Genomic DNA, 57,671 nt, shown 5'->3' with positions numbered 1-57,671 from the left:
TATCAAGTAGGTATCCCTATTTTACTAAACTAATGCGCTATATAGTGCATTATGTATTTTAATATTCTAAATTTTTTATTAATTTAAGGAGTGATAAAAATGGCTAACATAGTAGTATCAGGCGAACAGTTGCAAGAAGCCTTTCGTGAAGTTGCAGCAATGGTTGACTCAACGGTGGGAGCAACTGCAGGGCCTAGGGGAAATACAATAGGAATTAGCAAGCCATATGGTGGACCAGAGGTCACAAAGGATGGCTATAAGGTAATGAAAGGTATAAAGCCTGAAAAACCATTACACTCTGCGATAGTAAGCACCATTGCTCAAAGTGCTTCTCAGTGTAATGACAAAGTTGGTGATGGTACCACAACATGCTCAATACTGACTAGCAATATGATAATGGAAGCTTCAAAGTCAATTGCAGCTGGAAATGATCGTATTTGTATCAAAAATGGAATACAGAAGGCAAAAGATGTGATATTAAAGGAAATTACATCAATGTCTCGCACAATTTCTTTAGAGAAAATGGATGAAGTTGCACAAGTTGCAATAATTTCTGCAAATGGTGATAAAGATATTGGTAATAGCATTGCTGATGCTGTTAAAAAGGTTGGAAAAGAAGGCGTCATCACTGTTGAAGAGAGTAAGGGTTCAAAAGAATTAGAAGTTGAACTTACAACTGGTATGCAGTTTGACCGTGGTTATCTCTCTCCATACTTTGTTACAAATAATGAAAAGATGAGCGTGGAGCTTGATGATCCATATTTGCTGATTACAGAAAAAAAACTTAATATTATTCAACCTTTACTTCCTATTCTTGAGGCTATTTTTAAGTCTGGTAAACCTTTGTTTATCATTGCAGAAGATGTTGAAGGTGAAGCATTAAGCACTTTAGTGATCAACAAATTACGTGGTCTAAAAGTTGCTGCAGTAAAAGCTCCAGGTTTTGGTGATAGGAGAAAGGAGATGCTCGAAGATATAGCAGCTTTAACAGGTGCTAAGTATGTCATAAAAGATGAGCTTGGAATCAAGATGGAAGATTTGACTCTTGAAGATCTTGGTACTGCTAAAAATGTTAAAATCACTAAAGACAATACCACAATTGTTAGTGAAGACAGCGACTGTGACAAACAAAACAGAGTAAATGCTAGAATTAACCAGATTAAATCTCAGATTGAAACTTCAACCTCTGATTATGACAAAGAAAAGCTAAGAGAGCGTTTAGCAAAACTATCAGGCGGCGTTGCTGTACTCAAAGTTGGTGGAGCAACTGAAGTAGAGGTAAAAGAACGTAGAGATAGAGTAGAAGATGCACTTCATGCAACAAGAGCTGCAATTGAAGAAGGGATAGTTCCAGGTGGAGGAGTTGCACTTCTTTACGCTGCATCTGCTCTTGATAAGCTAAAAGCTTCAAGCGATGAAGAGCAAATAGGTATCAACATTGTCAAAAAAGTTCTCAGTGCTCCAATCAAAAGATTGGTTAAAAATGCTGGTCTTGAATCTGCTGTTATAATTGACTATTTGATTAAGCAGAATGATAAAGAGCTTATATACAACGTTGAGGCTATGAACTACGCTAATGCATCAACAGCTGGTGTAATTGATCCGGCAAAAGTAGTTCGTATTGCTTTTGAAACGGCAGTGTCTGTAGCAAGCGCACTTATTACTACTGAATCTATGATAGTTGATCTACCAAACAAAGAAGAAAATGCTTCATCACCTATGGGTGCAGGAGCAATGGGCGGAATGGGTGGATTCTAAGTAAACAAGAGCCTTGGAGCAACTTGCTCCAAGGTATCTTTCTAGTTCTAAAAAGTCTTACATTTATAAAGGAAATAAATTTGTGATTTTCTATGCAAAGCCACTACTATTTATATTTGTTACGTCTCTTTAATATTATAACTGCTTAAAAATAAAAAAATAATATATGAAAGTTATAATTGCTAGTATATTACTATTAGTATAATATTATATTAATAAATGATTTATATAATATTTTTATTATAATAGATAGAACTTAAATTATTTTCTTCATAAATAGAGTATTTATGAAAATACGTATATACTCAATCCTACTTTTACTTTTTTCTTGCACTCAATTGTGCGCTGAAGAAGAAGTTGCAAAATTTGATCTGCTCATTGGTAAGATAAATAAAGCAAACCTTACCATTGAAGGCGCAATAAAGGTTACAATAAAACCAGGTTGGCATATATATTACAAAGACCCTGGAGATTTCGGCCTTCCTACTTCCTTTGACTGTCAGGGTAACATATCAAATATAGATATTCATTGGTCTACTCCCAAGGAACATGAAGATAAAGTTGGGGAAGTTACATTTGTTAGTAACATATATGAAGATATGGTGTTATTTCCCTTTAAAACTAATATCATTCCAAATCAGGAATACGTTGATATTAACTTTCATATAAAGTACGCAATATGTAAAGATAGGTGTATCCCTAAAAATGCCGAGATAAAAACCAGTCAACCACTAAAGGATTTTATAGATTCTGATATCAATAAACTCATAAATGAGTGGTACAAGAAGTAAGGTTAAAAAGCAAGAGCTTAACAACTATAGTTGAGAAAGAGCTTTAAAAGCCTTATGTGCAATTAAAGTCATTAATTATTTACTATATTATGTTAATATAGTAATATTAATTTTTTGATATACAATCATGACTCATCAATGTAAACACATAATAAATGAAACTGCTAATCAAAAAAAAGAAGAAGGAATAGAAGGTGTGATTATTACTACAGCACACGCTTCAGATGATATGCACAACTGCGTAAAACGTGCAAATTATTCTACTCTTACTAAGCACATTTGTCAACCTGGTTGGTTTATAAAGGACCTATTGGAGGAATTTTTTCCTGAATTAATACACAATGAAAACATCATGCATTATACTAACCCAAACCCTGTTAAGGAATACTATGCAGCAAATTTTGCTATAACATTTGAATGTAAGGAAGATGCAAAGTGTGGAAATGCAATAGATTATACAAACTTTTTACCTAGCGGTATATGGTGTAGTGGAAAAGGTAAAACGAATACTAGCGGTAAGGGTTATCCTTACAATGAGCTCTCTGCTGATAATAACAATAAAAGTGCATGTTATCACAGTAAAGATTTTAATAAAAATGCACTTCATAACAAAAATTTCTTCTGGAATACAACGTGTCCTAATCTAGTATTAGATCGTAGCGTAGAAGAGCTAAAAGAATGTGCAGGTAAAACTATAGTTGCAAAATTGGTATCACCTTTAATAATTGTTGATAAGAGTAATATGATAATAGATAAAGATGGCAACAATACTAAAATACCCTATCTTCACTTAGAGCACTTCTTAACTTTTGACGGTAAGCTTAAAGATGATCCTAAAAACAACTGTGCAATTTATAAGAACCTCACTAAGAAACCCACTGAATTAATTGAATTAAAAGATAAAGTTTTATGGACTTCCGACAAAGAAGTAAAGTTGATAATTCCTGACACTGGTAATATGAGATGTTTAGGTTCTCCTAGTAAAAGTGAGAGCGTAATTCAAAAGAGTGATGAGATAACTACTGATAACGAAGAGCTCCCTAGCTATAACTACAGTAGTGATTATGTGCTATAATTTTCTTGAATGTACGCTCAAGAAAAGGTTTATTGCTACAATTTTCATGATACAAAAATAAGCTTAGGTATTTTAACTTTTTTATAAGGTTTGATACCTACTCTCTTTCCTTTCAGCTATAAACATACAATATAGATATTCATTGGTCTACTCCCAAGGAACATGAAGATAAAGTTGGGGAAGTTACATTTGTTAGTAACATATATGAAGATATGGTGTTATTTCCCTTTAAAACTAATATCATTCCAAATCAGGAATACGCTGATATTAACTTTCATATAAAGTACGCAATATGTAAAGATAGGTGTATCCCTAAAAATGCCGAGATAAAAACCAGTCAACCACTAAAGGATTTTATGGATTCCGATATCAATAAACTCATAAATGAGTGGTATGAAAAATAGAGCTCCCAGCGAGCAAGTGATAGTTATACGATAGCTTAAAAATGTTATTCCTGTCCCTGAATTTTCCAATAAAGATCTTTCCAAAAATTTCGATCATGAAGCCTTTTGGTCCCCAAAAGGCTTCATTTCAATCAATAACGAAAATTATAACTTTGAAAGAGCTGCTTGCTTATTAACTCCTGTAGTGATTTGTATGCTTTCCACACTTGTTGAAGGATAAAATCCTTTTATTACTTCAGAGCCTTCTCGCTTTAAATATGACAATGCTTCATATAAAGGCTTCGCTTCATATTGTCTTCCTACTTTTACTTCTTTATTTGCAGCTAATTGCTCCCAAGTGACACCATTGCTTTCAATAAACTCTACAGCACCATTATCACTAATGATAATTTTCATTTCACACTCTTCTCCTTCAGCATACCAATTTAAAGTCATATAATATGAGCCGTTAGCTACTTCATAAATTCTTGTTCCATTCTCATCAACTCTGCAGCGTATTCCCCTTGTTTCACATTTGCTTTTACTAGGCAGCAATAATGTAATTCCATCTACACCATATTTTCTGCATATATCACTATTTAAAACATCAACCACATTTATTGATTTTGTAGGATCGCCAAGCATAATTCTGAGTGCAGGCTTAATCTTACCTTTCTTTCTACTTTCTTTAATTCCTATATATTCTAAAGTATTATCTTTTATACTTTCCTTTACATCTTTTGCAATTTTCTGAGCAATTGCACCTACGACATTTTTGCTATCGTACTTATTGGCATGTTTATATTCATACCTGCCATTAACCTCATATCTATACTTTTCCTGTCCTTCTTCATTGGAAAGTACAGTAGAAAAGTGTTTAAACCACTTTTCATCATCATCAATACTAACTTCTTCGTTCTTATCTTCAGAATCCATAGATACTTTACTATCTGGGCTCAGATTTTTAAAAAAATTATCTTTTAAGCGCAAATAAAAACGATTACTTTTATCAAAATAATCCTGATTATTAACTGCTTTTGGATTATCTACCACCATATTACCTCCACATATTAGCTATATAGAGGTATATATCAGTGTTGACCTTCTAGGTCAACACTAAACAATAACGAAAACTATAGTTGTTTCTTTTCACCTGCTAAAGATTGTGCTTGTGCTTCATCTACACTTGTTGAAGGTTGCTTCTCAATATGTGTGATTTAGATATTCTCGTGCTTCATCACTATATTTAATGCTCTTGTAGCTTAAACTTCTTATCAACACCTTGCCTAAATGAAAATATTCCTATTTCTTGGAAAAATTTGTTATATTTACCTTGGTTACTGACTCTCATTTTTTATGATATATTTATCCTTAAGCGGTTAAATGGCTATTTTATAATGAATTTTGTCAGTAATCGCTAGTTTTTCTCCTGCTATGCAACAAAGCCCTCTGGCATCCAGATTAGACACTAAGTTGATAAGTATAAAAGCAGCTAACCTTATGTAAAAACACAATATTCCAGTGTTAAGCACTGGAATGACATTGTATGAACATTGTACCATATTACAATCAGTTGTGATTGGTATGACAAGATTAAGAGGTGCTAGAATAATGAAACCGAAGTCATACATAGAAAATAGGTTGGGTATTTTCAACTTTTGCTATATACTCAAGTAAAAATCTCTCTTTTACAGATGGATACAGTAAAGTTTGTTTTCTTACTGCCAACAATACTACTCATACTAGTTGCTGGTGTTTACCTATCGGTTAAACTAAAATGGTTACAGGTGTTTAGACTACCGTATGCCGTTTCACTTATTGGAGCTAAAAGAGGAGAAAATAAATTTTCTTCTATAGCCGCCCTGTTTACAATCTTAGGAGGAAATTTAGGAGTAGGAAACGTTTCAGGCACTGCTGTTGCTCTAAAAACCGGAGGACCAGGATCCATTTTATGGATGGCAATAATTATTGTTGTTACTTCTGTGATAAAATATGTTACTTGTTACCTAAGTATAAAAACCAGAAAAGAAAAAAATGGACGGTTTATAGGTGGACCTGTAGCCTACATGACTGATGCATTTAATTCTAGAAAAGCTACAGTTGTGTTTCTAGTTATTATGATGATGGTTTCAATAACAGTTGGTAACCTTGTTCAGGTAAATTCTCTATCAATACCACTCAGCATGGTAGATATACCTGTAGTCATTGGCGGCATTGTAATGGCCATAATATTTTTTGTTGTTGCAGCTCTCAGCTTAAAAAAAATTAAAATTTTTATATCGGCTATGATACCGATAATGACGGTAAGTTACCTCACACTTTGCGGTATCATATTATTTAAGTTTAGTGAAAATATTCTTCCTTCTCTAAAACTAATAACAAGCAATTTTTTTACAACTAGTAGCTTTAACTCTGGCTTATCTTTAGGTTTAATTTTAGAAATGTTGACTATTATTCAAGTAGGAACTCTGCGAGGTATTTTTGCAACAGATATAGGACTTGGCCTCGAAGGAATTGTACACTCCTCGATTACTCCTAAAAAAAATAACAATAAATTTATCATTGAACAGAGTCTAATCACAATAATATCTCCTTTTATAGTTGCACTCATAGTGTTCATTACAGCAATGGTACTGCTTGTCACAGATTCTTGGATTACTGATTTAGAGAGCACTAACATGTGCATTTTTGCTTTTAGAAAAGCTATGAATTGGCCCTATACTGACTATTTAATTATGGCTATAATGTTTTGTTTTGCCTTTACTACTATCTTTACTTGGTTTTTTTGTTCAAAACAAACAATACGCTATGTATCTATGGATAATAAATACACTAAAATCTGGACTGTAGTTTTTACCTTAATCATTCCATTTGGTGCAATCGGTGGAGTTAAGTTACTCTGGGATATCGCTGATATTTCAATTGCTGCTTTGCTACTCATAAACATACTTGCTATACTCAAGCTCACTTCTCAAGATCCAGAAGTATTTACTATGAGTAGCAAATACCTGAAGTTGCAAAAACAGAGCTAAAGCAATATTTTAAGTTGTCATCCCAGTCTGGAATCCAGCCTTTCATGAACTTCATCAAAAATTTTATGTTTTAACATAATACTTTTATGCTCACTAACTGAGTGCGACTGGATCCCAGTGGGCTTTGTTGCACCACTCAAGGAAAGAACAGGCAGTTACTGATGGAATTTGTTATAAAATAGATATTTAGCCGACAAAGGAAAAATATGCCAATAAGAATGAAAGTCAGTAACTGCAATGAATATAACAAATTTCTTCAAGAAAGGGGAAATGTTTTTCATTATATCAACGATGCCATTGAAAATTGGTACGAAAATAGTCCAAAAGTAGCAGGTGGCAACAATGTCTACAGCGACAAAGTAGTGATTCTAATTCACATAATAACCTATCTATTCAGGATTGGTCTTAGGCAAACAGTGGGATTTATAGAGAAATATCTTGAGCAAATAGGGAAAATTTTGCAAATTATCAGCTATTCGCAGGCTTCAAGAAGGTTTAAAAAGCTTAATATCAAAATCAACGACTGCAGAGTTGATAAGAACGATATGGAAGATATTGAAATTGCTATAGATAGTACAGGTATCAGCATCTACAATAATATTCCAGGCCATAGTAAGGCAAATGGTACAGATAGAAAGTATCGCCGCTATGAGCAAACAAGATGTAATGCTAGAGATAGGTAGTAAAAAAGTTATAGCTGCAAAATACAGTAGTGGAGTTTATTCCGACCACTATGGAGCCTGTGATCTTATTGAAAGAGTGGATACCAAGTATAACATAAGCACGATATATGCAGATAGATCGAAAGAAGTTATACAAACTGTGCGATGAGCTTGACATAAAGACAAGGATTCCTCCGCAAAATAATGCAGTAGAGCATCCAAAGTTGGATTATATGAATGAGAGAAATTCTACAATCAAGCTCATAAAGTCATATGATGAAGATGGTATGAAGAGGTGGAAAAAAGAGATAAATTATTGGAAGAGATCTTATATAGAAAGTTTTTTCTCGCGACTGAAGCAAATATTTGGATTTAGTTTTAGGAATAAATCTGAGATTAATCGTGAGAAGGAACTGCTACTCAAGTGTTATTTGCTTAACAAATTTACTGAAATAGGCATGGCTAAGTTTGATATAGCTTCATGAATTTATTATACATTACCCACTATCCGAAGAGCTGTGCAACAAAGCCATTCCAGTGTCAGCTACTCAAATGACATACTTTTTGGTGAAAATTACTCTTATATTACAACGTTTGTAGTTATGAATTTGACTATAGGATCAAGTCTAGAAAAATCTAGATTCCAGACTGGGATGACAACTTAAATTGCTTGATGTGAACATAAAATAGCTCATGTCATCACGTTAGCAATACAACTTCTTTAATAAAAACTAAATCAATTCCCGTAATAATTGTACTAGCTAAGGCTAAAAGGCAGAGGGTTATTAGTGAGGGAAAATATGAATACTCAAAGCACACAACAATATCATGAATTCATTCGAGGATTTTTTACTTTATTCGATGAAATAAAAAAGGAAGACGACCCAATTTATAATTCCAGAGTTGGTTTTAATGCAGTAAAGTTTCTAATAAAGCACCCCATCTGGAATTTGGAGACAGATGAAGACAAAAATAAAGCTTATGAAGTTATTCTTCCAGAGCAGAACAAGATAAAGAAAGCCGAACAAAAGCTTGAAAGTGAAGTTAAAGCAAGGTTAAAAGAGTATGTTGATGATATCGCAGGAGTTTCAATATATGGCGATCACGCAAGTATTACACTGGGAGATGACAAAAAAGAGTTTAAAATCAGCGAGTTTTTAAATAGTGACTTTTGTCAGAAGAAAGGAATTTCGGGATTTTCAACGCTGCATAGTGATGGAAAGAGCGGAATGCACGGTTTTGTTGCCGAAGAAGGAGAGAAAAGAATAAGGCATTATGTTGTAACCGATGGTTCATATGAAATGACTTTGAATTGGCATGACAAAAATGGCAAAAAATGTACTATCAAAATCAAGATTGATAAAGATGGTGTAGATCTCACTGAACGTAATGGTGTTACTGAGGAACAATTAAAAGCAAACACAGATGTAAAAATAGGTGGCTTATTCCTATATCAAATACAATTCAAGGAGAAAGGACAAGAACAAGAGAATCAACAATCATCTGAAACTTTCATAGAAAATGATATTAGTAAAGGTGTTGGCGTTCAAGCTACTCAAGATCAAGAAGTTAAGTTTAAGCATGCAACGACTAGCACTACACATTCTAATAACGCATCTGCTAAAAAGATTCCACCGTCACTGCCAACTAGAACTAGTTCATTACCTAATAATCAGCAAAAAGGTGAGTATCAGCCAATACGGATTAATAGTGGAAATAACTACAATTCTCCATATTCTGATCATTCAAACAGTACTGCTTTCACCAAATCTGTAAGCCAAAATCAAAACGATAGGCAGTCTACATTTACTACGTTTGGATATACTGCATCTGGAAGCCGAAGATCAGATGAAAGTGAGCAAATATCTAATAATCGGCAAAAAGGTGCAATTTTTGATCCTACAACTAATGAAAGCACTGCAGCAGCACAAGACGTTGCATTCAAAAAAGTTAAAGGTGCATTTAAGTATGAAAACGCTAAAGAATCAAGCAATACTGGAAATAAGCAATCACTAAATGATGTAGCTTCGATTCTTGCATGGAAAGCAAAAAATGAGTTATTACGTAGTGAAAGTAAGTATGGTGAAGAATTTTCTGACTTCGAAGATGGTTGGAGCGATAACGAAGATGAGTATATAACGCTTTCAAAACCTCAATCAGATTATAAACAAGAAAAAGATTATCTTAGCACTAAGGAAAACGAAGAAAGAGGAAACGATGAACAAAAAGAAACCGAACAAGAAAATGAATCGCTAGAATACAGCTCAACAGATATAAAAACAAACGATTCGGGCTATTCATCTCCAACTCACTCTAATCATGAACAATCTCGAGTAAATTCTGGACAGTTAAAAGCGAGCCTAATGAATGTTGAACAAAGAGATTATACCCTACTTACGGAATTTACCAGTAGGTTGGATAAAGAAACTCAGAAATTCCCGCTAAAACCAGTAAATCAAAAGAAAATGAGTGAACAAACAAAAGAACATTTATTAGCAGCTGGATTGCTAAAAGACAATGCAGCGGAGGAAGAAATAAACGACTCAGGTTACTCATCTCCAACTTACACTAGCCACGATAATTTTCAGGTAAATCCTGAACAATTAGAGAGGAAATTAGAAACCATTGAACCAAAAGATACATTGGAAAAATTGAATAAAGGATTGAGAGACCAGGCTACTAAAGATTTATTCTCAGAAAGTATGTTGAAAGAAATAAAAGAAGGTAAAAAATATGACCCTGTACGTAAGTTATTAGAAAGAAAAGTGGCAGAACAAGAAAATGATAATACTAATCTGACTATAGACAAAAATAGCGAACTATATAAATTGCTAGAAAAAGATGCAGCACAACTGAAAGCTGGAATAGTAGAAGAGGAAAGAAAAGATACTTTAACAGAACGCAATGATAGTCCTGATCGCAATAGAATTGTATTAGCAAATAGAAATAGAATCTGGGCTAAACTTATTGCTGAAGAAAAACAAAAAAAGGACAGTGGTATTAGTATAGGTTAAAGTAATTACTTAGCAAGCAATGGGTTTCATGTAATGGTAACCCTATTACAGAAGAGTATGAGCCACGTAAAAATAATACAAACATTCCTGCAAGACCTTGTATGTTGCACCCCCCTGCCCTGTTTTTCCACTCTTCTGATGCTAAATAATATTTAATTTCTTGTTCGCTGAGACGCTTAAATTTCACTATTGTAACTACAGTCCTAATATGCTGTTTAGATTGATCAGGAGTTAATAAACACACACTGGTGTATACTCTATGCCTTCTTCCTGATAACAAGCGAACGCATTTTTCTGCTTGCTCAACGTTTTCAGCTTTGAGCAGTATCCTTCTACCACAAGCAACAACTGTATCAACACCAAGCACAAAGTAATCTGGATTTGAACTTTGTGTTTTCTCAGCTTTACTTTTTGCCATACGGATTGAGTAATCTCTTGGAAGTTCCTTTTTTAAAGGAACTTCATCTATGTCTGCTGGCAAAATTAAACCTGGCTCAATATTTATTTGTTTTAGTAAAGCTATACGCCTTTTCGATGATGAAGCAAGAATAAGATTATTTAGAGATCGTTCTGTCACTTGTACCTTTAAGCCTTCTAATTATCCTACCCTTTTTTGCATTCCTATCATAAACACTCATCTCAACCAACACCCTATCGCCTATAATTATGCGTATTTTACTTCTTCTCACTTTCCCTGATACATGACAGATAATCTCATGTTCATTGTCCAGCTTCACTCTAAATTCTGCTGCAGGTAGTAAAGCAGTTACTGCCCCTTCCACTTCAAAAATTGTTTTTGATTTGTCTTCTTTTATCATTGTCGTATTATAATTTAATAATCTTTTTCAGTCTACTATAGATTTTAAATTATTATCAATACAGGAGATTTTTATACTCTACTTGAGTATTGCTCTTGCAACTTAACTCCAATCATCTCCTTAACAATGCAAGAGGAAAGCGAGCTACCTACGCTTCTACTCTCTACTACCTTCTCAATAGAAGTTATGTTAGAAGATAAATCATTATCACAATTTTCCTCATCGCTACCATATCCTCCATCAAAGCTTAAAGATCTGCATAATGTTGTTTTTTCTTTCAGTGGAACATTAGACTCATTATCAGTTTCATTAAAAACTTCTCCCATTAGAGTATAATATTTTTTTATACAACCACTGGGGATTTCATTCATTCTTTGTTTATCAGTAACTTGATCTTGTTGGTCCTCTAAGTATTTCACTTGATGATTTAAGTTTTCTATCTCCTCTTTCATTTCTTTAATTGTTTGAATTTGATCTGCAATTACGTCGATATAGTTCTCTTTCAATTCATCAATATTATCTTCATCTTCAGTGAGTTCAAGTATATCGTCTAGAAATTCCTCGTACTCGTTTTCTGGCTCCTCAATGTCGAACTTTAGTCTCTCTTCTTCAAGTTCATCGTTCAAATTGCTACACTGCCTCTCTAACTTTACAATTGTTTCTGCTTCTATTTCTTGCTTTAATTCAACATTTTCTTTAGGTAGCATTTGATTATCTGGAATCAATTCATCCATTTTTTGTGAGTTAGTTTCCGCTTGAGTTCTGATTTGTTGTGAAGCAATTTCTGGTTGAGTTTCAGTGTGCTGTAAATTGACTTCCAATGCATTGCTATTACTTACTATTACCCACAAATATAAATGGACATAAAAATAAAGTATTACAACATTAAAGTTTGCAAACATTGAGGGTAAAAAATGGCAAACAGGAATAATGAATGGGCTGAAAATGAATTTGGAGATGCTGTACTTGGAGATAAAAGGTTAACTGACCGATTAGTAAATATTGCTGATAGTTTTACAAGTTTACCTGAAAGCTCAATCAATCAGGCGTGTGGAAGTTGGTCAGAAGCAAAAGCAGCATATCGTTTTTTTCAAAATGAGAACGTGAAAGAAGGCGATATTCTAGCTTCACACGTTGCTAAAACAGTTGAAAGAACAAAAGCCCATAAAAAAATTTTTGTGATCCAAGATACAAGTTATATTTCATACACAGACCATGAAAAAACAAGTGGATTGGGAGTTATTACAAGAAAACATAGTCAAGGTATTATAATGCATACAGCTCTAGCTGTTAGTATAGAAGGTTTGGTACTAGGGATACTAGATCAAAAAATTTATTCAAGACCTGAAGAATCTGAAAACATAAAAAAAAAGAACAATGACAGTATCCGCATTGAAGATAAAGAGAGTATAAAATGGTTAGAAACTTTAAGCAACACAAACAACATTATTGATTCAACTCAAACTGAGACTATAACCATATGCGATAGAGAAGCAGATATATATGAGTTTTTTGAGCTTGCATATAATCTTAATTCGGCAGTGTTAGTTAGAGCTTCCAAAGATAGGGCAGTAAATAGAAAATCTCGATATCCTGAAAAAGGTGAGCAGAAGTTATGGGAATTTATTAAATCCTCTCATTGTGCAGGTACGGTAAAAGTTGAAGTTCCTGCAAAAGATAATAAGCCAAAAAGAACAGCACATTTGGAAGTTAGATTCGGAAAGTTTATTATGCATCCATCTAAGAATAGTATTAGGCATAAGACAGAAGAATTACTTAAATTACCACACTATGCAGTTTACGTTGTTGAAAAAGACTTTCCTTCTGAAACAAATCCGCTAGAGTGGATGCTTTTAACAAATCTTCCAGTCAATACCTTTGATGAAGCTGTTGAAAAAGTTAGGTGGTATTGTCTTAGATGGAAAATAGAAATATTACATAAAATTTTAAAATCTGGTCTCAAAGTTGAAGAATGTAGGCTTGGAACAGCAGAAAGGTTGATGCGATATTTAACAGTAATGAGTATTATTGCTTGGAGAATTTTCTTTATTACAACAATTGCAAGAACTGATCCAACATTACCGTGTACTACCTTATTAGCCGAAGAAGAATGGAAAGTTCTATATGTAAAAATACATAGAAAACCATGTTCAAATGCAACTCCTACTATAAAAGAAGCTGTTTCATGGATTGCTCAACTTGGAGGACATTTGGCTAGAAAAAATGATCTAGAACCAGGCCCCATTACTATTTGGAAAGGATGGAGACGTCTCTTTGATCTAGCAGAAGGATGGCGACTTGCTCACGAACTTTATATTTGTGGGTAATAGTAAGTTGCTATTAATAGAAGGAGAAGAAGGAAGGCTATTATCAGCATCAACTTTATGATCTAACTTCCCCTCTGGTTCCTTACCTTGATAAGCCACCATAGATTCATTGTAAAAATTAATAGGAGTAGCCCTATCCTCTTCTAGTGATTCCATTACAGCATCATATAAGGAGAGACCTTGAATATATAATTCATCGTTTTGCTTTATTAATTCTAGAATCTCCTTCGATGACACAAAATCTTCACCATCAAATTTTAGTACTTCAGTTATGCCATCACTACTCACATTCATAATCATGGTACACATTCCTGATCCATCTTTTGCAGCCCAAGTGCTTGTCATTTCATAATATGCACCTTCTTTAAATTCATAATATCTTTTCTTATCTTTTTTACGAGCGTGTATTTCATGTTTTTTATTGCAATAGATATTCAGTTCTTTAATATCTTTCTCTTGCTGTAAAACGTCACTAATCTTTGTTGGCTCACTATTGTCGTAATGAGTAAGGTTAATATTCAAAACTCTATTATTATTGTCAATTTCTTCACAGTAAACTTGAAAGTCCTCTTTCCATTTTCCAAAATACCTACTTGCAACTTCTTTTCCTTCCTTTACTAACTCTATGTATTTACCTATATTTTTCTCAAAGTCCTCATTAACAGGCTTTTCTCTTTCTTTTACTGCTTGATCCACGTACATTCGCTTAAAATCATTATCACCTATTAGATCATTAAAACGCCAATTATCATAAGCTTTTTGTATATCAGCAAAGTCCATCTTTTCTCTCAAAAGCGCTAATAAGCTTATCTTATCTCTCAAATTTTCTAACTCACAATCGAGAAAATCATCGAAACTGCATAACTTTTTATACAGTTCCCTATCTTCTATAATTGAGCGAAGAAATTTCATTATAGTAAGGTTCTTAATGGAAGGCTCATTTTTTTCTGCATCATTAATATAGCTTTTGAGAAATTGAAATATACCAAGCCCATCACTATCTTGGACAAACTTCTCTCTATCATTAACACAATTGTTGCCCTGTGATGAACATAATCTATTATGCAATTTTTGCAAGTCATGTATTGACTTAACTACATATTCTGCAACTGACAATTCTCTCAGCTGATCACTTGTTTTTTCCGCTCTTACTGCTTTGTCTCCCTTAGTCAAACCTGCAATCATAATACGCCTCCTTTAACTATGTTTATATTATAACAATCAACATGTATTTAAGAAAAATCACACTGCTCACTGTACGTTTACGCTGCTACTTTGCATAATAGATTGCTTGAAGTCACACAAGTATCGTTTTTTATTAGATAAAAGTTAACAAGACGTTTTCATAGATTTTTAAGCTTAATAACATCCTCTCTATTGGGACTAGTTGAAATTAGATGAATTGGTACACCTATTAATTCTTCTATTTTTCTCACATATTTCATCAAATTTGCAGGTAATTCCTTAACTGACCTTTTGCCTTGAGTTTTCTCTTTCCAACCAGGAAATTCTTCATATATTGGCTCTAATTCTTTTTGTATTGAATGTGATGCGGGTAAATAATCATACATTTTTCCGCCATACTTATAACCAGTGCCTATTTTAATAGTATCAAAAGAATCAAGAATATCTAATTTGGTTAATACAATGCTTGAAACTCCAGAGAGTTGTACGGCCTGGCGCACTAAAACTGCGTCAAACCATCCGCAGCGCCTTCTTCTATTGCTTACTGTTCCAAGTTCCTTACCTATAGAAAATAAGCTGTCTCCAATCTCGTTATTTTGTTCAGTAGGAAATGGACCATTACCCACTCTTGTTGTATACGCTTTTGCTACACCAATAATTTGAGCATTGTAGGATAATCCTGAGCCTGTTATCGCTTGCGATGCTACGGTATTACTTGAAGTAACAAAAGGGTAAGTTCCGTGGTCGATATCTAAAAATGCGCCTTGAGCGCCTTCAAATATTATTTTCTTACCTTCTTTCATAAAATCATTTAGTATCTTCCACACAGGTTTTTTATATAAAAGAATTTTTTCTGAAATCTCTTGAATTTCCTTTAATATTTCTTCTTTTTTAACTACCTGGTAGTTAAGTCCTTTTCTGATAGCATTATGGTAACTCAGGAGAGCATCCACTCTTTGATTGAGCTCATCTGTGTTTTCTAAGTCACAAAGGCGTATAGCTCTCCTGCCAACTTTATCTTCATAACATGGCCCTATCCCTTTGTTTGTTGTACCAATTTTGTGATTTCCGTTTAAATCTTCAAATAGCTTTTCCTTGTCCTTATGTACGCTAAGTATTAATGGACAGCTCTCGGATACCATCAAGTTGTTATAGTTTACGTCTACTCCTTTAACTTTCAATGACTCTATTTCTGAGACTAGAGCATGTGAATCAAGAGCAACACCGTTTCCTATAATAGATATTTTGTCCGCTCTCAAAACAGCAGAGGGCAGTAAATTTAATTTATAAACCTCATCATCTATTACTATAGTGTGCCCTGCATTATTTCCTCCCTGAAATCTCACAACTACATCTGCATTCTCAGAAAGATAATCTACTATTTTACCCTTGCCTTCGTCACCCCATTGCAGACCAACAATTACAATATTATTCATCACTATTTTCTAGATTAATACGTAAATATTAATGCAGCATGCTACAAATGAAAAGAGAAATCTACGCCTTTCCTATATCCCTAAAATAAAGAAATAGACTATCGACTTTTTTATATATTATAAAATTATTCATCATTATATGGTACAACTTACAGCATATTTATAGTAAGGTGTTAATTATGAAAGAGGCAAAGAAGAGTCCGGTAGTTAGATTAAAGGCCACAGCTAAAGAATTCAATTTTAGTAAATTAAGAGCAGATCAAGATAATAAATTAGCGAATTCCGGTGAAACAATGTTCTTAGATTTTCAAAGAATGAATTTTATTATTAATGAAAAAGAAATAGATAAAAATTTTATTATTGCATTTAAGGAAGGAGCTAAAGATTATAAAAATGAGATTTTTAACCGTGATAATTTTGATAACCTCTCTGAAGAAGGTAAAGCTTTTATGGAACCAGTACTTAAGGAGCTTGATCAAGATAGACTATCTGAAGTTTGGGAAAATCATTGTAATAGCCCTACAGTTGCTGATGAAAAAAAAATTGATGAATATAGAAAGGAATTTGAGAGATTTTATAACGCAGGGAGAAGCTCTTATCATCTATTCTCCAAAAAAGATTACCGTGCATTAGCAAAGGAAATTTTCAAGGAAATGTTCAGGTACGCTGGGGCAGAAGTTCCAAGTAATGCTATTTTAGAAGAGCTAGTCACCAATTGTAATCAAGCAGGGTATGGGGCTGGTATATTTAATGAATCTCATGCCGCACTCAGTAGTTGTAATTTAACTCCACACAGTCCTAAAAAAGTGCTAAACATTTACTGCACTGACCACAACCGCATAAAAGTGACGTCTGATATGGCAATACCTATAACCACGATTGACAATCCGGAAGAGAAAATATGTGACCTATCCAGCTCATTAGAATTTACACTTGAGTCTCAATATGGTGAAGACCTTGTAAAATATGGAGATGGTAAATTATCACTTACTATTCCTGAAGAGTTGAAAAACTATAAAGACAATGGCAAGACCTTGTTTGACACTATTAAAGAATATTTTCAGAAATTCTGTGCAAAATTAGGATTTAAACCTGAGGCAAAAATACAAATAGAGCATAGCTTAGGTACTCAAATCAAAGTAAACAACTATTTAGATGGTACAATATCTACTACAGGATCGGATGCAAATGAAAAATTTACCAATCTTTTAAAGAAAAATCTCAGAGAGAGGTTATTGGGATCAGGAGTTGCTCTAGGAGGTGAAGATGTTGATGATATTATTGAAGTCAGAGTATCTTCAGTTATGGATCTACTGCGTGATTATACTAAATTGGAAGATAATAAAGAAAACAGAGAGTTATTAATAAGTGAAGTAGCAGATAATTTAGGGCTTTCCACTCAAGATAAAACAGCATCAGAAGTATTGATGGAATTAAACTCTTTACCTTCTTCGATAAAAGGTCAGGTTAATCATAATCAAGTGCAGTTTGTTGTAAATATTTTTACCAATTTAATTGTTGAAGGAAAAAGCGAAGTATACAAAGAAAAAAATGCAATTAATGCAATTGATGCAATTCATCAGAAGATAGATAAGGCAATTGTTGAACAAGAAAAAAAAGCAACCAATAAACAAGATATGGAAAATGGTAAATGGACAGATAGAATCAAAAAACAGAAATTATCTGTGGAATCACATGGGCATTTGCATTAAAGATACTGTGTACAGAGGCGTAGTATGCTCAATTTTCGCCTTTCATTTAAAGCACTCAAATTGACCAAACACACTCAATCCAAAGCGTTTGTAGATTCGATATCTTGAGTAACTTGACGCAGAGAGAATTGTATACCTTAGTCAACTTTTCTAGCGGTATCCATAAGGTAAATCATTATTTGAGTGTTACACCCAAGCCCTCTTTATTTTCCTCTGTTATCAAGCTAAAAATACCATTTGGTTTCATTATGTATACGAAACTATTATGCTTGCAAGAAAAAAAAACCCTAAAAAAACTGGAAAAGAGAATAGGAATTTGACATAAGCTATTCCCAAATTTTCAATGTTCATATGGTTATAAGCAGTACAGCTATTAATCATCCATTATTGATATACCTGAATTATTCTCAGTAAATAAATCAAGTATAATGTTAGGTACTCTACTATCAACTATGTGAACAACCCCTGCACATTCTTCTACCATTTTAGTATATGACATAAGCCTTTCAACAAATTTTTCTCCTTTAATTTTTCCACAATCAATCGATTCTTTTAAATTTTTAATCAAGACTCTTCCATTGCCAACTTTGTTTATTTCTTCATCTGTATCACTCAAGATTATCATTTTAGATGCGTAAACTGCAAGTGCAATTGCACTTGCAGTGCTATCAGTATCAATATGATATGTTTCTCCATTTTTTCCATAACCGATAGGTGCAATAACTGGTATAGAATCTGATTCTTCAATAAAGAATAATATATCAGGATTGATTTCAGTTGGTCTACCGATAAATCCCATGTCTAGTATTTTTTCAATATTATTTAATCTATTTTCCCTAAGCGTAGTGCTTATCTTTTCAGCTTTTATGAGGTTGCCATCTTTTCCACATAGTCCAATAGCTGAACCACCAGCAGAATTTATATGCTGAACAATTTTTTTATTAATTGAACCACACAGTGCCATTTCAATGATTTTCATAGTGCTTTTGTCTGTAAGTCTGACACCATTTATAAACTTATCATTCATATCTAGCATTTTTAACACTAAGTTAATTTCATATTCTCCGTCATGAACTACTACCGGATTTATACCAAGCTGTTTCAACAGAACAACATTATGCGCAAAAGCACTAAGCAGCGTTTCATCTGAGATTATTACACTGCTGCATTTGATGATAAAAGTTTCGCCTACAAATTTAGGTATGTTAGACAGAACTTCAAATAATATTTCTGTTTTTTCCTTCAATGGCATCTTACCATTTAAAGATTCATCACTTTTCATTTTTTTATCTTGTAAATTTGAAAAACTCATCTCTTACCTTGGTGATTTTATGCTTAACACGAATGCTTATTTGATGAATTGATACATGTTCATTATTAACCCACTTTTGAGTATTTTCTAGAATAGCATTTAGACTTTCCTGATTCACTTTATCTATTTTTGTTAGCACAATATTAAAGTTAATATTATTACATATTAACCAATAAACAAAGTCTTTGTCTATTTCTTTTAATCCTACCTTGCTATCTATAAGCACAAACACTCTTTTTAGATTTCTCCTGTGAATTAGATAGTACTCAATTAGGTTTAAGTATTGTACTGCTTCTTCCTTGCTTGCACAAGAATAGCCATAACCCGGTAGGTCGACAATCCTAAACTTATCATTGTACATAGAGTAAAAATTTATTTGTCTAGTGCATCCAGGTTTAGAAGAAACTCTTGCAGCTTTTTTGCTGTTTATCAGCAAGTTGATTAAACTTGATTTTCCTACGTTTGATCTACCAGCAAATGCAATCTCTGGAGCCGACTCATCTGGTAATGATTTTTTGTCTGAAGCTCCAAATATGAAGCTGCAGATTGATGTTATCTGTTTTGCCATTATACTTAGGTAGAAATATTCGAGACAATTATAGTGTTATTGCTTGATATAAGAAATTTTTTATTTCAGTATATATTACTTACTTAAACAGCTGAAAACTAGACCTGTACTATATGGATATAGAGAATAATTTACAAGACTTAAAAAAAAAGTTTTCTGATGTAGAGAGAAATCTGGAAAACCCTACCAATTTGAGTCAAAAAGAATTCGTTAGTTTTTCAAAGGAATACTCTGAACTCAGACCAATTATCGAGATAATCGATGAATATAATATATTAAAAGAGGAAATTTCAGATTTAGAAGAAATCATGAAAGATGAGAACAGCGATGGTGATATAAAAGAGTTAGCAAAAGAAGAACTTCTTGAGAAGCAAAAGATAGTATTACCGAAAGTAAAAGCAAAACTAAAGTTGGCATTATTACCCAAAGATGAAGATGACTCAAGAAATGCAATATTAGAAATTAGAGCAGGCACAGGCGGAGAAGAAGCAGCATTATTTGCAGCGATGTTATTTCGTATGTATCAAAAATATGCAGAAAGAAGAAATTGGAAGTTTGAGCCAATAAGTATTTCTAATACAGGTATAGGTGGCTATAAGGAAGCTTCTGCACTCATTAATGGAACAGAAGTTTTTGCAAGACTGAAATTTGAGTCAGGGGTGCACAGAGTACAAAGAGTGCCAGAAACTGAATCCTCAGGAAGATTGCACACTTCCGCAGCTACTGTTGCAATATTACCTGAAGTAGAAGAGGTTGACTTTGAAATAGAAGAAAAAGATTTACGCATAGATGTTTATAGATCCAGTGGTCCTGGAGGGCAATCAGTGAATACAACTGACAGCGCAGTAAGGGTCACCCACTTGCCAACAGGGATAGTTGTAATACAGCAAGATGAAAAATCGCAGCACAAAAATAAGGCTAAAGCGCTCAAAGTGTTGAGAGCAAGGCTATACGAAATTGAAAGACAAAAAAAAGAAATGGAAAGGTCAACAATGAGGAAAAGCCAAATTGGTTCTGGAGATCGCTCTGAACGTATAAGAACTTATAACTTTCCACAATCAAGAATAACAGATCATAGAATTAATCTCACTTCACATCGACTAGAACAGATTATAAAAGAAGGTGAACTAGATGAATTTATTGAGGCATTGATTTCACGAAATGAAGCAGAAAGGTTGACTGGAGGGGGTAATGTTACTTTTTGATGGAAATTTGAAACAAAGCATAGGTATCAGGTTAAAAAGAAGTAAAGTTAGTTGTTCATAAGGTTGACAATTATTTAAATTTATACTATAATTAGCAGCTCTATAACTTACAGAAACCATGGAAGTTGACTTTAATCAATATGTTAATAGTAACACCTTAGAGTTAAATAATCTATATGTATATATGGAAAAGCTAGTAAACTTTTTACAGAAAAAGCAAAATATTACAAGCTTGACTTTATCTAATTGTTATATTGATGCTCAGTGCGGAGAAGTTTTAAATGAAGCATTAGAGAATATTAATCTTCCAAATATTACTGAGTGTAAATTAACTTCTAGCATTATTGGCGCAGAAGGCTCAATAGCAATCACTAAATTGTTAAAGAATGGTAACTTTCCAAATCTTATTAAACTTGATTTAATTTCTAATGATATTGATGTTGAAAGTGGAATAATATTAATGAGTGCGCTAAGGGGTAGTAGTTTTTCAAATATTAAAGAATTTAATTTACTTTATGACAACGTCTGCAACGAAGGCATAGCAGCATTACGTGAATCATAGAACAACAATATGCTTCCAAATCTTATTAAGTTTAGTTTTCCCTTTAGTATTACTAATGATAACAAAGATATGGAAATGTCAAACGAATACCTATTCGGTTAATAGCATCATATAGAAAAAGGCAAGTTACATTTATTTGTTGCTGCTCATAGAACATCCAAATTCAACTATAGACCTGCTAAAAGGTGTAGGAAATCTTACTGCTATTGACATTATTGCGAAAATTCCATCAATTGATAACTTCCTATTCTGTGTAAAAAAATAAGAAAGGAGAGGAAAAAAAGGATTAGTTTCTTTTATGATTATCCAAGAAGTCTAGTCTAAATTCAAGTTTTGTGAATAGGCCTAGCGCTTAAATTTTTGATTAAAAAGGGACAAGTTTAGTAAAAAATAATGATATTATAAGTGGAACATAAAATAGTCCCACTGCAGTACTAATTAGGAGCAATAAAGTAGCTTTATCTGGTTGGTAATTTAAAATATTAGCAAGTATTATACTGGATCCAGAAATTGGAATAATAGCCAGTAACATCAGTGCTTTATAGATGCTTTCATCATATATACCTGTAACATGCTTGTCTAGTAAGACAATTTCCAAAACAAATAACGGCCAGAATATGTACTTTGCTACAATAGTGGTCAAAGCAAGCTTCCAATCTACTTTAAAATTTGTAATTTGTGCAATACTTATTCCAAGCAGCACCATTCCTAATGTGATAAATGTACTTCTGATATTTATCATAACATCCGTCAAAAAAGTGGGTATTTGTATATCATATATACTTAAAAAGAAGCCTAGAATCATCGCATATAATGAAGGAAGTTTGAGTAACTTTAATATGCATTCTTTTGCAGTATAGATACCATTTGCAGCTATATAAAATCCCAAGCTATTTTCAAATAGTGCCATTCCTATGTAACAGACAACATACACAGACACTGAATCTTCATCAAATAAAGCCATGGCAATCGGTAGACCAAAATAACCCATGCTTGTGCTGCCCGAGCTAAACGCTAATATGTTTCTCGTGTTGTCCTTAAATAAAAAAGAAGAAAGATAATACACTGATAAGGACATAGTACTACCTATAAACCATATCAAAATCGGCAGAGAAATTACTTTTAAATTAACTTCTGTATGAGATACTCCGTATAAAATCACTATTGGATTAGCTATATAAAAGAGTATTTGAGATATAGTATTTCTATCAATTTTAAGATATCTTCCTGCTAAGTAACCAATAAGTATTGTAATGTAAATAGGTAATATTTTGAGGAAAAGAGTGAAGAACATACTAGCCTATTGTGATATCTTTGCTGATAAAGTGATATTAGATTTTAAGGTATTGTAAAAGCAAGTAAAATTTATTTTCCAATTAATCAAGTTCATAGTTAGTTAAAAAAGATTCACTGAGTGCCAAAATTTGTTCTTATATAGGACTTAATAATGATATTTTTATGACTAAATTATGTTAAGTTTGTATAAAGCTCCTTGTATATTTTTATAAGCCACTTTTAGTAATTTAGGTAGATTGTTGAAAAAACACTCATCTTGAATGGTTCTCAGGAATTCTTGCCTTAATCATTAAAATCGCACTATTACTTTCCATAATTTTTTTAAAGCCAACTTTTTCGTAAACACGGATTGCACAAACATTTGCTATACCTGGGTCAACAAAGGCATTCTCATAAACTTTAAAGACAAATTTGTTTAAAAATATATTCAAAGCTTGTGAACCAACTCCTTTACCTACATAATTCAGCTCTCCGATATACCAGTCTATAGCAGCACAACTTTCTGGAAGTTCTAAAGTGTTATAGATCTGTTTAGGTGGGAAATCATGTTTGTTGTAATATTGAATATAACCAATATCAACTCCATCACAATTAATAATGAATGCGTGCATTGGTTTTTCAATAATTTGTGTCTTAAATTTCAAACGTTTGAATCCTTTAACGTAGTTGCTATATTTTTTCTCAATTAACTCTGGTGTCCAATTTATATCCGTATCCCACCACTTCTTTATATGGGGCATTTCTACCCATTTTAATAATAGTGAAAAATGTTCTTCTTTCAACGCTTTAAATGTGATATTTTTATTCATTAATTAAAGATTTTAAGTGTTACTACCGTTTTTATTAATTCTATCTCTAATTGCTAAGTTCATTGAAATTGATATTTCTGTACCTAGTTTTCCTGATATAGTACTCTATTTTAACGTACCGGAAGGCACAATTCAATTAACTATTGCTTATAATTTTTTAGGCGTTTGCATAGGAGGGTTATTTTTTGGTCCATTGTCTGAATGCTATGGCAGAAGAAGGATGATGATCATAGGCAACACTTTGCTACTCATCGGTGCTGTTGGCTGTGTTTTTGCGCTGTCAGTTTCTTGGCTTTTAATCTCTCGCTTTATTCAAGGCATTGGTGTTAGCACATCTGTAGTTGTGTTTGCAATTATTGCAGACAGCTATAAAGGCAACGAAGCAGTAAAATTTATTGGAATCATGAATTCTATTATCACAGTTCTCATAGCAATTGCACCAGTATTAGGCAGTTTCATCAACAAAATTGTTGGGTGGCGTGGTAACTATGCAAGTGTTGCAATACTTTGTTTCATCTCTTGGGTTTTGCTGCTTTTTCTGTTACCAGAAACAAAAAAGGACCGTGATATTTTTAGTCTAAAAAAAATGATGAAAGACTATAAAAAATTATTATCAAGTTCAAAATTTATGGTGTTGTCTTTGGCACAGAGCCTTTTTTCTGCGGCTTATATGTCATTCATTACTTGTGGCCCTTTTTTGTATATGGAAACTTTTGGTTTATCCAGCACTATTTATGCGCTACATCAAGGTGCAATGGTTGGGTCTTTCTCACTAATTAGCCTGTTTTCCAGTAAGATCTTAAAGAAACTTGGAGCAATTTGGTGTGTAATTTCCGGTACAGGCGTAATTCTTACTATTACCCACAAATATAAATGGACATAAAAATAAAGTATTACAACATTAAAGTTTGCAAACATTGAGGGTAAAAAATGGCAAACAGGAATAATGAATGGGCTGAAAATGAATTTGGAGATGCTGTACTTGGAGATAAAAGGTTAACTGACCGATTAGTAAATATTGCTGATAGTTTTACAAGTTTACCTGAAAGCTCAATCAATCAGGCGTGTGGAAGTTGGTCAGAAGCAAAAGCAGCATATCGTTTTTTTCAAAATGAGAACGTGAAAGAAGGCGATATTCTAGCTTCACACGTTGCTAAAACAGTTGAAAGAACAAAAGCCCATAAAAAAATTTTTGTGATCCAAGATACAAGTTATATTTCATACACAGACCATGAAAAAACAAGTGGATTGGGAGTTATTACAAGAAAACATAGTCAAGGTATTATAATGCATACAGCTCTAGCTGTTAGTATAGAAGGTTTGGTACTAGGGATACTAGATCAAAAAATTTATTCAAGACCTGAAGAATCTGAAAACATAAAAAAAAAGAACAATGACAGTATCCGCATTGAAGATAAAGAGAGTATAAAATGGTTAGAAACTTTAAGCAACACAAACAACATTATTGATTCAACTCAAACTGAGACTATAACCATATGCGATAGAGAAGCAGATATATATGAGTTTTTTGAGCTTGCATATAATCTTAATTCGGCAGTGTTAGTTAGAGCTTCCAAAGATAGGGCAGTAAATAGAAAATCTCGATATCCTGAAAAAGGTGAGCAGAAGTTATGGGAATTTATTAAATCCTCTCATTGTGCAGGTACGGTAAAAGTTGAAGTTCCTGCAAAAGATAATAAGCCAAAAAGAACAGCACATTTGGAAGTTAGATTCGGAAAGTTTATTATGCATCCATCTAAGAATAGTATTAGGCATAAGACAGAAGAATTACTTAAATTACCACACTATGCAGTTTACGTTGTTGAAAAAGACTTTCCTTCTGAAACAAATCCGCTAGAGTGGATGCTTTTAACAAATCTTCCAGTCAATACCTTTGATGAAGCTGTTGAAAAAGTTAGGTGGTATTGTCTTAGATGGAAAATAGAAATATTACATAAAATTTTAAAATCTGGTCTCAAAGTTGAAGAATGTAGGCTTGGAACAGCAGAAAGGTTGATGCGATATTTAACAGTAATGAGTATTATTGCTTGGAGAATTTTCTTTATTACAACAATTGCAAGAACTGATCCAACATTACCGTGTACTACCTTATTAGCCGAAGAAGAATGGAAAGTTCTATATGTAAAAATACATAGAAAACCATGTTCAAATGCAACTCCTACTATAAAAGAAGCTGTTTCATGGATTGCTCAACTTGGAGGACATTTGGCTAGAAAAAATGATCTAGAACCAGGCCCCATTACTATTTGGAAAGGATGGAGACGTCTCTTTGATCTAGCAGAAGGATGGCGACTTGCTCACGAACTTTATATTTGTGGGTAATAGTAAGGGCGTAATTGCTATTGGATCCCTATCACTTTTAATATTCAGTATAATCATGCCCAGTGCTTACTACTTAGTAACGCTGTCTATGGTTATTTTTTGTATTGGCTGTGGAATTTGTCAAGCAGTCATTTTCAATGCATCATTAAATATTTTCCCTGAAATGAAAGGCACAACTTCTTCTGCAATTTCATTTATTAGAGCTTCTATCATGGCTATTTTTATCGGCTTAACAAGCTACGTTTACGATGGTCAAGCAACCAGTGTAGCTATTCTTGTTTTTTTTGCAGTAGTTCTAATTTACTGTCTATTTATTGTTTTCAAGGTCTGGAAAAATCTATAATCACCATATAGATCCTTCTCATTTCTAGTTATTGCGGTAATATGTATTGTAACTTTGCTGGCTGCTCTAGATGTATCTCTTCCAAATCACCTAATCTATATTAGTTAAAGAGTATTATCTTGCTCATGCGTCTAAAGTTTGAGAGCCAATTTTCAGCAATCCAATCAAATTCCAATTTTTTTCAAACAACTGTTTCTTGCTATTTTTGTACCTTAAAAAATTTAGCTTACTTTTACGCTAGCTTGTTCAAATAGCATTAGTACGATTTACTTTTTTTGAATGTAGAGATTTTCTAGGGATTGTCCTCTTAAATTCTATAGTATCTTGTTTAACATTGAAACGAGAATCCAGTTTCAAGCATTGAAGTGACGAATCAAGAGCTGCTTTTATTCCACCACTCTCAACTACTCGAGTAGTGGACAATGGAATACGATTACTTTCGTTTATACTAATCAGCACGTCAAATTCTATGCTATTATTGTGTTGTTTGATGTTGCTAGCTCTAATTTTACCATTTCCAAACCAAAACTTTATAGAATTACTCGCATCATGATTGATGTCTGCAGAATCAGGCAAAATAGCAAAATTCGCGTTGTTTACAAATCTAGAAAACGCATTTTTGATGTCGTTAAATGTACCGTAATGGTCTATATGGTCGTCATTAATACTTGTTACAACAGCAATATCTGCAGGAATTTTTAACATAGTTCCATCAGACTCATCAGCCTCAATTAAGAAAATGTCACTTTTGCCAAGTTTTGCATTACTCTGATAGGAATTTAATATTCCTCCAACAATTACAGTGGCGTCAGCACCAGAATGATCAAAAATGGAAGCAATCATAGCTGTCGTCGTCGTCTTGCCACTTGAACCTGAAACTGCTATCACATATTTACCTTTCATAATTTTAACCAGCATGTCTGACCTATGCAAAACGGTTTTATTGTTATTTCTTGCTGCAACTAGCTCCACATTATCAGGTTTTATTGCGGAAGAATGTACAACTATTTGAGCTTGTCTAATACTACTTGCATCGTGACCAATATAGACCTCTATACCTAATTTTTGTAACCTATCTATATTGTCGTTTGATCGCGTATCACTGCCTTGAACTTTATAACTGGAATTATGAAGAATTTCAGCAATTGCGCTCATTCCAATTCCACCTATACCGATTATATGTATTACTTCTTTTTTAGTGCTGTGCATATTTGGCAGTAGACGTTTACTTATTACTAAATTTATTATAGTATAATTTAAAATCCTCATGGTATCGAACCATTTCACTAAGTACAATGATAAAAAAACTAGCCTTTCTATGTCTAATATTCGTTTTGATGAGTAGTTGTAGTTTTAGCAATAGGTGTAATCACACCGCAGGTCATTATAAAATTGGCAATAGCTATACAATAAATGGTATCACCTACCACCCAAAATACTGTAGCTGTTATGAGGAAGTAGGAATAGCATCGTGGTATGGAATAGAAGATCATGGCACAATTACAGCTAACGGTGAAGTGTTTAATCGTCACTTGATTTCTGCAGCACATAAGACCTTGCCCCTACCCTGCTTTGTTCGTGTTACTAATTTAGAAAATGGAAGAAAGCTTGTTATAAGAGTTAATGATAGAGGGCCATTTGTTGAAGGTAGAATAATAGACTTGTCAGAAAAAGCAGCACAAGTTTTAGGACTTCATAAGTCTGGGCTTGCGAAGGTAAAAGTCGAGTACTTAAGAAAGAGGTCAGAACAATTGATACAAAATACTCCTCATTACAAAAGGCAATATGAAAAAGAAATGCAGAAACGTCACCCAAAACAAAACAATGCAGAAAGTAAGGGATATGTAGCATTTTTTGTAAACGCTCAGGTAGCTAAATCAGCTGCATCAAAGCTTCGTAATCAAGGAATAGAAAATGTTAGATTGCTTTTCAAGAATGATCAATATTGCGTAAAAGTAAGTTAAAACCTGCATTACAGATTGTGTAGCATGACAGAAACTATTTGACAAATGAGAATGTTCCAAAAGCATGTGCGTTAAATTGAGAAACTATCGTGAAATATAGCAATATTTAAGATTGGTATTTTATTTGTTACATTTCAGGTAGTGACAGCTACCTCAGATGTAGCTGTAAAAAATAATCTACCACTTAAGAAATTTCATTAAAAAAAATAGCATAATCTTATTTCTCTAAAAAATACTATCTTCAACTTGAATATGTTGAAAAATATTTTGCGTATTATCCAAAAAGTCATCCTTTATAGCAGCTAGCTCGGATTGTTTTTGAGATAGATTATCTTCTATTGTTCTATTAAAACAATCAAGATCATTGCACTTTAGTTGAGAGCGCATGTCTCCATTTTCATATAAACCTCGTATAACGTCATAATATGCTCGAGTTTCATCAGTTTCTGGTTGTTGCTTTTCTTTGAGTATTGCCTTTAATTTTGAATCTATGTCTAATTCTCTTTTTATAGCTTCAGTAGAATTTTTATGATATTTTTCATAATCTTCAAAACTTTTTAATATTTTACCTTTGATTTCATTTTGTAACATCTTTAGCAAATCTTTAGCATGAGGTTTTTCAATTTTTTCCTTCCACTCATCATACGTATATTCTTGTCGACTACCATATTTTTTATCTTGACACTCACTTCCTATGTTAAACAGCTCTTTGTTACAGATTTTATCACCCTTATAAAAGTAATCGCTTATATTAATTTTATCGCTAGTTAAAGTTTGTCTAATTGCTGCTTTATTTTCTGCAAGTTCTTCTCTGTACTTGCTAATGCAATTTAGTAATTCTTTTTTGCAATCTGTAGTCATAATCTAGCTCCTTTAATAAAATTAGACCTAATTTAGTGTAAAATAATTAATATTTTATTACTATTTTGGTTATAACTAAGATAGTAATGAGAAGTTCAGTGTCTACAAAGTTCGTTTAAACTATTTTCAAAATGGGTATAATATAATTTTAGGTTAATAAAATGAATTACGATGTAATCATTTCAGGTAGTGGGCTAATTGGTCTTATTACTGCTATTGGCCTGAGTAATGACTCTGTATCTGTAGCCGTAATTGAGAAAAATAGTTTACCACGTGCAGTTGATGATAATCGAGCATTTGCCATTTCTCAAGGATCAAAAAAAATACTAGAAAAATTAGGGATTTGGCGGCTCTTAGAAGGCGAAACTGAACCAATACTTGATATATGCATATTAGATGGAGATAGTCCATTTACTGTGCATTATGACCATAAAATGGTTGGTGAAGAGCCAATGGGCTATGTAATCAAGAGCGCTATTATATGGAATGCAATCAATAAAAATTTTTTGCATAAACTCAATATATATTCTCCACGTTCCTATAAAACAATCTCTTGTGACGAAGGATACATGGAAGTTACTCTTGATAATGATCAAAAATTGATATCATCACTATTTATCTGTGCTGAAGGTAAAAACTCTAGGTTGCCAGAGTTGTTTTCTATACCAATGATAAAATTTGATTATAAACAAAATAGCATGGTATTTAATGTAAAACATGAATTACATCACCAAAACTTAGCTGTAGAGCGGTTTTTTCCTGGTGGTCCATTTGCAATTTTGCCAATGAAAGGTGGCTATACTTCTTCAATAGTTTTGACAGAAAAATGCGAAATTTCAAAAATGCTGATGAGCTTATCCGAAGAGGAATTTGTCATAGAACTCAAAAAAAGATTTGGTTCTTATTTGGGAGAAATTGAATTAGAGGGTGAAAGAAGATTCTATCCTTTGAGTTTTTCTTTTGCAAGAAAGCTGCATAAAAGCAGAATTTTGCTGATTGGCGATGCAGCACATTCAATCCACCCGGTTGCAGGTCAAGGACTTAACCTTGGAATGAGAGATGTAGAGAGTGTTATTAGACAAATAACTGCTGCAAAATCCTCTGGCATTGATGTTGGCAGTAATTATCTATTGAAGAAAATTTCATATGACAGATACTTTGATAATTTTACTATGGCACTTGCAACTGATGGACTAAATAGAATATTTTCCAACAGAATACTTTGCGCTCAAGTTCTGAGAAATCTTGGTTTAATGGTAGTTGAAAATTCAGATTTTCTTAAAAAAAGCTTCGTTCGACATGCTATGGGGTTTATATAAATCATTAGATTTCTTTCATCATAATCAGGTATCATTAGAGTAGTTGACACTGGAGCTCAAATTCCATAATGTCATGCCAGTGCCCAGACACTGGCATCCAGAAAAATTTATAAGCAAACTTGAGTTATGCTAAATTTGATGAAACGAAAAACTGGATTCCAGCAGGCTTTGTTGCACCACTCAAGGAAAGAACAGGCAGTTACTGATGGAATTTGTTATAAAATAGATATTTAGCCGACAAAGGAAAAATATGCCAATAAGAATGAAAGTCAGTAACTGCAATGAATATAACAAATTTCTTCAAGAAAGGGGAAATGTTTTTCATTATATCAACGATGCCATTGAAAATTGGTACGAAAATAGTCCAAAAGTAGCAGGTGGCAACAATGTCTACAGCGACAAAGTAGTGATTCTAATTCACATAATAACCTATCTATTCAGGATTGGTCTTAGGCAAACAGTGGGATTTATAGAGAAATATCTTGAGCAAATAGGGAAAATTTTGCAAATTATCAGCTATTCGCAGGCTTCAAGAAGGTTTAAAAAGCTTAATATCAAAATCAACGACTGCAGAGTTGATAAGAACGATATGGAAGATATTGAAATTGCTATAGATAGTACAGGTATCAGCATCTACAATAATATTCCAGGCCATAGTAAGGCAAATGGTACAGATAGAAAGTATCGCCGCTATGAGCAAACAAGATGTAATGCTAGAGATAGGTAGTAAAAAAGTTATAGCTGCAAAATACAGTAGTGGAGTTTATTCCGACCACTATGGAGCCTGTGATCTTATTGAAAGAGTGGATACCAAGTATAACATAAGCACGATATATGCAGATAGATCGAAAGAAGTTATACAAACTGTGCGATGAGCTTGACATAAAGACAAGGATTCCTCCGCAAAATAATGCAGTAGAGCATCCAAAGTTGGATTATATGAATGAGAGAAATTCTACAATCAAGCTCATAAAGTCATATGATGAAGATGGTATGAAGAGGTGGAAAAAAGAGATAAATTATTGGAAGAGATCTTATATAGAAAGTTTTTTCTCGCGACTGAAGCAAATATTTGGATTTAGTTTTAGGAATAAATCTGAGATTAATCGTGAGAAGGAACTGCTACTCAAGTGTTATTTGCTTAACAAATTTACTGAAATAGGCATGGCTAAGTTTGATATAGCTTCATGAATTTATTATACATTACCCACTATCCGAAGAGCTGTGCAACAAAGCCATCCCAGTGTCAAGCACTGGGATGACAAGAAGAAAGAGTACTGGCATTACATTAAATGATTCTCCTTATTTTAGCATTAAACGCGATGAAGAAAATCATTTATAATCGCTATAGCAACTAGTGTTGAAACCTGACGTACCTTTTGGCTTGACAAACGAGAGTTTTTATCTGATTTGACAACAAGGGCTTCTAGATGACTTTGAAAGTAAATATTACTATGCTTATCTTCGATAGCTTCTATTAATCCTTCATTGGCAAACGCTGCAATTTTATATCCAAGTAGCTCTAGCCTTCTTCTATTCTCTGTAGTATTACTTACTGTACCTGAATGAGCATTCGGAAAATAAGTTGAAAACCAGCCATTTTGATTAGGTAGTAAAAATCTAGCTACCACTTTTTCCAAACTACTACCTGGAACAATTTTTATCTGCTGAAGAGGTATATTCTCTTTTTGTGGATAGGATGCTGATTTTAAATGATTCTTCTCATCATTAACAACATTTGTTATTTCAATTTCTTTTGCATGCATAATGTCTTGTAAACCACCGCATATGGCAAGCAAATGAATTGTAGGATTGTCATCTACTATTTTTACAATTGCTTCATTCACAAGCTGGCGGTAAGGGTTAAGAGCTGAATGAAAGTTATCTGAAATAAATATTCTGTTTATCTTTTGCTCTTTGATAAATTTTGCAACTTCAACTTTTATTCGATCTAGTATCAGCTTTTTTGCCAATATTTCATCTTGTTTTGCGAACTCTTCTTGGATTTCTTTTAGATTAATTATTTTGTCGTAGTCAATGAATATAGTTTTAACCCCAAAATTATTGAATATCTCATAGATATTTTGAGATTCATCTGTTTGCAATAAACCAACAATTATATTATAATTTACTGCATTCTCTGCTGTCAAAGCAGATGGTTCTTTGTTTACTTTTTCACTATAAGCGATATTACTTAATAGTAGAAATGTAATTAATAGTATATTAAATATTCTATTGTAACATTTATACATTATTTCCTAAATAATTATATTAATATTATAATATATTATAGAACATTAAGAAAAAGAATGTGGCCTGAGCAGGAATCGAACCAGCGACACAAGGATTTTCAGTCCTTTGCTCTACCAACTGAGCTATCAGGCCAACTACGTACTTTCATTTTTAGATAAAAAACGTTATCATGTCCATCAAAAGTTTTTGAAGTATAGAAACAAAGAATGAACATTAGTAACAAAATAGGAATTTATCCTGGTACATTTGACCCCATAACTTTTGGGCACCTTGACATAATAAAAAGAGCATGTAAGCTAGTCGATAAGTTGATAATTGGTGTTGCAGAGAATGTTAATAAACATACTAATTTTGACATAAGACTGCGCACAAGCATGGCTAAAAATGAAGTGAAAGGAGCAGGAATTGATGCAGATATTATATCCTTTAATGGGTTGCTAGTGAAGTTTGCCAAAGAGCAAAATGCTTCTGTTATTATTAGAGGACTGAGAGCAGTATCGGATTTTGATTACGAGTTTCAAATGAGTTGGGTAAATTATAAGCTCTTTCCTGAAATCGAAACTATATTTCTTCCTGCATCTGAGGATACTCAATTTATCTCATCAAGTTTTGTAAAGGAAATAGCGAGATTAGGAGGAGATGTTAGCAACTTTGTGTCAAAAAGTGTCCAAAGTGAATTGATTAATCTAAATAGGGTAGAAAATGGAGAATAAGTATTTGTTGTCTTTTTTATTTCCAAACGAGTATGTTAGATGTGTAAAATATTGTAAGCTAAAGGAGAGACATGTTAAAAGTGAGGGATAATAATGTAATAGTTTGCTGCCGTGGTGATGAAAATGATGATGGTTCTGGTCATCCAATAGTATACTTACACAAAGAAGGAGAAATGTATTGTCCTTATTGTAATAAGTCAATGGATGAAATAGTGAGTGCCGAAGAATTTCAATCTGTTGAGGTGAAAGTAATAAGCAAGAAGGAAAGAACCAAAGGTTAATAGTACTTCATTTTTTTAGCTTATGTAAATAGCAATAAAGGGGGCAGTAAAGATGAAACTGTCCATACGGTCAAGTACTCCTCCATGGCCTGGTATAATACCTCCACTATCTTTAACATTGTAAACTCTTTTGATGAGTGACTCAGTGAAATCTCCAAGTTGGGCTAGAATAGCAACTATCAAACCAATTATTGGAGAATAAAAAATTGGAAATAAACTCAAAAATATTGAGCCAAAAATTGTACACACTATTCCAGCTAAGACTGCACCAAAAAGTCCTAACCAAGTTTTCCCAGGGCTAATGATTGGACAAATTCTAGTTTTACCAAAATTTTTGCCGAAAAAATAGGCAGCAATATCGATGCTCCAAATAGTTAAGATAAGCCATACTAATGCATATTTTCCCTGTGGTAGATTATATAGGCATATTAGCGAGGCATTTGGTAGTGCGATTAATAGTAATGCGAAAATGTATAAGATTCTATTGCCCTGAGTTAGATTATACCATTCAAAAGAAGATAAAACTGCAATTGAAAAAATTAGTAGATAAAATGATAAATCACTGAAATATGTAGCAAAAGAAAATATGAGTAATATTACTATTGAGGACAATATTCTAACCATAAAGTTATTATCTACCATATTTTTTTTCTCTTTTCGTATAATCTTCTAGTGCTTTGGTCAAATCTTGACAAGAAAAATCGGGCCACAAAGTATCACAAAAATACAATTCAGCATAAGCTGCTTGCCATAATAAAAAATTGCTTAACCTTTTTTCGCCACCAGTGCGAATTAATAAATCCAATTTTGGCAAATCTTTAGTATACAGAAATTTTTCAAATTCCTCTTCCAATACGCAATCAATATTTCCTTTTATGACGTTGTTGATAGCATGTATAATTTCCTGCTTTGCTCCATAACTAACTGCAACAGTGAGTAATAGACCATCGTTCTTATGTGTCACTTCTTCTGCTTTTTTGATTTGATCGAATATTTTACTGGGCAATAGACTTAAATTGCCAATAAAATTTAACTTAATGTTACAATTGTAAATGAATTTCATTTTATCTTCATTAGTTAAAGTGTAGTAAAATAAATTAAATAGGTAGTCTGTTTCGTTTTCAGATCTGAGCCAATTTTCCATGGAAAATGCATACAAAGTTAAGTAAGGTATGGCCAGGACTGTGCAATGCTTAGCAATATCAAATGCAACCTCACTGCCTTTTCTATAGCCATCAATTTTTACCCTTCCTTGATTGTTTGCCCACCTACCATTACCATCCATAATAATTGCTAGATGTTTTGGCAGAGATTCTAGATTCAACATTTGAATTCAACCTGTTCTAATTAGCTTAATGTCTATATCTCTGTATGAAACGTTCACTATATCCACCTAAAACTATATTATTACTGAAAAATCATTGATAGTCTATATTACAAAAATTTTCTCAACCTCGGTGTCAGCTGCCAGTGATTTTACTAAGAAATATGGCAAAAATGGTCTAAATTGAGCGTGTTTTCTTAATTTGATGCGTATGGTTTATTTAACACCCTCTTAAATTTATAAAGCAAAACCTTGGATATAAACACTTTTTAAGCTATGTCATGATATGTAACTGACTTGCATTTTTTCTTTCCGTGTCCCACTTAAGACATTACTAGGCCCATTTTTATCTTCTAGTAGTTTTATAATATCGCTAAGACTAGAATGACTACACATGGATTTTAACTCTTCAAAAGGAGTAAAACCGATTCCATTAACAACTTTCTGATTTCCTAGTAATTCTATTGTATCTACGTAGTTAAGATTATCACGATAAAATATGAGTCGAAATTTTTTAATGTTAAAAGAAATGATATTTTCAACAACCTCCTGATTTTTTAGTAGTCTTACAATATCGCTAAAGAGAAACTTATCATTACAAAGTATGAATTTAAGTTTTTCATAATCAATAAAATTGATGTGCTCAACAACTTGTTGATTTTCTAGCAACCTTATAATCTTGTAACTGCTACTAGTATAATTGCTACTATTAAACTTATCGCTATTATGAATGAGTTCAAATTTTTCATAATCAATAAAACAGAGGTATTCAACAACTTTTTGATTTCCTAATAACTCCATAATATTTTCACCACTAAACTTATTACTCTTGAGTATAAGTTGAAGCTTTTTATCACCAATAGAGTTAATTCGATCAATAGAACTCTGATCTTTTAGTAATTCTGTAACATTTTGCTCACTAAGCTTACCATCACTCTCAACTATCATCCATTGAATAAGACGGATATTCCTAATATCATTTTGATTTTTTGGTGGTATTCCCACATCTGCATCGTTGCAAAACTGAACATCATCAACATGTTTTTCATTAATTCCTTTATTTCCTAGTGCTTCTTTAGCGAAGTTATTCGGATCATTTTTTTCATCTTCCTCGTAATCATAATATCCATAATTTTCTCCATTCTCCTCACTATCACTACTTTCGAATTCATTGTTGATATTGCAAATCTTTCCACCTTTTAGTATTTCTAGAATATTGTGCTCCGCAGGTGCATTATTTAGCATGGACCTAAACATTTCATCATCATAATCGTTGATGTGATTAACAATGCTCTCATCTAATAATAATTCTTCAATACCTTTGTGACTAAACTTATTATGATACTTGCATAAGATTTTAAGCTTACTGTAATCCATTGAATTGATGCCATCAACAACTCTTTGATTTGATAGTAATTCTCTGTTATAAGTCTTACATATCAGTTGAAGTTTTTCGTTATATAAGTCTTCTGCATTGCCTGCCTTATCAAAATCCATAATCTTATTTCAATTTACTTAGTATTTTAATTTTGCATGTATTAGGAGGAAAGAATCAAGCATAAGGCCTAATGAATTTATTAGTTTATTTATGTTTCTTTTCATGTATAAATTTATAGAAAGTTTTATATAGAAGTTATTTTATGAGCAAAATTATAGAAATCAGAGCGCCAAAAACTCTTGGTGGTGAATCAGTTACGGAAGGTATAGTAAAAATAAAGAAAAATATCGGCGAAGCAGTAAAAGTAGATGACTTGATCTTTGAAATTGAAACTGATAAAACGGCGCTAGAACTAACTGCAGAAGCTTCAGGACAAATAACTGAATTTTTTGTGAAAGAAGATGATATAATTAGCCCTGATCAATTACTGGCAAAACTTGCTGCAGGAGAAGTAGAAGAAGAAGTGAAAAAAGAAGATAAAGGCGAAGGCCCTGATAAAAAAGATGCCCCTTCAGCTCGTAAAATTATGGAAGAAAATGCAATTAGTGCAGAAAATGTAAAAGGAACTGGCATGGGAGGTAGAATAACTAAAGCGGATGTGATAGACCATATGAGTAAAGCTGAACAACCTTCGGTAAAACAATATGAATCGCCAAAAAGTGTAGTAAGTGGAGAGAGAAGAGAAGAGCGAGTGAAAATGAGCAAAATAAGGCAAGTAATAGCTGCTCGTTTGAAAGCATCGCAAAATACTGCTGCAATACTGACCACGTTCAATGAAATTGACATGAAAAACGTCATGGATCTGAGGGCAAAGTATAAAGAAACTTTTGAAAAGAAATATGGAATAAAACTGGGTTTCATGTCGTTTTTTATAAAGGCAGCAGTGCAAGCACTAAAAGAAATTCGTGAGATTAACGCTGAGATTTCAGGTGATGAAATTGTATATAAAAATTACTATGACATAGGTGTTGCTGTTGGCACTGATAAAGGTCTTGTTGTACCAGTTATTCGTGATGCTGATCAAATGTCATTTGCTGAAATTGAACTAACTTTAGTTGCTCTTGGCAAAAAAGCACGAGAAGGTAAGCTGCAAGTATCGGAAATGGAAGGTGCAACATTTACTATCTCAAACGGTGGTGTATATGGTTCACTTCTTTCTACTCCGATAATAAACCCTCCGCAATCTGGAATACTTGGCATGCACTCAATACAAAATAGGCCAGTTGCTGTGAGTAGCTCAATTGAAATCAGACCTATGATGTACATTTCCCTCTCTTACGACCACAGAATAGTTGATGGCAAAGGAGCAGTTACTTTCCTTGTTAAAATCAAAAATTACATAGAAGATCCAAATAGATTGGTTTTGGAAATTTAAACAGATTAAAAAAAGACAAGTAAGTTTTTCTGAAGTTTTTAAGGTGGGTGTTACAGCTGTACAAACATTTGTTTATAAGGGTAACTTATACGAAAAATGGTCAGTACGAGCATTGTGATTTAGGCCTAAAAAATGCGAGTAGCCCATTTGGTGTTATCCAAGTAGCTGACACTGGGATCCAAATTGCAAGTAATGCATTAGGTTGGGTGAGTATAGGTCTTGCGTTATAGAATAACATCATTTACTATGTGCCATATTGCAATGTTTGTAAAGTTGTGTGTGTGGTCCACCAAAAGGGTGTCAGCTACTTGCATGACACTATCTGCTATTTTTCCTTATCTGAATGAATACAAAACGGTTTTTGGTTACTCACGAAATAGATTTGTCCATTTTGCTCTTATTATTTAAAACGCTTTTATGTCAAATATATCAAATTTTTATTGTCCCAAATTTGGGAGAAAAACCCTGGACTTGAAGTCCATCCTTTTAAGAATATAATTTTAAGGTGAAAAATCTGAAAGAATGTGGAATATTATAGAAAAAGCAGTCACTCTGTATATATATCACATAGTGTGGATAACAAAATATCGATATCCAGTACTAGTTGGAGATATTGGACAGAAAGCTAAAGAAGTTGTACAAGAAGTATGTGCAAATAATCAAGTAGAAATTATCAGAGGTAGAGTTGCGTCAAGTCATGTACACGTATACGTTTCTGTACCCCCATACTTAAGTATTAGTAAGTTAGTGCAGTTAATAAAAGGAAAAAGTTCCAGAAAAATCCAGCAAAACTTTCCAGAGCTAAAAAAGAGATATTGGGTTGTGGGCAGTAGGCTACTTTGTCAGGACTAGCGGAAATGTAACTGACGAAATGATAAAAAATTATATTGAAAATCACTCTAAAAAAGAAGATAAATTTGGTGACTTTCAAGTCGAAAGTTAGCATTCTATGCTCTCTCTCAATCTTTGGATTTTAATCCATAGTGGTTGAATTGACATATGTTAAAAACATTCTAAGATAAGACTATTTATAGAATAAGGGGGTATATAATGTTAACTAATTCTTTTAAAAAAAGTTTTGAAGCTGTTCAAGGTATATCTGAATCAGTATCGAGTGATAAACCGAATAGGACTTTCAATTTTCCTCCGAATAATAGGGTGAGAGCAGATGATCATCCATTTTTAGGTACCAAGCATGACCGCAAAATTGAATATTTAGATTGTGATGATGAAGAGTCAAAAAGGCGAATTCTTGCTGATAGCTCTCCTTATAATTCAGAAAATGAAAATCACGGTAAATATCTAAAAGGCAAGATTATTGATGAAACTAAGCAAGAAATTGCTCAACACATAGAAAACAGTGATGTAGAATCTGTACAGCTTAGAGTGAGAAGTCCAATTAGAACTATGTTGACTGCAAGAACTGTGCTGAATGATAATAAAGGAAAAATAAACATTAGTAATATTTTAACTAATGATTTTTTTGAAAGCAATAGGATAACGGCGGTTACATTGTTGCTACCTGGAGATGAAAAAAGAGGAATGCGTGGACGAGTTGATGAGCATGGAGTAAGAATTTATGAAGTAGCTAATGGCTCATATAACATGACTTTGAATTGGTACGATGAAGAAAAAGAATGTAAAATGAAAATTAATATTAGTGATGACGGTTCTATCAAGCTTATTGAAAGCAATGATATCACTTGGGAGCAAATAGCTGCACATAAAGAAGTAAAAGTAGGAAAACAATACGAAGTGAAGTCCTTGTATGATGCACTATCCTACTTACGTAAAGAAGGTTCTGAAATAGTAAAAGTTTCACAGAATCCTTCAACAAGTATGGAAAGTGTGACTATATCAAAACAACTTTCTTCTGCCCAAGGAGTAAGTAAATAAGAAGACTTTATGAGCTGCTTGCAAATATAGGCAGCTTATATTTCAGTATCCTTATTTCATGTTCTCTAGAGTATTTTTATTTCCTGTAATCTTTTTATAAAAACCATAGGCGCCAGTTGGTTTTAAAGTAAAGGTCAAGTATCTGGAATTCTGGACATAAAATCCTCCTGTGTAAAAAAAGTTAGAAAAAAATGCAGTGCATATACGACAGATATACACTGAAGAATATATTTTTTAATAAATTTGATTAAAAAGTCTGCAGACTAAAGATAGATTTTGAGCTCTTAAAATATCTCTAATTGTAATTATAATCTTACTATTACCCACAAATATAAATGGACATAAAAATAAAGTATTACAACATTAAAGTTTGCAAACATTGAGGGTAAAAAATGGCAAACAGGAATAATGAATGGGCTGAAAATGAATTTGGAGATGCTGTACTTGGAGATAAAAGGTTAACTGACCGATTAGTAAATATTGCTGATAGTTTTACAAGTTTACCTGAAAGCTCAATCAATCAGGCGTGTGGAAGTTGGTCAGAAGCAAAAGCAGCATATCGTTTTTTTCAAAATGAGAACGTGAAAGAAGGCGATATTCTAGCTTCACACGTTGCTAAAACAGTTGAAAGAACAAAAGCCCATAAAAAAATTTTTGTGATCCAAGATACAAGTTATATTTCATACACAGACCATGAAAAAACAAGTGGATTGGGAGTTATTACAAGAAAACATAGTCAAGGTATTATAATGCATACAGCTCTAGCTGTTAGTATAGAAGGTTTGGTACTAGGGATACTAGATCAAAAAATTTATTCAAGACCTGAAGAATCTGAAAACATAAAAAAAAAGAACAATGACAGTATCCGCATTGAAGATAAAGAGAGTATAAAATGGTTAGAAACTTTAAGCAACACAAACAACATTATTGATTCAACTCAAACTGAGACTATAACCATATGCGATAGAGAAGCAGATATATATGAGTTTTTTGAGCTTGCATATAATCTTAATTCGGCAGTGTTAGTTAGAGCTTCCAAAGATAGGGCAGTAAATAGAAAATCTCGATATCCTGAAAAAGGTGAGCAGAAGTTATGGGAATTTATTAAATCCTCTCATTGTGCAGGTACGGTAAAAGTTGAAGTTCCTGCAAAAGATAATAAGCCAAAAAGAACAGCACATTTGGAAGTTAGATTCGGAAAGTTTATTATGCATCCATCTAAGAATAGTATTAGGCATAAGACAGAAGAATTACTTAAATTACCACACTATGCAGTTTACGTTGTTGAAAAAGACTTTCCTTCTGAAACAAATCCGCTAGAGTGGATGCTTTTAACAAATCTTCCAGTCAATACCTTTGATGAAGCTGTTGAAAAAGTTAGGTGGTATTGTCTTAGATGGAAAATAGAAATATTACATAAAATTTTAAAATCTGGTCTCAAAGTTGAAGAATGTAGGCTTGGAACAGCAGAAAGGTTGATGCGATATTTAACAGTAATGAGTATTATTGCTTGGAGAATTTTCTTTATTACAACAATTGCAAGAACTGATCCAACATTACCGTGTACTACCTTATTAGCCGAAGAAGAATGGAAAGTTCTATATGTAAAAATACATAGAAAACCATGTTCAAATGCAACTCCTACTATAAAAGAAGCTGTTTCATGGATTGCTCAACTTGGAGGACATTTGGCTAGAAAAAATGATCTAGAACCAGGCCCCATTACTATTTGGAAAGGATGGAGACGTCTCTTTGATCTAGCAGAAGGATGGCGACTTGCTCACGAACTTTATATTTGTGGGTAATAGTAAGAATTATAATGAGGTTGGAAATATGCGGAAGTAATTTTTATACGTTAGCTACAGTTAAAACATAATTGACTTTGCCTAGTTAATATTTCAAATTATAAAAAAGGCAAATAATTTCTATGATATTGCAGGGTAAAAAAGGGTTAATAACCGGAATAATAAATAAGAGGTCAATAGCATATGGTATAGCAAAGACTCTCTCAGAGCACGGAGCTGAGCTTGCAATCACTTATCAAAATGAAGTAATAAAAGAGAAATTATTACCAATAGCGAATGAATTAAATGTGGAGCTAACACTACATTGTGATGTTTCAAATGAGGAAATCATACATAGTGCTTTTAAAGAAATAGAGGAAAAGTGGGGTGCTATTGATTTTTTGGTACATGCAATAGCATATTCTGATAAAAATGAGCTCAATGGTAAATACGTCGATACTTCACTAAACAACTTTCTCAATGCAATGCATATATCGTGCTATTCTTTTACTGCTTTAGCAAAAAGCGCAGAAAAAATGATGTTAAATGGTGGTAGTTTACTTACTTTATCTTACTATGGTGCTGAAAAAGTTATGCCAAATTATAATGTGATGGGTTTATGTAAAGCAGCACTTGAAGCAAGTGTAAAATATATAGCATGTGATCTTGGGCCAAAGAACATCAGAGTAAATGCAATTTCTGCTGGTCCAATCAGAACTTTGGCATCTTCTGGAATAAGTGACTTTCACTCCATATCGGAATGGAATAGAATTAATTCTCCACTTAGACGCAATGTTACAATAGAAGATGTTGGCAAGGCAGCACTATACTTATTAAGCGACCTGAGTAGTGGTACAACTGGAGAAATTTTACATGTTGATTCAGGGTATAATGTTGTGGGAATGAAGATAGTAGACTAATACAGTACTGCAGATGCATGTGAAGCCTGTGTTTTTTTGTTATCCGAGTAATTGACATTGGAGCCCAGTGTCAGCTACTCGAATGACAACATTTTTTAATTAAATCTCGCACATTAACCATAGAGTTATTATTTTATAAGTATTTGTTGCTGCTGATCTTCTATTTTTACTTCCTCCATTTGGGTTAAGGGATTGTGCGTGAGGGTTGCTCTTGAAGTTGCCTTGCAAGGAAAAAGTCTTTTTCCTCCCGATCTTGGAGTTGCTTTGCAAGCAAGAAATCCTATTGTTCTTGTGTTTGTTTTGCTAAGACTTTATTCTTATTAAGCAGTGGTTAAAAATGAGCATGGCTTTTATTATAGAATGCCCCCCTATAGAAGTATATAGACTATGAAGACTTATCTTACAGGTTGTGGTACTTGTTGTTGATAAAATGTTTTTTCTACACGTGCTTCTTCCACACTGCACCTTCTTGATAAGACTGGCTCCTCAAGGCATTTTATACGTTGCTGTACATCATTAATGCACTGCCCTATAACATCACCAATTTTTCCATCAGCATTTTTTGCCAATAACTCATCAAACTCCCTCTCAATCTCTACTCTCTCAGAGATATCCTTTGAAAGATCACAATATTCCAAAATTTCATCTATCTGAAGTTGTTTTGCTAATAGAAAGTCTTCTTGCTCCTGCTGCTGTTTTATTAACTCTTGAGTTACAATTTTAGCCCTAGAGTAATGATTTCCTTCAAGATATATTGTTTCTCTCTCTTTACTACCCCATAACTCGTCATTTAATTTATAACTCTCACGATTAAACATCTGATTTAGTTGATCATTGTTTATCATTTCAGGATTTGGTTCAAACTTTTGTTGTTTCTCTCTGCCGCTAACTTTACAATGGACATTAATTTCAATGTTGGCTAAAGAAGCTAATAATTGAATTTCTTCAATAAAAGGAAAATAACTTTTACTTTCTATTGCTTCTAGATAGGATTGATAGAGTTCAGGTTTGTCAAGAAATGAGCGTGTAATAAAATCACTGTTATATTCGGCATTATAGTCACTCTCACCAATGCCATCAAGAGCCTCTGCATATTCACTTAGATTAAGCACAGCTTGATTATGCGATATATTAAATTTGCTAACAGCTCTACTTACTAACCTCTTCACATTACCTTCAGCATTTTCAATTTTCCTATTTGTTTGCTTAACCAGACCCTTTATTTTATCAGACTTGCCAGTTAAATCCCCTGGCTTATTAAAAAACATATTAAAAACCTTTTCTAGCTGATCCTTTAAAGGAGCTGGCATACTTGGATCATCTAAAGACGTAAATCGACTTAAAAATTTGTGCCATTCCATTCTCATATCTTGCGCTCTTTCAGCTTTATATGTACCAGAACTGTTATCACCAAACACTGCATGAAAAAAGCAATTGCCATCACCTGCAGTATCATATTTAACTACTTGGTTATTAGAAGGTTCTTTTTCTACATTACTCTCTGAAGTCTTGCGTCCTTTAGCATTTTCAATACTGTCAAAACCATTTGGTAATTTCCGTTTTCTAAGCCCAACCATAATTTCTACCTTAATTCAAGCTATATGTTATTATATTAACTAACTTATTAATAAGTAACTAATTAGGTATAGCAAAAATTTTTTAATTATGCAATAATTAAGGCTTTAAATAGCAAATATGAGCTTTAACTGTGGTATAGTTGGGTTACCAAATATAGGAAAATCAACTTTATTTAATGCACTTACAGAGTCAAGTGCAGCTGAAGCTGCAAATTATCCTTTTTGCACAATCGAGCCAAATGTTGGCAAAGTGCCAATACGAGATCAGCGTTTGAAACAAATTGCCTCGATTGCTCACTCAGGGAAAATAATCTACAATCAACTGGAAGTTGTCGATATTGCCGGCTTGGTTAAGGGTGCGAGCAAGGGTGAAGGACTAGGAAATAAATTTTTGAGTCATATCAGAGAAGTTGATGCCATTGTTCATCTGCTCAGGTGCTTTACGGATGACGATATCAGCCATGTAAACAGTAAAATAGATCCAATATCAGATGCTGAAATAGTGGAAATGGAGTTAATTCTAGCTGATATTGATAGCATAGAAAAAAGGCTTCCTCAATTGGAAAAGAAAGCAAAGCAAGGTGATAAAGAGCTAAAGAGACAACTTGAATTAATGCAAGAGGTATTAGCTACTTTAAAATTAGGTAAACCGGCAAGAAGCTTGGAGAATATCGATGAAGATGAGATGAAGTTGCTTCAATTGCTAACAACAAAGCCTGTTATGTATGTATGCAATGTTGAAGATACGAATATCATAACTGGTAATGAACTATCTAAAAGGGTGGAAAAAATGGCGGAAGAAAATAAAAGCAAATTTTATTGTATTTCAGCGAAACTTGAAGCAGATATTGCAAATCTTGATAGTGAAGAGGAAAAACAGAATTTTTTATCAGAATTTGGCTTACAAGAATCAGGACTTGATGGAGTAGCACGTATTATGTATGAAGTGCTAAGTATGATAACTTTTTTTACTGTGGGCCCCAAAGAAGCACGTGCATGGCCAATAAAGATAGGATCAACAGCTGACAAAGCAGCAGGTGTAATTCACACTGATTTTGAAAAGGGCTTTATAAAAGCAGAAACCATAAGCTTTGAAGACTATATAAAATATGGAAGCGAATTAGCTTGCAAAGATGCAGGGAAAATTCGCTTCGAAGGCAGAGATTATATCGTGCAAGATGGCGATATAATGCACTTTAGATTTAATGTCTAATTAGTCTAGCACCTTCCTGATGCAGCCCGTGAATTTTTATATTCTCTTCTCTCTTCTTCCTCTATCTCCTCTTCAGATAAAGGAGAGAAAGAGAACTGCCCTATCTCCAGATTATCAAGTTTAGTTCCAGGAGTTTCATCACATCTCTTTATTATCTCTTCCTGTGATTGTACATCTTGCTCCAGATATCCTTCTAAAAATTCATGTAAAGCTTTACCTTCTATAAGCACATCTTCGCTTTGCTCAGCTAATTTCAAAATTTCGTCTAGTTCAACATCTTTACCATTAATAGTTGCCTGACCAATCTCAATTTCACTAGGATTTACATTTAAACTAATAAAGCAGTTAACAGAATTACCTTTCTCATCTTCTGCACTCCACCTAATTTTCATATCGCATGTTGCATCTTTTGCAAAGCGGTAATTTCTTTTCCATTATCATTCTTCTCAACCGTTGCTATTCTTTTATCGTTACTGTATATTTCTACTATCTTTACCTCATTTTTATTTCTTTCCATCCCTTCAATTTTGTCAGTGAAAAGACGGCTGATTTCTAAGCTATACCCAGGCTTAGAAATATTAATACTAAGATGATCATAATGATTAAGAGAACGTTTTGCATATGCGCATGGCACATAACATCCATCAAAAAAGGCAACTGCACTATCAGTTTTGAGAAATTCCTGTCCGTTACTCATCCCTTCTTCAACTCGAAGAAGATATCTACCCAACCTCTTTTTAAAATTCTTTCGCTTGTCTTCAGGAATAGACTTTTCATTCAATATACTTATTATTTCTTTTTGCTTACTTAATACTACATAATTAAAAAGGAAAATGTTCTTATTCCATCGATAATAATTCGCTATTTTGTCAAATGGATCTGCAGGCCAGCCTTTATTATAATTTACGTTATCCTTATCATCTTTACACAAATTATCCTTAAGGCCAAAATTCAATTTTCTAAAATCTGATAATACTTCTTCTACCCTATCTTCAAAAAATTGAAGTTTATTTTGAAATTCTTTCCCATAATTCATTTTCTCATTTATTTTAAGAAGATATTCACTAAATTTCTTCCTAAAATTTTCTTGATCTTTGTGGGCAAGCCTCTGATCTAATATATCTGTTATGTATTTTCGCTTATTCAATATTACGTAGTTAAAAAGGTCACTTTTTTTCCTCCTTTCATAATCTTCTGCTATTTCGTTAAAACACTCATTACTGTTCTTAAAATCCAATTTTTCGAAGTCTTGGAGCACGTTTTTTACATCATCCTCACTAAATTGAAGATTTGTTTGAGGAGACACGTCAGTTCTACTTTGATCATCAAGTTGAAGATTTTTTTTAGTAGATTGGACTAATAAACTTTCTGTGCTGTTAGAGAAAGAATGATTATTTTCTTCAGATTGAGAACTTTTCTTTTTAGACGTATTAGTAAAAAAATTAGTTAGTGAACTAAACATTAAGCACCTCTTAGTATTACTATTTAACTATAACTTAATGCCAAATGTTGTAAAGCTAAAATTAATATGTAAATTCATTTTTTTAAGACAATTATAAGTATCTTCCTTCTATAAAAATTTTATAATCAGCATATGACAAATGTTTAAGATATTGATTTTGTTTGTATTTTTATTACTTTACCAGGCAATATTATTAATGAATTAGTCAGACAAATATCTTGGCCAAACTTTACTCCATCCACAAACTCTCCATTTGTTACTCCAGTTGCAATGAACACTGATTCACTTCTTGCCATGTCTTTCACGGTGTAGATTTTTTCTGGGTCAGTGATATTCAAATTTTTTGCTCTTTCTTTTAATTGATCCGTGTCAAATATTAATCTTCCTTCTATCTGCCCACCGATTGAGCTTAGCGCTGCTGCTGCAAGCACTCCTTCTGGAGCTCCTCCTGTGCCGATATACATATCGTGATTGCCATTTATTAGCGAAACTATGGCTGCAACATCACCATCATCTATTAATTTCACTTTTGCTCCTAGCTTCCTAATTTTTGCTATTAATTCATCATGTCTTTCACGTTTAAGTACAGTTACTATAAGATCACTTGCTTTACATCCTTTTGCCTTGGCTAAATTGTCCAGATTCTTCTCAATCCTATTTTTTAGTGAGACTACACCCTCTGGGAGATTTTTTCCCACTGCTATCTTTTCCATATAAACATCAGGTGCATGTAAAAAATTACCTTTTTTTGTTGCAGCAAGAACAGACATTGCCCCTTGTTTATAATGAGCGCAAATCGTAGTGCCTTCAAGTGGATCAACAGCGATGTCAATCTCAGGGCCACTTCCTGTGCCAACTTTTTCTCCGATATATAGCATCGGTGCTTCGTCCCTCTCCCCTTCCCCAATCACAATTGTACCATTTATTTCCATTGAGTTTAGCACCGTACGCATTGCATCAACTGCAACCTGATCGGCCTTTTTTTCATTACCAAGGCCTGCCAATTTATATGCAGCAAGTGCTGCAGCTTCGGTTACTTTCACTAACTTATAGGCTAAATCTTCCATCATTTACTCGAGAATTATAAATCAATATATATCATGCCATTTGAGACTGCAAGATTCCTTGACTGATTGTGGGAAAGTTAGTATAACATAAGCATTATAGTAGTGGGTTTAATTATGGTATATAGTGATGGTGATGTTAAGAAGTTTTATTGCAAAATAGCTGCAATTTTAAAATTTGATAATAAAGGGATTGCTAGTCTTGAAGATCTAACAAAGGAAGGAAGTTGGAAAGAAATTAATTTTCAAGATAAATGTGAAGGAGGCCATTCATTAGGAGATTTACTTCTAAAACTTGCAGATGAAAATGACAACCTAAGTATTAAAGAATTTTTCCTTAAAAACGGATTCAAGCTTCCTGAGCAAGAACAAATAGCTGAAGCGGTAAATGAGAAGGAAGAAGAGGAGCAAAACATACCTGATGTGGAGGAGAGTAGAGCAGAACTTAGCAACAAAAATGAAGATGATCAATTTTCTACTTCATACAACAAGATAAAGAAAATTGTAGCTAGCAACCCTAATATAACTGCTGAGGAGTTTTGTAATGAGCTTGAAAAAGAGAAAATAGATATAAAAATAACAAACCAAGATGGTTGGACTTTGCTTTATTATGCTGTCCGTTCAGAAGGACCTGGTATTATCGACGATCGCATTATATTCCTAAAGATTGTTGAGTTACTCACAAATTTAAACATCGGAATCGATTTTAAAGATACTGCTTCCAAAACTGTGTTGGGTACAGCTGCAATAAATAAACAAGCTGATGTTATAAAGATACTCTTGGATAGTGGTAAATTTAATGAAGAAGAAAAATTTAACGCTCTGCGTCTTGCTATTATCCAAGGTAATGTTCAAGAAGTTAAAGCATTTTTAGGTTATGTAAATGCTGAAAGCAGACAAGCAGCTTTAGAGTGTGCTGTGAATAATACACAAAATAATACACAAGAAGAAATTACTCAGGTACTTTTAAACTTTATTACACCAGAAACACCCAATGTAAAAGAAAATAGAGCAAAACCTTGCAGCAGTAATGGAAATATTGGTAATAGATCTGTAGCAACAGTGCTCCCTGTTAGTACTAATGGTAATAATAACAAAAATGAAGCACCTGTATCAACAAGGACTGGCCCAACTGTCACACCAAATAATGATAAGAAAGCTAACGGCTTTGTAGAGGCTCAATTTTCTCCACCACATGAAAAAGAAACTAAATACAAAAAAAGTAAGGAGAGTTTTTACGCCTCATTAAGGAGTGATGTTGTTGGAGTTGTTATTGCAGGATTGTTTGTTGCTGCTGCTGTGATGGTTCCATCTTTAGCTGGTGCATTAGTTTGCAGTGTCCTAGCTATTTTAGTTGTAATAGTAACTGGATTACATGTAAAAAATTCTACACTGCCAAGTTATAGAGCAATGGAAGAAAATAAGGTTGAGCATATAAACCCAAGCATGCAAACGCTGTAAGTTGAGAAACTGGGACTCTAACTCCTAGAACGGTGTTGTAAACCTGTGTTAGTTTCTCCTACTTTATTAAAATTAAGTGGGACTAGTGCGATTCGAACGCACGGCCTTCGGATTAGGAATCCAACGCTCTATCCTACTGAGCTATAGTCCCATGTCTTCTGCTATTTATGCAAAATTATAGCAAAAAGTCTCGCATTTTTCTAGGTACCCTGTACAATTAATTCACAATAATAAAAAATATTTCTGTATTTCTTGAATGTAATACTGTTATATTTAATAATACGATTCCAATTGAAAGATTAATGCTAGTTAACAATATTAGTTACTTTTATAGTAATCAAGATGGCTTTGCTTTAAGCAACATCAACATTCAAGTGAAGAAAGGAAGTGTTGCCTGTTTACTAGGTCATTCTGGCTGTGGCAAGTCAACAATTCTAAAATTAATCGCAGGAATAGAAAATCCAAAATCTGGAACCATTGTTATAAATGATAAATTAGTTGCAAGTAACAAAGTGTCAATTGCTATAGAGCGTAGAAATATCGGATTGATTTTTCAGCATTCTGCATTATTTCCTCATAAAACAGTAATAGAAAATATAACTTTTGCTATTTGCAGTACTTCTAAGAAAGAAAAATACCTTACTGCATTGGAAATCTTAAAGCTATTTAATATAGAAAAATATGAAAACATGTACCCTCATGCTTTATCAGGAGGACAGCAACAATTAGTTGCAATAGCAAGAGTAATGGCGCAAAATCCTGATGTTGTTTTGCTCGATGAACCATTTTCTAATTTAGATATACTGCTCAAATATCGAATAAGGCACCATATATTGTCACTTTTTAGAAGCAAAAATATTCCTGTACTCATGGTAACTCATGATCCGCAAGAAGCGTTGAAAGTTGCAGATTTTATTTACGTGATGAAAAATGGTAAAATTATTCAATCAGGAGTTCCTAGCTACATATACCACAGACCTAAAGATGATACGTTAGCAAAATTTTTTAGTGAGCTTCCTTTTACTCTACAGCTAAACTAAACTTAATGTTAGGCTAAAACTATTATAAGATAATTAAAAACTCTTGATTTATAATTTAATAAAAGTGATATAATTTATGTATCACTTGGCTTCAGTCAAGTTTTAATACCTAAAAGTTAATATTTTCAACGGAGGTACAAATGAGTTTAGGTCCATGGCAGCTGTTTCTAGTCTTAATAATAATCTTAGTTCTGTTTGGTGCAGGTAGGTTACCACAAGTTATGGGTGATTTAGGCAAAGGCATTAAAAACCTTAAACAAGAACTTAAGGATTCAGAGAAACTATCATCTAATGAACCAGATCGTTAGCTTCCTTATGTTTCGTGACACGCACTAAAGTGCGTGTCATTTGTGTAAACAAGGCTAAAGAATTGAAGAGGTATGATTGAAGTACAGTAATAATTATGTTAGTTAGAATGTTATTAAAGGTTAATCGTGGAAGAAAGTGAGAAATTGACTGAAGATAAAAAATTGGCCTCTGATATTCTAAAAGAGGTTGCAGATACCAATAACAACGATAGTGATAAAGTAACATTGTTCGACATCAAAACAGCTTTACATGAGCGCGGTTTTGGTATTTTAATAATCATCTTCTCTTTACCGCTATCAGTACCTATACCTGTTCCACCTGGCTATACAACCATTCTTTCTATACCTTTAATCTTATTTTCACTGCAGCTTCTATTTGGGTTTGATTCTCCTTGGATGCCTAATTGGCTAGAAAGGAAATCTTTTCAACGTTCAACACTAGCTCTCGTGGTAGAGAAAACTTCACCTATATTAAAAAAAATAGAAAAGTTCATGAAACCAAGAATGTCTTTTATTTTTCTTGGTCCGGGTGAAAAGATTCTAGCTTTTATGATGTTGCTTTGTGCAATAATAATAGCTCTTCCATTACCTTTTACTCACTTCCTTCCTGCAATTGGTATAACTCTTATTTCACTCGGCATTATGGGTAAAGATGGATTTTTATCTACGTTAGGAGTGTTAGTTTCATTCTGTGCGTTATTGGTTACCCTTATTGTAATAGTTAAAGGACCAAAACTTATAGCCGGAACACTTTCTCTTCTTAAAAGCCTTATAACTTAAAAGCTTTACAACACTTTAATAAAAGAATGAAGTACAGCATGAAATGAATAATCGATATTGAAATATAGCAATAACTATGTTAGTTAGAAGTTATATTGTTATTAAAGGGTAACTGTGGAAAAAAGTGTGAAATTGACTGAAGATAAAAAATTGGCCTCTGATATTCTAAAAGAGGTTGCAGATACTAATAATAACGATAATGATAAAGTAACATTATTTGATATTAAAACAGCTTTACATGAGCGTGGTTTTGGTATTTTAATAATCATCTTCTCTTTACCGCTATCAGTACCTATACCTGTTCCACCTGGCTATACAACCATTCTTTCTATACCTTTAATCTTATTTTCACTGCAGCTTCTATTTGGGTTTGATTCTCCTTGGATGCCTAATTGGCTAGAAAGGAAATCTTTTCAACGTTCAACACTAGCTCTCGTGGTAGAGAAAACTTCACCTACATTAAAAAAAATAGAAAAGTTCATGAAACCAAGAATGTCTTTCATTTTTCGTGGTCCTGGTGAAAATATTTTAGCATTTATAATGCTGCTTTGTGCATTATCGATAGCAATCCCACTTCCTTTAACTAACTTCATTCCTGCAATTGGTACAACTCTCATTTCACTGGGTATCATGAGCAAAGATGGATTTCTCTCTATAATGGGAGTATTAGTATCATTGTGTGGGTTATTACTTACTCTTGTCGTAATAGTTAAAGGACCACAGCTTATATTTGGAGCATTTTCTTTTCTAAAAAGCTTTGTATATGGTTAAGCTTTACAACACTTTAACAAAAAAAAAAGAGCCCTTTACACCGATCGATAAAGATCATATAAAAATGTACGTTTGTGGGCCAACAGTATATGATACAGCACATATAGGTAATGCACGTTCTATTGTTGTTTACGATGTATTATTTCGACTGCTTAAATTTTGTTATGGAAAAGTTACTTATGTGCGTAATATAACCGACATCGATGACAAGATAATCAATGCAGCAAATGAGAAAAATAGTAATATAGAAAGCATTAGCAAATATTACACTAAAACTTTTCATGAAGACATGGAAAGCATAAATTGTGCAGAACCAACATATGAACCAAAAGCAACGGAAAACATAGATAACATTATCAAGTTAATTGAGTCTTTGCTGCAAGCTGGTCATGCTTATGAATCCAATAAACATGTATATTTTAGTGTAGAATCTTACCCTGAATACGGCGTTTTATCAGGAAAAAAAATTGATGAATTAAACTACGGTAGTAGAGTTGAAGTTGGTGAAAATAAAAAACACCCAGGAGACTTCGTACTTTGGAAACCTGCAAACGAAACTGACTATAAACTTTCAAGTCACTGGAATAGTCCATGGGGAGAGGGAAGACCAGGGTGGCATATAGAATGTTCAGCAATGTCATATGCTTACCTTGGCAAAGATTTTGACATTCACGGTGGGGGTATAGACTTGCAATTTCCTCATCATGAGAATGAAATTGCACAGAGTAAATCTGCATTTGCTGAGTCAACGTTTGCAAAATATTGGGTACACAACGGGTTTCTTACGGTAAATGAAGAGAAAATGAGCAAATCCTTATTTAATATAGTCAAAGTAAGGGATTTGTTAGATAGTGGAATAAAGGGTGAAGTAATACGTTATGCGCTGCTTAAAACTCACTACAGAAAACCACTTGATTGGACAGAAAATGTTATCTCTGAGTCGCAAGAAACTTTAAACAAGTTTTATCGGTTATTACGTAGTACATGTATTGAGGAAAGTGATACAGAAGTCTCTAAAGATTTTATAGAGGCTTTGAAAAACGATTTAAACATTCCTGAAGCTGTAGCCATATTGCATGAAATGGCTACAGAAATCAATAAGACAAGTAATGAATATGAGAAGCTCAAATTAACTAAGAAGTTTGTTAAAAGCGCAAGGTTCATTGGTATTCTTGAGTCAAGTTATCAAGAGTGGTTTGCAAGTGGTGTGAGTCATCAAGAAATAGAAAGGTTGATAGACTTAAGAAAAGTAGCAAAACAAAATAAAGATTATGATACTGCAGACAAAATAAGAGAGCAATTGAAACAAATGGGGGTTACAATTTCTGACAACGAAGATGGTACAACAACTTGGTATGGAAAATTATCTCCTATTGTTTATAGATAGCCTAGTATCATCGCTTATCTTACCCATACATCAAGGTTTTGTACTTTACACTATGTTATGCTTTAGGTCAAACTACGATCAACTACTTATATTACTTTTTGGAGTATTAGGATCCAGTCTTGGTGGAATAGCTAACTGGTATTTAGGTAGAATAACAATTTTTATCAGAAGATCACATCACAAATTAGAGAATGAAGACAAAACACCAAAAATTGTAAGGCACCTACTGATTTGTGCAGTTGCATTGCTTTCGTGGGTACCAGCACTTGGAAGTGTGACTCAGATTTTATCCGGTTACTTCAAGTTAAACCTTTATATTCTTGTTCCCTTAATTATTTTATCTAACTTCCTCTGTTTGTTGTATCTAACGTTTACCATCTAACTAAACATCAATAAACAACTTTTCTTCTGGTCATATTGAGCTAAATTTCTTCTTCAAACTACCTTTTAAAATGCTTTTATTACTTTTTGTCATAATACGATCAAATACTCCTAATAACCTCTTAAGTAAGCTTGGGGTTAGCGAAGAGATAGGATTAACAGATACGTTGTTGTTTTTATCATCACCATTTGCTTTGTAGTCTATTGAAATAATCCCCCTACTCTTTCCACCAGTCAGAAGTTTTCCGATTATAGGGATTTTCAACAAAGATTTGTTAATTGAGTATGCCGGTATTACTTGTCCTTCAACCTGGAATTTATAACCCTTAATATCGAGCGTACCACTAGTGCTAATGCCTAGTTCCGCTCCTTCAAGCCAAGATTCTTCAATTTCAACAGTGCCATCTTTATATGAAAAAGGTGCATTACACTTATAAAAATGTACACCTTCGTTCTTTATAGCATTTACAATACCAGGCAGTGAAGACATTGATAATAAAGTGGTAAGCAGTGGAGCATCTTTGATATAGAAATTGCTGATAGATAACATACCATAATGTTCTCCATTTTCTCTCTTAGAAGATAGATAAAGAGATAATTTGCCATTTTTAACTGATTTACCAATACCTAAAGAACGCAAAAGCATACCTGAATTATCCGAATATATTTCAAGCCCTATTTCACTATGTTCTACTAGTATATTACTGTTATCTTCTAAAAACTGTCCTGTGAATTGACTTCCACTACAATCACCTTTAGCACAAGTTACATTTAGCTTAGCATCTTTTATGATAATTCCTTCTTTCATAATTATATTATCAACATTCATAGTAACTTCTATTTTGTTATTTAATCGATTACTATCTTTGCCAAGTAAACCTAACACATCACTTAAGTTGATTTTCTCACCGTGAATAGTTATGGCATTTTTCTCCTTACCTGATTCAATTTCTATACTAAAATTATTATCAGGTAATTTAAAGTTGCTAGAATTTAAATATAGATTTCCATTTTCTACTCTTCCGCTAAATTTTATGTCTAGATCATTTCCTACAACATCTAGTTTATCTATTAGTAACTTACCTACTCCTTTTAGCCTTGTAGAAAATAAAACTTCATTGTGATCTTCAAAATGGTTTTTCCACCCTAAGTAGCTTGAACGCAACTCGAGCTCTGATAAATCTATATTACCATTAATATACCCTGTTTTGTCTTGATACATTACTGACTCTATATTTGCATTGATATAGCCATCACCGAAATTAAGTATTTGAGCAGGCAAATCTCCAGTCAAACTCCAGGCAAAATTTTCATTTTTATTGCTACTTTTGAGGTCAAATAGCAGCTGTGTATTATTTACCATACCACTGCCATTTAAATCAATAAAATCTCCGCCGAAATCAAGCTTAATCTCATATTTACCAAGACTGCCATTATACGCGACAAAATTATCAATTTCAGAATGAAATTTGGCTAAAAAATCTACTTTTTTATCATCAGCATTTAAATTAAAAATGTGAAAACTGAATACAGATTTTGCTATTCCACCTATACTGTCCCTTGTAATCTTCATCATATCATCCAGCTTAAATTTTATAGGTTCATATAACCCATAAGCATCACTTACAGCCTGACCATTAATTGTGAGAACAGAATCCTCTTTATTAAGAGATTGCATCTCAATTTCGCCACCATCAATATTGAAATTCTGGAACTTAGCGCTATTTACAATAATTTTGAGATTGTTATCCTTGAGGGTTAACTCACCGTTCAAGTTCTCTACTCGTTCAAAATCCTCATCAAATTGAACGCTGCCATTTTCTATATCAGCAACAATTACAATACCTGACAGATCATCATTTATTAAACTATCGATTTTACCGTTAAAACTTATAATTGTATTTATAATATTCCCATCAATATTATTACAATACCACTTTCTAAATTCATTGTTCACTAGACCATCTGGTACATAAGTACATAAATCTTTTGCAACAAGTTTACTAATATTAACTCTAAGCAAAGCATGATTTGTGCCAAAGTTCATTTTACCAATCAAAGAAAGGTAAGTATCATTTAACTTAAAATGAAAGTTTTTTATGCTAATGATTTCATCACTATATGTCAAATTTACATTTACATTAGTCAAGGCTAAGTTTTTACCTGAGTGACTCTCTGTATTTAACACGTATATGTTTCCGTCCACAACTTCATCCTTTCCATTAATTCTAATTGAAAAGTTTCCTTTGAATCCTATTTCTTTGTCCAAATTGTAACTTTTAACTAGTGTGGAAAATTCGTTAAATAGCCCCAACTTTAGGTTATAGAATGTTCCATAGAAATTTAGTAAATTATTACGGTTTTTTATCGTAATGGATAAATCATCTAGAAACCCTTTACCTTCTTTTGTATGGACACGAATATCCAAAACATTGAAATCTTCCCCCTTCCCTACATATACTTTATCAATAAAAAATTCACCTTCCATGCTTTTATTGATAGCAATGTTAGTAATTTTAATCCTTGAGTCTGCATTGAAGTAGAAAAAAAATTTTCTTATTGTCTTTAGCAGATTTTTTGTACTACTCATCTTCTCTGTCATTACAGATGTTATCTCTTTGCTCTCCTCCCTCTTGATATATATGTGTACATTATCAGCTAAAACCTGAGAGAACTTTTTGGAACTTAACTTAAAGTGTACGAAAAGCTCAGGAACTTCTATTGTAAAATCAGGATTTGTTATTTTTAAATCTGTAATGACTAGCTTGCCATCTTGATGCCAAATAACCGAAGTACTCTCCATGCTGACATCCGAATTGGTAAATATCTTTAATATTTTTTTCTTTATATAAAAATTAATATAACTAATATTGATTTCTAGAGGTCCCTCACCTTTAAAAAAGATAAAGAAGCAGGATATAAATAATAAAATTATAGAAAATGATATAGTAATTTTTTTAAGCATTGATTATTGCTTTTCTTGCTAGAATATCAGCTTCCTCATTGTATTTGTCACCATTATGCGCTTTCACCCAATTCCAATTAATTTCGTGTTGCAAAGCAGCATTATCTAATTCTTTCCATAATTCTATATTTTTTACTGACTTCTTATTACTTGTCTTCCAGCCGTTCATTTTCCACTTATTTATCCATTCTGTTATACCGTATTTAATATAGAGGCTATCCGTATACAAACTGATATTACAAGGAAATTTTAATACCTTCAGTCCATTGATCACTGCTGTTAACTCCATTTTATTATTTGTAGTATTTTCTTCTCTACCACAGATGTTCTTTCTATGATTTTGAAATAATATGATTGCTGCCCACCCTCCTGTCCCTGGGTTACCAGAGCATGCTCCATCTGTGTATATTATCACTTCCTTTTTCTTCATCTTTAACTGTAGTGAATTAATAAAGTATATCGTTGCTTCTATAAAATCACAATTTTTATAGATATAGAGGCAA

At 33.1% G+C, this 57,671-nt stretch carries 57 protein-coding genes, 2 tRNA genes and 3 pseudogenes (1 of these 62 cut by a window edge); 38 read left to right on the top strand and 24 right to left on the bottom strand.

Going from position 1 to position 57,671, the window contains the following annotated elements; translation table 11 throughout:
• The 5 genes from AB3210_RS03990 to AB3210_RS03970 form a co-directional block, all read left to right on the top strand.
• A protein-coding gene (locus AB3210_RS03990; RefSeq protein WP_007302813.1) for a co-chaperone GroES crosses the window boundary here: on the top strand, positions 1–10 show its 3' portion. 281 nt of this gene lie to the left of the window's left edge; 10 of the gene's 291 nt are visible here — the last part of the coding sequence; its start codon lies off the left edge, out of view; it ends in the stop codon at positions 8–10.
• An 89-nt stretch (positions 11–99) separates the two neighbouring features.
• Positions 100–1,758 carry a chaperonin GroEL gene (groL, locus tag AB3210_RS03985; protein ID WP_007302814.1) on the top strand — a complete coding sequence of 553 codons (1,659 nt, stop codon included), beginning with the start codon at positions 100–102 and terminating at the stop codon, positions 1,756–1,758.
• Between the two features lie 287 nt (positions 1,759–2,045).
• A complete protein-coding gene (locus tag AB3210_RS03980; protein WP_019236345.1) occupies positions 2,046–2,549 on the top strand; it encodes a protein-disulfide reductase DsbD domain-containing protein in 504 nt (167 codons plus the stop codon).
• Positions 2,550–2,676: 127 nt separating this feature from the next.
• Positions 2,677–3,624: a hypothetical protein gene (locus AB3210_RS03975; protein WP_214303391.1), complete on the top strand. Its 948-nt coding sequence runs from the start codon at positions 2,677–2,679 to the stop codon at positions 3,622–3,624.
• Between the two features lie 131 nt (positions 3,625–3,755).
• Positions 3,756–4,028 carry a protein-disulfide reductase DsbD domain-containing protein gene (locus AB3210_RS03970; protein WP_307847042.1) on the top strand — a complete coding sequence of 91 codons (273 nt, stop codon included), beginning with the start codon at positions 3,756–3,758 and terminating at the stop codon, positions 4,026–4,028.
• A gap of 144 nt (positions 4,029–4,172) precedes the next feature.
• On the opposite strand, the gene AB3210_RS03965 is transcribed toward AB3210_RS03970, so the two are convergent.
• Positions 4,173–5,063: a hypothetical protein gene (locus AB3210_RS03965; protein ID WP_052264770.1), complete on the bottom strand. Its 891-nt coding sequence runs from the start codon at positions 5,061–5,063 to the stop codon at positions 4,173–4,175.
• A gap of 638 nt (positions 5,064–5,701) precedes the next feature.
• Here AB3210_RS03965 and AB3210_RS03960 point away from each other — a divergent pair.
• The 5 genes from AB3210_RS03960 to AB3210_RS03940 all read left to right on the top strand — a co-directional run bounded on the left by AB3210_RS03960 (position 5,702) and on the right by AB3210_RS03940 (position 10,715).
• Positions 5,702–7,039, top strand: a complete 1,338-nt coding sequence (locus AB3210_RS03960; protein WP_052264771.1) for an alanine/glycine:cation symporter family protein — start codon at positions 5,702–5,704, stop codon at positions 7,037–7,039.
• A gap of 206 nt (positions 7,040–7,245) precedes the next feature.
• Positions 7,246–7,722: a transposase gene (locus AB3210_RS03955; RefSeq protein WP_019236989.1), complete on the top strand. Its 477-nt coding sequence runs from the start codon at positions 7,246–7,248 to the stop codon at positions 7,720–7,722.
• Positions 7,688–7,870 carry a hypothetical protein gene (locus tag AB3210_RS03950; protein ID WP_038227351.1) on the top strand — a complete coding sequence of 61 codons (183 nt, stop codon included), beginning with the start codon at positions 7,688–7,690 and terminating at the stop codon, positions 7,868–7,870. The genes AB3210_RS03955 and AB3210_RS03950 overlap by 35 nt, the downstream gene beginning before the upstream one ends.
• On the top strand, positions 7,830–8,186 hold the full coding sequence (locus tag AB3210_RS03945) for a transposase (protein WP_007301972.1): 357 nt from the start codon (positions 7,830–7,832) through the stop codon (positions 8,184–8,186). Before AB3210_RS03950 ends, AB3210_RS03945 begins: the two co-directional genes overlap by 41 nt.
• 315 nt (positions 8,187–8,501) lie before the next feature.
• Complete coding sequence (locus AB3210_RS03940; RefSeq protein ID WP_052264697.1) at positions 8,502–10,715, top strand: hypothetical protein; 2,214 nt, start codon at positions 8,502–8,504, stop codon at positions 10,713–10,715.
• Here AB3210_RS03940 and AB3210_RS03935 read toward each other — a convergent pair.
• The 3 genes from AB3210_RS03935 to AB3210_RS03925 form a co-directional block, all read right to left on the bottom strand.
• Complete coding sequence (locus AB3210_RS03935; RefSeq protein WP_052264696.1) at positions 10,702–11,292, bottom strand: Maf family nucleotide pyrophosphatase; 591 nt, start codon at positions 11,290–11,292, stop codon at positions 10,702–10,704. The two genes, AB3210_RS03940 and AB3210_RS03935, sit on opposite strands and share 14 nt — an antisense overlap.
• Positions 11,270–11,533 (bottom strand): translation initiation factor IF-1, encoded by a 264-nt coding sequence (infA, locus tag AB3210_RS03930; RefSeq protein ID WP_052264695.1) that lies wholly within the window; start codon positions 11,531–11,533, stop codon positions 11,270–11,272. The genes AB3210_RS03935 and infA overlap by 23 nt, the downstream gene beginning before the upstream one ends.
• Positions 11,534–11,604: 71 nt before the next feature.
• A complete protein-coding gene (locus AB3210_RS03925; RefSeq protein ID WP_246485283.1) occupies positions 11,605–12,435 on the bottom strand; it encodes a hypothetical protein in 831 nt (276 codons plus the stop codon).
• 12 nt (positions 12,436–12,447) lie between these two features.
• On the opposite strand from AB3210_RS03925, the gene AB3210_RS03920 reads away from it, so the two are divergent.
• Positions 12,448–13,860, top strand: coding sequence for an IS4-like element ISWosp2 family transposase (locus tag AB3210_RS03920; RefSeq protein WP_214303148.1), 1,413 nt, complete (start codon positions 12,448–12,450; stop codon positions 13,858–13,860).
• Here the strand turns inward: AB3210_RS03920 and AB3210_RS03915 are convergent.
• Both AB3210_RS03915 and AB3210_RS03910 read right to left on the bottom strand, forming a co-directional pair.
• Positions 13,813–15,045, bottom strand: a complete 1,233-nt coding sequence (locus AB3210_RS03915; protein WP_367363632.1) for a hypothetical protein — start codon at positions 15,043–15,045, stop codon at positions 13,813–13,815. The two genes, AB3210_RS03920 and AB3210_RS03915, sit on opposite strands and share 48 nt — an antisense overlap.
• Before the next feature lie 158 nt (positions 15,046–15,203).
• Positions 15,204–16,481, bottom strand: coding sequence for an adenylosuccinate synthase (locus AB3210_RS03910; RefSeq protein ID WP_007302822.1), 1,278 nt, complete (start codon positions 16,479–16,481; stop codon positions 15,204–15,206).
• A 179-nt stretch (positions 16,482–16,660) separates the two neighbouring features.
• Between AB3210_RS03910 and AB3210_RS03905 the strand changes: the two genes are divergently transcribed.
• Positions 16,661–18,193, top strand: coding sequence for a hypothetical protein (locus tag AB3210_RS03905; RefSeq protein ID WP_052264694.1), 1,533 nt, complete (start codon positions 16,661–16,663; stop codon positions 18,191–18,193).
• 373 nt (positions 18,194–18,566) lie between these two features.
• Here AB3210_RS03905 and argB read toward each other — a convergent pair whose 3' ends face one another.
• A complete protein-coding gene (argB, locus tag AB3210_RS03900; protein ID WP_230609118.1) occupies positions 18,567–19,505 on the bottom strand; it encodes an acetylglutamate kinase in 939 nt (312 codons plus the stop codon).
• The gene (gene yihA, locus AB3210_RS03895) at positions 19,480–20,073 is read right to left on the bottom strand and encodes a ribosome biogenesis GTP-binding protein YihA/YsxC (RefSeq protein ID WP_007302825.1); all 594 of its coding nucleotides are present in this window, start codon (positions 20,071–20,073) and stop codon (positions 19,480–19,482) included. Before yihA ends, argB begins: the two co-directional genes overlap by 26 nt.
• Positions 20,074–20,186: 113 nt before the next feature.
• On the opposite strand from yihA, the gene prfA reads away from it, so the two are divergent.
• Together prfA and AB3210_RS03885 are read left to right on the top strand one after the other, a co-directional pair.
• Entirely contained in the window at positions 20,187–21,278 is a 1,092-nt protein-coding gene (prfA, locus tag AB3210_RS03890; protein ID WP_007302826.1) for a peptide chain release factor 1, read from the top strand.
• 118 nt (positions 21,279–21,396) lie between these two features.
• The gene (locus AB3210_RS03885; RefSeq protein ID WP_012481725.1) at positions 21,397–21,840 is read left to right on the top strand and encodes a hypothetical protein; all 444 of its coding nucleotides are present in this window, start codon (positions 21,397–21,399) and stop codon (positions 21,838–21,840) included.
• 364 nt (positions 21,841–22,204) lie between these two features.
• Here the strand turns inward: AB3210_RS03885 and AB3210_RS03880 are convergent, their stop codons facing one another.
• Together AB3210_RS03880 and AB3210_RS03875 are read right to left on the bottom strand one after the other, a co-directional pair.
• On the bottom strand, positions 22,205–23,134 hold the full coding sequence (locus tag AB3210_RS03880; RefSeq protein WP_265013663.1) for an AEC family transporter: 930 nt from the start codon (positions 23,132–23,134) through the stop codon (positions 22,205–22,207).
• A 253-nt stretch (positions 23,135–23,387) separates the two neighbouring features.
• Positions 23,388–23,945, bottom strand: a complete 558-nt coding sequence (locus AB3210_RS03875; protein WP_007302829.1) for a GNAT family N-acetyltransferase — start codon at positions 23,943–23,945, stop codon at positions 23,388–23,390.
• 16 nt (positions 23,946–23,961) lie between these two features.
• On the opposite strand from AB3210_RS03875, the pseudogene AB3210_RS03870 reads away from it, so the two are divergent.
• The 3 genes and pseudogenes from AB3210_RS03870 to AB3210_RS03860 form a co-directional block, all read left to right on the top strand.
• Positions 23,962–24,795: pseudogene (locus AB3210_RS03870) on the top strand (MFS transporter); the annotation flags it as partial.
• Between the two features lie 80 nt (positions 24,796–24,875).
• A complete protein-coding gene (locus AB3210_RS03865) occupies positions 24,876–26,288 on the top strand; it encodes an IS4-like element ISWosp2 family transposase (protein WP_214303148.1) in 1,413 nt (470 codons plus the stop codon).
• 88 nt (positions 26,289–26,376) lie between these two features.
• On the top strand, positions 26,377–26,631 hold the full coding sequence (locus tag AB3210_RS03860; RefSeq protein WP_265013661.1) for a hypothetical protein: 255 nt from the start codon (positions 26,377–26,379) through the stop codon (positions 26,629–26,631).
• 440 nt (positions 26,632–27,071) lie between these two features.
• Here the strand turns inward: AB3210_RS03860 and AB3210_RS03855 are convergent.
• A pseudogene (locus tag AB3210_RS03855) lies at positions 27,072–27,900 on the bottom strand (Mur ligase domain-containing protein); the annotation flags it as partial.
• A gap of 26 nt (positions 27,901–27,926) precedes the next feature.
• Here AB3210_RS03855 and AB3210_RS03850 point away from each other — a divergent pair.
• Positions 27,927–28,595, top strand: coding sequence for a septal ring lytic transglycosylase RlpA family protein (locus tag AB3210_RS03850; RefSeq protein WP_012481726.1), 669 nt, complete (start codon positions 27,927–27,929; stop codon positions 28,593–28,595).
• 225 nt (positions 28,596–28,820) lie between these two features.
• On the opposite strand, the gene AB3210_RS03845 is transcribed toward AB3210_RS03850, so the two are convergent.
• Positions 28,821–29,456 carry a hypothetical protein gene (locus AB3210_RS03845; RefSeq protein ID WP_052264692.1) on the bottom strand — a complete coding sequence of 212 codons (636 nt, stop codon included), beginning with the start codon at positions 29,454–29,456 and terminating at the stop codon, positions 28,821–28,823.
• A gap of 161 nt (positions 29,457–29,617) precedes the next feature.
• Between AB3210_RS03845 and ubiH the strand changes: the two genes are divergently transcribed.
• From ubiH to AB3210_RS03825, 4 genes are all read left to right on the top strand, one after another.
• The gene (ubiH, locus tag AB3210_RS03840; RefSeq protein ID WP_052264691.1) at positions 29,618–30,775 is read left to right on the top strand and encodes a 2-octaprenyl-6-methoxyphenyl hydroxylase; all 1,158 of its coding nucleotides are present in this window, start codon (positions 29,618–29,620) and stop codon (positions 30,773–30,775) included.
• Positions 30,776–31,025: 250 nt separating this feature from the next.
• Positions 31,026–31,502, top strand: a complete 477-nt coding sequence (locus AB3210_RS03835) for a transposase (protein ID WP_019236989.1) — start codon at positions 31,026–31,028, stop codon at positions 31,500–31,502.
• On the top strand, positions 31,468–31,650 hold the full coding sequence (locus tag AB3210_RS03830; protein ID WP_038227351.1) for a hypothetical protein: 183 nt from the start codon (positions 31,468–31,470) through the stop codon (positions 31,648–31,650). The genes AB3210_RS03835 and AB3210_RS03830 overlap by 35 nt, the downstream gene beginning before the upstream one ends.
• Entirely contained in the window at positions 31,610–31,966 is a 357-nt protein-coding gene (locus AB3210_RS03825) for a transposase (RefSeq protein WP_007301972.1), read from the top strand. Before AB3210_RS03830 ends, AB3210_RS03825 begins: the two co-directional genes overlap by 41 nt.
• Positions 31,967–32,088: 122 nt before the next feature.
• Here AB3210_RS03825 and AB3210_RS03820 read toward each other — a convergent pair whose 3' ends face one another.
• Together AB3210_RS03820 and AB3210_RS03815 are read right to left on the bottom strand one after the other, a co-directional pair.
• On the bottom strand, positions 32,089–33,027 hold the full coding sequence (locus AB3210_RS03820) for a hypothetical protein (protein WP_052264979.1): 939 nt from the start codon (positions 33,025–33,027) through the stop codon (positions 32,089–32,091).
• A gap of 60 nt (positions 33,028–33,087) precedes the next feature.
• Positions 33,088–33,160, bottom strand: a tRNA-Phe gene (locus AB3210_RS03815).
• A gap of 74 nt (positions 33,161–33,234) precedes the next feature.
• Here AB3210_RS03815 and coaD point away from each other — a divergent pair.
• Together coaD and AB3210_RS03805 are read left to right on the top strand one after the other, a co-directional pair.
• Positions 33,235–33,741 (top strand): pantetheine-phosphate adenylyltransferase, encoded by a 507-nt coding sequence (coaD, locus tag AB3210_RS03810; protein ID WP_007302835.1) that lies wholly within the window; start codon positions 33,235–33,237, stop codon positions 33,739–33,741.
• A gap of 71 nt (positions 33,742–33,812) precedes the next feature.
• Positions 33,813–34,022 (top strand): zinc-finger domain-containing protein, encoded by a 210-nt coding sequence (locus AB3210_RS03805; protein WP_007302836.1) that lies wholly within the window; start codon positions 33,813–33,815, stop codon positions 34,020–34,022.
• 15 nt (positions 34,023–34,037) lie between these two features.
• On the opposite strand, the gene AB3210_RS03800 is transcribed toward AB3210_RS03805, so the two are convergent.
• From AB3210_RS03800 to AB3210_RS03790, 3 genes are all read right to left on the bottom strand, one after another.
• On the bottom strand, positions 34,038–34,664 hold the full coding sequence (locus AB3210_RS03800; RefSeq protein ID WP_052264980.1) for a phosphatidate cytidylyltransferase: 627 nt from the start codon (positions 34,662–34,664) through the stop codon (positions 34,038–34,040).
• Positions 34,654–35,349 (bottom strand): polyprenyl diphosphate synthase, encoded by a 696-nt coding sequence (gene uppS, locus AB3210_RS03795; RefSeq protein ID WP_007302838.1) that lies wholly within the window; start codon positions 35,347–35,349, stop codon positions 34,654–34,656. Before uppS ends, AB3210_RS03800 begins: the two co-directional genes overlap by 11 nt.
• 276 nt (positions 35,350–35,625) lie before the next feature.
• Positions 35,626–36,843 (bottom strand): hypothetical protein, encoded by a 1,218-nt coding sequence (locus tag AB3210_RS03790; protein ID WP_007302839.1) that lies wholly within the window; start codon positions 36,841–36,843, stop codon positions 35,626–35,628.
• A 143-nt stretch (positions 36,844–36,986) separates the two neighbouring features.
• Here AB3210_RS03790 and odhB point away from each other — a divergent pair, with 143 nt between their 5' ends.
• The 6 genes and pseudogenes from odhB to AB3210_RS03760 all read left to right on the top strand — a co-directional run bounded on the left by odhB (position 36,987) and on the right by AB3210_RS03760 (position 42,759).
• A complete protein-coding gene (gene odhB / locus AB3210_RS03785; RefSeq protein WP_007302840.1) occupies positions 36,987–38,159 on the top strand; it encodes a 2-oxoglutarate dehydrogenase complex dihydrolipoyllysine-residue succinyltransferase in 1,173 nt (390 codons plus the stop codon).
• Positions 38,160–38,206: 47 nt separating this feature from the next.
• The gene (locus tag AB3210_RS03780; protein ID WP_052264981.1) at positions 38,207–38,389 is read left to right on the top strand and encodes a hypothetical protein; all 183 of its coding nucleotides are present in this window, start codon (positions 38,207–38,209) and stop codon (positions 38,387–38,389) included.
• A 294-nt stretch (positions 38,390–38,683) separates the two neighbouring features.
• A pseudogene (tnpA, locus tag AB3210_RS03775) lies at positions 38,684–39,102 on the top strand (IS200/IS605 family transposase).
• A gap of 107 nt (positions 39,103–39,209) precedes the next feature.
• Positions 39,210–40,055, top strand: a complete 846-nt coding sequence (locus AB3210_RS03770) for a hypothetical protein (RefSeq protein ID WP_052264817.1) — start codon at positions 39,210–39,212, stop codon at positions 40,053–40,055.
• A gap of 392 nt (positions 40,056–40,447) precedes the next feature.
• The gene (locus AB3210_RS03765) at positions 40,448–41,860 is read left to right on the top strand and encodes an IS4-like element ISWosp2 family transposase (protein ID WP_214303148.1); all 1,413 of its coding nucleotides are present in this window, start codon (positions 40,448–40,450) and stop codon (positions 41,858–41,860) included.
• Between the two features lie 122 nt (positions 41,861–41,982).
• Positions 41,983–42,759: an enoyl-ACP reductase gene (locus tag AB3210_RS03760; RefSeq protein ID WP_007302843.1), complete on the top strand. Its 777-nt coding sequence runs from the start codon at positions 41,983–41,985 to the stop codon at positions 42,757–42,759.
• Positions 42,760–43,154: 395 nt separating this feature from the next.
• On the opposite strand, the gene AB3210_RS03755 is transcribed toward AB3210_RS03760, so the two are convergent.
• Positions 43,155–44,336: a hypothetical protein gene (locus tag AB3210_RS03755; protein ID WP_010406367.1), complete on the bottom strand. Its 1,182-nt coding sequence runs from the start codon at positions 44,334–44,336 to the stop codon at positions 43,155–43,157.
• A 118-nt stretch (positions 44,337–44,454) separates the two neighbouring features.
• On the opposite strand from AB3210_RS03755, the gene ychF reads away from it, so the two are divergent.
• Entirely contained in the window at positions 44,455–45,549 is a 1,095-nt protein-coding gene (ychF, locus tag AB3210_RS03750; protein ID WP_010406370.1) for a redox-regulated ATPase YchF, read from the top strand.
• 5 nt (positions 45,550–45,554) lie between these two features.
• Here ychF and AB3210_RS03745 read toward each other — a convergent pair whose 3' ends face one another.
• The 3 genes from AB3210_RS03745 to glpX all read right to left on the bottom strand — a co-directional run bounded on the left by AB3210_RS03745 (position 45,555) and on the right by glpX (position 48,078).
• Complete coding sequence (locus tag AB3210_RS03745) at positions 45,555–45,941, bottom strand: hypothetical protein (RefSeq protein WP_230609115.1); 387 nt, start codon at positions 45,939–45,941, stop codon at positions 45,555–45,557.
• The gene (locus AB3210_RS03740; protein WP_230609114.1) at positions 45,938–47,011 is read right to left on the bottom strand and encodes a hypothetical protein; all 1,074 of its coding nucleotides are present in this window, start codon (positions 47,009–47,011) and stop codon (positions 45,938–45,940) included. The genes AB3210_RS03745 and AB3210_RS03740 overlap by 4 nt, the downstream gene beginning before the upstream one ends.
• Before the next feature lie 143 nt (positions 47,012–47,154).
• On the bottom strand, positions 47,155–48,078 hold the full coding sequence (gene glpX / locus AB3210_RS03735) for a class II fructose-bisphosphatase (protein WP_007302771.1): 924 nt from the start codon (positions 48,076–48,078) through the stop codon (positions 47,155–47,157).
• Between the two features lie 114 nt (positions 48,079–48,192).
• Here glpX and AB3210_RS03730 point away from each other — a divergent pair, with 114 nt between their 5' ends.
• On the top strand, positions 48,193–49,536 hold the full coding sequence (locus AB3210_RS03730; RefSeq protein ID WP_052264987.1) for an ankyrin repeat domain-containing protein: 1,344 nt from the start codon (positions 48,193–48,195) through the stop codon (positions 49,534–49,536).
• Positions 49,537–49,613: 77 nt separating this feature from the next.
• Here AB3210_RS03730 and AB3210_RS03725 read toward each other — a convergent pair.
• Positions 49,614–49,687: transfer RNA gene (locus tag AB3210_RS03725), tRNA-Arg, on the bottom strand.
• A gap of 151 nt (positions 49,688–49,838) precedes the next feature.
• Here AB3210_RS03725 and AB3210_RS03720 point away from each other — a divergent pair.
• The 6 genes from AB3210_RS03720 (at position 49,839) to AB3210_RS06795 (ending at position 54,204) form a co-directional block, all read left to right on the top strand.
• Complete coding sequence (locus AB3210_RS03720; protein ID WP_007302769.1) at positions 49,839–50,576, top strand: ABC transporter ATP-binding protein; 738 nt, start codon at positions 49,839–49,841, stop codon at positions 50,574–50,576.
• Positions 50,577–50,716: 140 nt separating this feature from the next.
• Positions 50,717–50,884 carry a twin-arginine translocase TatA/TatE family subunit gene (locus tag AB3210_RS03715; protein ID WP_006013840.1) on the top strand — a complete coding sequence of 56 codons (168 nt, stop codon included), beginning with the start codon at positions 50,717–50,719 and terminating at the stop codon, positions 50,882–50,884.
• 126 nt (positions 50,885–51,010) lie between these two features.
• Complete coding sequence (locus tag AB3210_RS03710; RefSeq protein WP_007302768.1) at positions 51,011–51,664, top strand: exopolysaccharide biosynthesis protein; 654 nt, start codon at positions 51,011–51,013, stop codon at positions 51,662–51,664.
• 114 nt (positions 51,665–51,778) lie between these two features.
• Entirely contained in the window at positions 51,779–52,435 is a 657-nt protein-coding gene (locus tag AB3210_RS03705) for an exopolysaccharide biosynthesis protein (protein WP_007302767.1), read from the top strand.
• Positions 52,428–53,822: a cysteine--tRNA ligase gene (cysS, locus tag AB3210_RS03700; protein WP_012481729.1), complete on the top strand. Its 1,395-nt coding sequence runs from the start codon at positions 52,428–52,430 to the stop codon at positions 53,820–53,822. The genes AB3210_RS03705 and cysS overlap by 8 nt, the downstream gene beginning before the upstream one ends.
• The gene (locus tag AB3210_RS06795; RefSeq protein ID WP_012481730.1) at positions 53,791–54,204 is read left to right on the top strand and encodes a YqaA family protein; all 414 of its coding nucleotides are present in this window, start codon (positions 53,791–53,793) and stop codon (positions 54,202–54,204) included. Before cysS ends, AB3210_RS06795 begins: the two co-directional genes overlap by 32 nt.
• A 30-nt stretch (positions 54,205–54,234) precedes the next feature.
• On the opposite strand, the gene AB3210_RS03695 is transcribed toward AB3210_RS06795, so the two are convergent.
• The gene (locus AB3210_RS03695) at positions 54,235–57,168 is read right to left on the bottom strand and encodes an AsmA-like C-terminal domain-containing protein (RefSeq protein ID WP_052264839.1); all 2,934 of its coding nucleotides are present in this window, start codon (positions 57,166–57,168) and stop codon (positions 54,235–54,237) included.
• Positions 57,161–57,598 (bottom strand): ribonuclease HI, encoded by a 438-nt coding sequence (gene rnhA / locus AB3210_RS03690; protein ID WP_367363631.1) that lies wholly within the window; start codon positions 57,596–57,598, stop codon positions 57,161–57,163. Before rnhA ends, AB3210_RS03695 begins: the two co-directional genes overlap by 8 nt.
• Between the last annotated feature and the right edge of the window lie 73 nt (positions 57,599–57,671).

Origin of the sequence: Wolbachia endosymbiont (group B) of Scrobipalpa ocellatella, from assembly GCF_964188425.1 — a bacterium.
GTDB lineage: Bacteria > Pseudomonadota > Alphaproteobacteria > Rickettsiales > Anaplasmataceae > Wolbachia.
Note: the sequence above shows the minus strand (reverse complement) of the source record. Positions and strands in the feature narration are given on the sequence as shown.

Excerpts from the sequence above, each read along its gene's own strand:
- AB3210_RS03965 (WP_052264770.1), bottom strand. The coding sequence starts at position 5,063 with ATGGTGGTAGATAATCCAAAAGCAGTTAATAATCAGGATTATTTTGAT.
- AB3210_RS03940 (WP_052264697.1), top strand. The coding sequence starts at position 8,502 with ATGAATACTCAAAGCACACAACAATATCATGAATTCATTCGAGGATTT.
- ychF (WP_010406370.1), top strand. The coding sequence starts at position 44,455 with ATGAGCTTTAACTGTGGTATAGTTGGGTTACCAAATATAGGAAAATCA.
- AB3210_RS03755 (WP_010406367.1), bottom strand. The coding sequence starts at position 44,336 with ATGGTTGGGCTTAGAAAACGGAAATTACCAAATGGTTTTGACAGTATT.
- ubiH (WP_052264691.1), top strand. The coding sequence starts at position 29,618 with ATGAATTACGATGTAATCATTTCAGGTAGTGGGCTAATTGGTCTTATT.
- AB3210_RS03880 (WP_265013663.1), bottom strand. The coding sequence starts at position 23,134 with ATGTTCTTCACTCTTTTCCTCAAAATATTACCTATTTACATTACAATA.
- AB3210_RS03720 (WP_007302769.1), top strand. The coding sequence starts at position 49,839 with ATGCTAGTTAACAATATTAGTTACTTTTATAGTAATCAAGATGGCTTT.
- uppS (WP_007302838.1), bottom strand. The coding sequence starts at position 35,349 with ATGTTGAATCTAGAATCTCTGCCAAAACATCTAGCAATTATTATGGAT.
- prfA (WP_007302826.1), top strand. The coding sequence starts at position 20,187 with ATGGATATAGAGAATAATTTACAAGACTTAAAAAAAAAGTTTTCTGAT.
- AB3210_RS03715 (WP_006013840.1), top strand. The coding sequence starts at position 50,717 with ATGAGTTTAGGTCCATGGCAGCTGTTTCTAGTCTTAATAATAATCTTA.
- infA (WP_052264695.1), bottom strand. The coding sequence starts at position 11,533 with ATGATAAAAGAAGACAAATCAAAAACAATTTTTGAAGTGGAAGGGGCA.
- AB3210_RS03805 (WP_007302836.1), top strand. The coding sequence starts at position 33,813 with ATGTTAAAAGTGAGGGATAATAATGTAATAGTTTGCTGCCGTGGTGAT.
- AB3210_RS03950 (WP_038227351.1), top strand. The coding sequence starts at position 7,688 with ATGAGCAAACAAGATGTAATGCTAGAGATAGGTAGTAAAAAAGTTATA.
- AB3210_RS03830 (WP_038227351.1), top strand. The coding sequence starts at position 31,468 with ATGAGCAAACAAGATGTAATGCTAGAGATAGGTAGTAAAAAAGTTATA.
- argB (WP_230609118.1), bottom strand. The coding sequence starts at position 19,505 with ATGAGTTTTTCAAATTTACAAGATAAAAAAATGAAAAGTGATGAATCT.
- AB3210_RS03920 (WP_214303148.1), top strand. The coding sequence starts at position 12,448 with ATGGCAAACAGGAATAATGAATGGGCTGAAAATGAATTTGGAGATGCT.
- AB3210_RS03765 (WP_214303148.1), top strand. The coding sequence starts at position 40,448 with ATGGCAAACAGGAATAATGAATGGGCTGAAAATGAATTTGGAGATGCT.
- AB3210_RS03915 (WP_367363632.1), bottom strand. The coding sequence starts at position 15,045 with ATGATTGCAGGTTTGACTAAGGGAGACAAAGCAGTAAGAGCGGAAAAA.
- AB3210_RS03875 (WP_007302829.1), bottom strand. The coding sequence starts at position 23,945 with ATGAATAAAAATATCACATTTAAAGCGTTGAAAGAAGAACATTTTTCA.
- AB3210_RS03975 (WP_214303391.1), top strand. The coding sequence starts at position 2,677 with ATGACTCATCAATGTAAACACATAATAAATGAAACTGCTAATCAAAAA.
- glpX (WP_007302771.1), bottom strand. The coding sequence starts at position 48,078 with ATGGAAGATTTAGCCTATAAGTTAGTGAAAGTAACCGAAGCTGCAGCA.
- AB3210_RS03820 (WP_052264979.1), bottom strand. The coding sequence starts at position 33,027 with ATGTATAAATGTTACAATAGAATATTTAATATACTATTAATTACATTT.
- AB3210_RS03850 (WP_012481726.1), top strand. The coding sequence starts at position 27,927 with ATGATAAAAAAACTAGCCTTTCTATGTCTAATATTCGTTTTGATGAGT.
- AB3210_RS03865 (WP_214303148.1), top strand. The coding sequence starts at position 24,876 with ATGGCAAACAGGAATAATGAATGGGCTGAAAATGAATTTGGAGATGCT.
- coaD (WP_007302835.1), top strand. The coding sequence starts at position 33,235 with ATGAACATTAGTAACAAAATAGGAATTTATCCTGGTACATTTGACCCC.
- AB3210_RS03980 (WP_019236345.1), top strand. The coding sequence starts at position 2,046 with ATGAAAATACGTATATACTCAATCCTACTTTTACTTTTTTCTTGCACT.
- AB3210_RS03905 (WP_052264694.1), top strand. The coding sequence starts at position 16,661 with ATGAAAGAGGCAAAGAAGAGTCCGGTAGTTAGATTAAAGGCCACAGCT.
- AB3210_RS03790 (WP_007302839.1), bottom strand. The coding sequence starts at position 36,843 with ATGGATTTTGATAAGGCAGGCAATGCAGAAGACTTATATAACGAAAAA.
- AB3210_RS06795 (WP_012481730.1), top strand. The coding sequence starts at position 53,791 with ATGGAAAATTATCTCCTATTGTTTATAGATAGCCTAGTATCATCGCTT.
- AB3210_RS03695 (WP_052264839.1), bottom strand. The coding sequence starts at position 57,168 with ATGCTTAAAAAAATTACTATATCATTTTCTATAATTTTATTATTTATA.
- AB3210_RS03845 (WP_052264692.1), bottom strand. The coding sequence starts at position 29,456 with ATGACTACAGATTGCAAAAAAGAATTACTAAATTGCATTAGCAAGTAC.
- AB3210_RS03885 (WP_012481725.1), top strand. The coding sequence starts at position 21,397 with ATGGAAGTTGACTTTAATCAATATGTTAATAGTAACACCTTAGAGTTA.
- AB3210_RS03835 (WP_019236989.1), top strand. The coding sequence starts at position 31,026 with ATGCCAATAAGAATGAAAGTCAGTAACTGCAATGAATATAACAAATTT.
- AB3210_RS03825 (WP_007301972.1), top strand. The coding sequence starts at position 31,610 with ATGCAGATAGATCGAAAGAAGTTATACAAACTGTGCGATGAGCTTGAC.
- cysS (WP_012481729.1), top strand. The coding sequence starts at position 52,428 with ATGGTTAAGCTTTACAACACTTTAACAAAAAAAAAAGAGCCCTTTACA.
- AB3210_RS03910 (WP_007302822.1), bottom strand. The coding sequence starts at position 16,481 with ATGAATAATATTGTAATTGTTGGTCTGCAATGGGGTGACGAAGGCAAG.
- AB3210_RS03860 (WP_265013661.1), top strand. The coding sequence starts at position 26,377 with ATGGTTATTTTTTGTATTGGCTGTGGAATTTGTCAAGCAGTCATTTTC.
- yihA (WP_007302825.1), bottom strand. The coding sequence starts at position 20,073 with ATGGCAAAACAGATAACATCAATCTGCAGCTTCATATTTGGAGCTTCA.
- rnhA (WP_367363631.1), bottom strand. The coding sequence starts at position 57,598 with ATGAAGAAAAAGGAAGTGATAATATACACAGATGGAGCATGCTCTGGT.
- AB3210_RS03745 (WP_230609115.1), bottom strand. The coding sequence starts at position 45,941 with ATGAAAATTAGGTGGAGTGCAGAAGATGAGAAAGGTAATTCTGTTAAC.
- AB3210_RS03760 (WP_007302843.1), top strand. The coding sequence starts at position 41,983 with ATGATATTGCAGGGTAAAAAAGGGTTAATAACCGGAATAATAAATAAG.
- AB3210_RS03770 (WP_052264817.1), top strand. The coding sequence starts at position 39,210 with ATGTTAACTAATTCTTTTAAAAAAAGTTTTGAAGCTGTTCAAGGTATA.
- AB3210_RS03925 (WP_246485283.1), bottom strand. The coding sequence starts at position 12,435 with ATGTTTGCAAACTTTAATGTTGTAATACTTTATTTTTATGTCCATTTA.
- AB3210_RS03960 (WP_052264771.1), top strand. The coding sequence starts at position 5,702 with ATGGATACAGTAAAGTTTGTTTTCTTACTGCCAACAATACTACTCATA.
- odhB (WP_007302840.1), top strand. The coding sequence starts at position 36,987 with ATGAGCAAAATTATAGAAATCAGAGCGCCAAAAACTCTTGGTGGTGAA.
- AB3210_RS03800 (WP_052264980.1), bottom strand. The coding sequence starts at position 34,664 with ATGGTAGATAATAACTTTATGGTTAGAATATTGTCCTCAATAGTAATA.
- AB3210_RS03730 (WP_052264987.1), top strand. The coding sequence starts at position 48,193 with ATGGTATATAGTGATGGTGATGTTAAGAAGTTTTATTGCAAAATAGCT.
- AB3210_RS03955 (WP_019236989.1), top strand. The coding sequence starts at position 7,246 with ATGCCAATAAGAATGAAAGTCAGTAACTGCAATGAATATAACAAATTT.
- AB3210_RS03945 (WP_007301972.1), top strand. The coding sequence starts at position 7,830 with ATGCAGATAGATCGAAAGAAGTTATACAAACTGTGCGATGAGCTTGAC.
- groL (WP_007302814.1), top strand. The coding sequence starts at position 100 with ATGGCTAACATAGTAGTATCAGGCGAACAGTTGCAAGAAGCCTTTCGT.
- AB3210_RS03740 (WP_230609114.1), bottom strand. The coding sequence starts at position 47,011 with ATGTTTAGTTCACTAACTAATTTTTTTACTAATACGTCTAAAAAGAAA.